Here is a 57671-nt window from a genome sequence, read left to right as displayed (position 1 = left end):
GGCATGACGACGAGCGGGACGTGGTCATCAGCATGGGGCCGTGGACCGCACCACGACTGGACCCCTTCTGGTCGCAGAGGATGCTCAGCGGGTCGCACTCCCCGCACCTGGGCGGGTGGCGCCGGATCATGAGCCGTGACCTTCGCCGGGAGAGCTACTTCACCTGCGACATCGGCGAGGACCTCGCCTGGCACGGCCTGGAGCCGTTCGTGTACCTGCCGGACATCCCGGAGTTCGCCCACGAGCACGGCGAGGCGGTCACGGAGTTCTCCTCGCGGCCCGACGGCCGGGCGAGGTCGACGGCGCACGCTCTGCTGAGCCTGTGGCTCACCTCCTGCGGCGACTTCACCGCGGAGGAGCTGGCCGCGGCGTACCGCGTATCCCTGGACGTCGTCGACAGCAGCCGGCCCTCCGACGAGGCCGTCAGCCGGTACGCCTACTTCGCCATGGTGCTGCGGCAGCTCGCGGCGGACGCCGGACGGCTGTCCGCCGGGCAGCGGGCGCGGCTGCTCAGGCAGCTCCGGGACAACGTCGATCTGGACCTCCTGCTGAACAACCACCCCGAGGCGGAGCCGTGGGAGCGGCAGGCGTTCGGCGACCTCGACTACCCGGGGGCGCGTGCGGAGCCCGGGCCGGTAGGTTGAGCGGATGGTTGCGGCTGCTCCGTCGGGGACGGCGGGATCGGAGGCGGCCCGGCTGGGCTGGCTGGACACGCTTCGCGGCATCGGGGCGATGGCGGTGGTGGCCGAGCACATGCTGCCGTGGGTGGTGCCGGGGCTGCGGCCGTACTGGTTCAACCTCGGCGTGTACGGGGTGCTGGTCTTCTTCCTGGTGAGCGGCTACATCATCCCCACCTCGCTGGAGCGGCACGGGGACGTCCGCGCCTTCTGGGTGAGCCGGCTGTTTCGCCTCTACCCGCTGTACCTGGCGGTCGCCGGCCTGGTGCTGGCGCTGGCCTGGTGGGTGCCGGTGCGCGAGGCCGTGCCGCGCGACGTGTCGGCGGTGGCCGCGCACGCCACCATGCTGCTGGACGTCGTGAACGTCGGCGGCATCGTGGACACCATGTGGACGCTCTCGTACGAGATGCTCTTCTACCTGCTGGTCACCGCGATGTTCACCGCGCGCGTCCACCGCCACAGCGGCACGGCGGCGGTCTTCTTCGGCGCGGTGGCGGTCGCCACCGGGGTCGCCGTCTCCTCGCCGTGGGTGACGGGGCCCTGGGTCGCGGTGGGTTCGTGCGCGGTGTTCCTGGCGGGCATGGCTTGCCTGGTCTCGGGCAGGCTGCGCACGGCCGCCGCCGCCGCGCTCGGGCTGATGGCGCTGGCGCTGCTCCTGCTGAGCAGTCGCATCCCGTGGTTCGGGGCCGCCGTGCTCGCGGTGATGTTCGCCGGGACGGCGATCCGCCGCTGGGAGGAGGGGTCGGGGTCGCTGTGGCCGGTCGCGGCCGCCGCGGCGCTCGTCGTGGTGAGCCCGGTGTGGGCCGTCCAGGCGGGGTGGTGGTGGGTGCAACCCGGGGTCTGGACCACCACGATCGCGCTCGCCGCCGCGACCTTCGCCGCGGCGATGGCCGTGCGCCGCCGCCGCATGCCGCGCTTCCTGCTCTGGCTCGGCGTCGTCAGCTACTCGATCTACCTGCTGCACCATCCGCTGCTGAGGTACTTCGTCGTGGTCACCGGCGACCTGCGCTGGTCGCCGCCGTGGGTCCAGGCCGCGGCGGCGCTGGCGATCCTGGGGCTCGTCCTGGGCGCGAGCCTGCTCGCGTACCGCTTCGTCGAGAAGCCCATGCAGGAGAGGGGCCGCCGCCTGGCCCGCCGCCTCGCGACCACCCCCCGCCCCGAGACCGGTCGCTCCGTGCGGAGCGGCACGACGGCACCGTGACCACCGCGCTCGGCGACTGACCGTCCCCTGACGTCCGCCTGATGCCCGCCGACCGCTTTCCACCAGGTCAGAGCGGTTACGAAGGGCCGGGCCCGCACAGTAACCCCAATTCCCTACCTGTTTGGTTGACTTTGTGATCGGCCCCACCTACCGTGGAAGCATGACGACCACGGTCCTGTTCATCCGGGGTCACGTGGACTTCTGCCGCGTGGCCAGCGCGCTGTGTACGCCGTTCCAGGAACGCCTCGACCCTCATACTTCTCTCCTGGAAGGACCGAAACAGTGTCATCCATCGTCACCACCCCCGTAGCGGGACGCATAGGCGCCGAGATCTCCGGCGCACGGCTCGGCGGCGACCTCCCGGCGGACGTCGTCGGCGAGATCCGCCTGGCGCTCCTCCAGCACAAGGTCGTCTTCTTCCGCGGCCAGGACCACCTGGACGAGCGGGGCCAGGTCGCCTTCGCCCGCCTGCTGGGCGAGCTGACCACCGCGCACCCGACCGTGCCCGCGCTGGACGACGAGGCGCACATCCTCGACCTCGACTACCGCCGCGGCCAGAAGGTCGACCGCTGGCACACCGACGTCACGTTCGTCGACCGCCCACCGGCGGCGTCCGTGCTGCGCGCCGTCACCGTGCCCTCGGCCGGCGGCGACACGCTGTGGGCCAACACCGTGACGGCCTACGAGCACCTGCCCGCCGAGCTGCGCGAGCTGCTCGACCGGCTGCGCGCGGTGCACACCAACCAGTACGACTACGCGCAGGTCGCCAGCGACGACGACCCCGAGCGCGCCCGCGCGTACGCCGAGGTCTTCGCCTCGACCGTGTTCGAGACCGAGCACCCGGTGGTCCGGGTTCACCCCGAGACGGGCGAACGCTCGATCCTGCTCGGCGACTTCGCCAAGCGCCTGGTCGGCCTCTCCAGCACGACCTCGGCCTCGGTGATCAAGCTGATCCAGGACAACGTCACCCAGGTGGAGAACACCGTCCGCTGGCGCTGGGCCCCCGGCGACGTGGCGATCTGGGACAACCGCGCCACCCAGCACCGAGTCGTCCACGACTTCGGCGACCGCCCCCGCCGCCTCCACCGCGTCACCATCGCCGGCGACATCCCCGTAGGCGTGGACGCCCGCCCCAGCACCGCCCTCACCGGCGACGCCCGCGCGTACACCCCCGTCGCAGCCTAGGATCCGGCCCTGATCGCCTCACCGGCAGAGACGATCAGGCCCGGGTCGTGAGCTCCGCCACCCTGTGACGCCCACCCTCCGGCTCCGACCGGAGCTCCGACCGCCCCATCGGCCGGGGCGCACTCATACGAACAGGTCTTCGGCCTCCTCGGCGTTCGCGGCCCGCTTGATCCATTCATCGAGCTGCCACACATCCGTACACGCCAGCACGCGATCCCGTACCTCAACCGAGGGCCAGATCCCCCGCCCCGACAGGATCAGGATGACGGCCTCGGCCTTACCCTCGACCTTGCCTTCTGCCTTGCCTTCGATCCGGCCTTCCGCCTTACCCTCGGCCCTGCCTTCCGCCTTACCTTCGGCCTTGCCGTGGGCGACGTACTTCTTGGCGAAGTCGCTTTGGTACTCATATGTTCCCGCTGCCATTAATACCTCCATATGCTTTCGAGCCACTTCAGGAAGCGTCATCAGCACGAAATCAGCGTACAGCCGGGCCCGGTCTTCGTCGACGCTCGCCAAGCCGTCCAGCAACGCCTCCAGAATCGGCGGCGCGTCGAGGCCGCCGCCATGGGCCACGGCGGAGAGAACCGCCAGTTCCGGCGCACGCGCGGCCTCGCCCGGATCGACCACGACGGGAACCGCCTCCGGACCGGCGACCGGAGGGGCGAGCCTCCACCCTGGGTGACCCATGTCGATCGACTTCGCACACCACGCGGCGGTCGTGGCATCGGTGCAGATGACGAGCAGGATCGCCGGGCACTTCACCCGGGCGCGCATCGAGGCCAGGTACACGGGCCAGCTCCAGCGCTTGCGCGGATCGCGATGCCGCTGCACTTCCACCACGACGGCGAGGACGGGATCGCCGTCGGACAGGACGACGACCGCGTCCGCCTGGTACTCCACCGGCGGGCACTCGGTCAGGTCTCCCGGCGCGAGCACCGCCTTCTCGTAGGCCGGCACCGCGACTCCCAGCGCCTTTCCCAGTAATTCGGCCGCCAATTCGGAACGATTCCTGAAGAGGAGGATCATTGCTTCGTGCTCTTGCGACGGCATGGCAGGGAGATTACTGCCACACACAAACCACCGGCAAAGGAATGCTCAAATCGACTTCTCCGCCAAACCCATATACGGATATGCCATCTACATAATATTCAAAGACAGATATACGATTCGGCCGACATAGCCGGAATGCGAAGGACCGGCCGTCCTCGGGACGGCCGGTCCTTTCTTGCCGGGGTCAGCAGACCGGGGTTGTCCAGAGGGGGGCGGGGTGGGGGGTGGCGTAGCGGGAGGCCGAGTCGAGCCCGCCGCGCTCGGCGATCCGCGCCGGCCGCTGGTGGTGCCGGACGTCGGCGACCAGGGCCGGGTCGGCGCGCGGGTGGCGCCAGGCGGCCTCGTGGTGGCCGGCCCCCATGAGGAAGGCGTTGAGGTGCGGACGTCGTGCGGCCGTCAGGTGGTCCTCCAGGTGGAGAAGCGGCGTTCCACGCCGACGAGCAGCAGGTTGAACAGCAGGCCGAGCACGGAGATCGCGATGATCCCCGCGTACATGTCGTGGATGCGGAAGCTGGACTGCGACTCGTTGATCAGGTAGCCCAGCCCGGCCTTGGCGCCGACCATCTCCGCGAACAGCAGGACGAGGATGGAGTAGGCGCCGGCCAGCCGGACGCCGGTGAAGATCGTCGGGACGGCCGCGGGCAGGATGACCTTCTGGAACAGCCTGACCGGGCCCAGGCCCATCGACCGGGCCGACTTGACGAGCAGCGGCTCCACCGTCTTCACGCCGCTGACGGTGTTGAGCAGGATCGGCCAGGAGCAGGCGTACAGCACGAAGACGATCTTCGAGGTCTCGCCGAGGCCCAGGATGAGGATGAACACCGGCAGCAGCGCCACCGCCGAGGTGTTGCGGAACAGCTCCAGCAGCGGCGTGAGGAGGTCGGCCACGGGCTTGTACCAGCCGATGAGCAGGCCGAGCGGGATCGCCAGCGCGATGGCCAGGCCGAACCCCGACAGCGAGCGCACCAGGGAGGCCTGGACGTGCTCGTACAGCCGGCCGCTCACCAGCAGGTCGTACCCGGCCGCGAGGTCCTCGGAGAACGGCGGCAGGAACACCGGGTCGACGACCCCGAGCCGGGGCAGCGCCTCCCAGACCGCCAGCAGCGCCACCACCGCCGCCGACTTGCGCACCACCCGTCCGGCCAGGCGCCACGCCCTCCCGGCCACGGCCCGTGCGCGGGCCCGCGCCGGCGCGGCGTCCGGCCGGGCCCGGCCGGCGCCGTGCCCGCCGGGGGGACGCCCCCGGTCGCTCAGGTCCGCCGGTTCCTCGGGGGCGGCGTCGTCGTCGGGGAGGTCGTACCAGTGCCGCTCCCCCGGGTGGTCCTCGGACGCCGGCCCGCCGGCCCGCGCCGGGGCGGGCGCCGTCAGCGCGCCCGGCGTCGTGGTGGTGAGTCCGAGATGTGTGTCAGCCACCGGAGGTCGCTCCCTTTCGGTCCAGTACCTGTGCCGCCGCCACCTCGTCGCGCAGCAGCGTCCACACGTGGTGGCGGTACGCGCCGAACGCGGGGTCGGCCCGCAGGTCGCCCTCGCGCGACTCGAAGCCGACGGAGACGATCTCCTTGATCCGTCCGGGTCGGGAGGTCATGACGGCCACCCGCTGCCCCAGGTAGACGGCCTCGTCGATGCCGTGCGTAATGAAGATGATCGTCTTGCCGGTCTTCTGCCAGATGTGCAGCAGCTCCTCCTGGAGCGACTCGCGGGTCTGGGCGTCCAGCGCGGCGAACGGCTCGTCCATCAGCAGCACGTCGGGGTCGTAGGCGAGGCTGCGGGCGATGGCCACCCGCTGCCGCATGCCGCCCGACAGCTCGTGCGGGTAGCGGCGCTCGAAGCCGGACAGCCCCACCAGGCCGAGGTAGTGCCGCGCCCGCTCCTCCCGCTCCCGCCTCGGCACGGCCTTGGCCTCCAGCCCGAAGGCGACGTTGGCGACGGCCGTGCGCCAGGGGAACAGCGCGTACTGCTGGAAGACGACCCCGCGGTCCAGGCCCGGCCCGGTGACCGGGACGCCGTCGATGAGGATCTCGCCGGCGGTCGGGGCGGTGAGGCCGGCGACGAGGTCGAGCAGCGTGGACTTGCCGCAGCCGCTGGGCCCGACCAGGGTGAGGAACTCCCCCTCGCGGACGTCGAGGTCGACGCGGTCGAGCGCGCGGAACGGGCCGCCGGCGTCCCTGACCGGGAAGGTCTTGCCCACCCGCCTGACGCGGATCTTCGTGCGCGTGGCCTGGGCGACGGCGGTCACGACGCCCTCCCTTCCGGGCGGCGGCGGTGCTCACGGCGTCCGCCGGCCGCTCCCACGCGGCGGCCGGTCCCGGCGCGGCTGTTCATGAGACGCTCCCGTTCGCGTAGGGGTTGAACCTGTTGGTGTACAGATCGGCGGGGCTCACCTGTCCGGGCCGGATCTCGCCCTCGCGCTCCAGCCATTTGATCCAGGTCTGGAACTCCCGGTCGGCGATCACACCGCCCTTGCCGGCGACGCCGCCGCTCTTCCAGAAGCCGGCCGTCCCGGCGTCCTCGTTGCGCCCGCGCTCGGCGATGATCCGCTGGAACGCGGCGACGACCTCCTCCCGGGGGCGGCTCTGCGTCCACTCGACGGCCCTGGCGAACCCCGCCACGAACTTCCTCGTCGTGGTGGGGTTGCGCTTGATGAAGTCGTCGCGCAGCACGACGGAGCCGGCCGTGAACGGGCCGAACAGCTCGACGTCGGTGAACAGCGGCCGCAGGCCGCCGCGCTCCAGCGCCTTGTCCTTGAGCACCCCGCCGAGGGTGCCCACGTCGAGCCGGTGCTGGCGCAGGGCCTGCTCGGTGTTGACGGGCGGCACGACGACCAGCTCCACCTGGTCGATCTCGGCCGGCGTCAGGCCGCCGCGCTTGAGGTACTCCTTGATCACGGCCTCGTGGTGCGCGCCGAGGGTGTTCACCGCGATCTTCTTGCCGATGAGGTCGCGGGCCGTCCTGATCGGGCTGTCCTCGGTGACGTAGTACCCGCTGAAGCTCTTCTCGTCGGAGCCGTAGTAGCCGATCACCGCCGTGATGGGCGCCCTGGCCGCCTTGAGCTTGATGACGGCGCCGTTGAACGCGCCGCCGAAGTCGATCTGCCCGGTGGCGACCGACTGGATGTCCTGGGGACCGGAGATGGTGTCGCCGACCCACCTCAGCCTGACGCCGTCGAGGAAGCCGAGCTCCTGCGCCAGCTCGGGGAAGGAGACGGCGCCGACGCTGCCCTGGTAACGCAGCTCGGTCACCTCGCCCTCACCCGGAGCGGCGGAGCCCTCGGCTTGGCCGCAGGCGGCCAGAAGGGTCGTCAGCAGGAGGATCGGCAGGGCACGTGTGATTCTGATCACGAAAAGGGTCCTCGCGGATAGCGGCGTGCTCGCGGTCGGCACGCCGGCCGGAAGAGGTCACATGGAGAGGTCGCGGGCGCACGGCCCGCGCGAGAACCCGCGGAGGATGAAGCCCGGCTCGACGCCGGCCACCCGCGCGGGAACACCGGACGGCTCCCCCTGATGCGGGAACCGGCGGAAGATCCGCGATCAACGACACTGCGCGCTGACGACGTGCCCGAAGTCGACGTGCGCGCGCCTGGTCAGGTAGCACCCCTGGCTCATGGCTCAACGCTAGAAGTGCCGGCCCCGCAAGTCAACATTTCCTACCAAATATACATGAATTATCGCCGACGGCACCGCGCTCCCCGGAGGCGGCCGCGGCATCCCGTGCCACTTCAGCACATCCGGGGTGGTTGGCCGATGCAGGTTAGTCTAGCCTTACCTAAGTTTGGTCATATGCATACGGTCCGGAGGGAGCGCGGGTGGGCGGGTCGGGACGGGACGTCCTGCGGGAGGCGATCGGCGGGCAGCGGCGGGACGTCGTGTTCGGGTCGCTCCTGGGGGCCGGGCACCAGGCCGGGGAGGCGCTGGTGCCGGTCCTGATCGGCGTCGCCGTCGACCAGGGCGTGGCGAAGGGGGACGTGGGCGCCCTGCTGCGCTGGCTGGCCGTGCTCGCCGTGGTCTACGTGGGGCTGTCGTTCGGCTTCAGGTTCGGCGCGCGCGCCGGGGAGCGGGCCGCCGAGCAGGCCGCCCACGAGCTCCGGCTGCGGATCGTCGCCCGGGTCACCCACCCCGGCGGCGGGGCCGAGGCCGGGCGGCTGCCGGGCGCGCTGGCCACCATCGCCACCGAGGACGCCAAGCGGGTCGGCGCGGTCGCCATGGCGGTGCTGTCGGGCGTCTCGGCGGCCATCGGCCTCCTGGTCGGCGCCGTCGTCCTGCTGACCACGTCGGTGACGCTCGGCCTGATCGTGCTGCTGGGCACGCCCGTGCTGCTGTGGCTCGGGCACCTGCTGAGCAAGCCGCTGGAGCGGCGCAGCGAGGCCCAGCAGGAGCGCGCCGCGCACGCCTCGGGCGTGGCGGCCGACCTCGTGGCCGGGCTCCGGGTGCTCAAGGGCATCGGCGCGGAGGCCGCGGCGGTCGCCCGGTACCGGCGCACCAGCCGCGACTCGCTCACCGCGACGATGGGCGCCGCGCGCGCCGAGGCGACGCAGAACGGCATGGTGCTCGCGCTGACCGGCTGCTTCATCGCGCTGGTGGCGCTCGTCGGCGGGCGGCTCGCGGCCCAGGGCGACATCAGCCTGGGCCAGCTCATCTCCGCGGTCGGCCTCGCCCTCTTCCTGCTCGGGCCGCTGGAGGTCTTCTCCTGGGTGAACGCCGAGCTGGCCCAGGGACGGGCGTCGGCGGCGCGCATCGCGCAGGTGCTGTCCACGCCGGTCGCCGTCGCGGGCGGCGGTGTGCCGCTGCCCCGGCCGGTGCGGGGCGAGATGCGGCTGCGCGGCGTCGGCCACGGCGGCCTGCGCGACGTCGACCTGACCGCCGCCCCGGGCGAGGTGCTCGGCGTGGCCGCGACCGACCCCGCCGACGCGGCGGCGCTGCTGCGCTGCCTCAGCAGGCAGGCCGACCCCGACACCGGCACCGTCGAGCTGGACGGCGTCCCGCTGACCGACCTCGACCCGGCCGAGCTGCGCACGGCGGTGCTGGTGGCCGAGCACGACGCCGACCTGTTCGAGGGCACGCTGCGTGACAACGTCGCCGCCGCCGCCCCGGCGGACGCCGACCTCGCGCCCGCGATGGCGGCGTCCGGGGCCGACGAGGTCGCCCGCACGCTGGCGGGCGGCGTGGACGCCGAGGTCAGCGAGGGCGGCCGCTCGCTGTCGGGCGGGCAGCGCCAGCGCGTGGCCCTCGCCCGCGCCCTGGCAGCCGACCGGGCCGTCCTGGTGGTGCACGACCCGACCACCGCCGTGGACGCGGTCACCGAGGCCCGCATCGCCGACGGCATCCGCGCGTTCCGCCGGGGCCGCACCACCATCCTGGTCACCACCAGCCCCGCCCTGCTGTCCGCCACCGACCGCGTCGTCCTGATCGACGCCGGCCGCGTCGCCGACTCGGCCCCGCACGCCGACCTCGTCGCCCGCCACCCCGCCTACCGGGCCACGGTGCTGGCATGACGCGGGAGCTGCTGCCCACCGCGACACCCGCCCGCACCAGGGCGGCCGTCCTGGAGCTGCTGCGGCCGCAGCGGGGGCTCGCCTTCGCGGGGTTCGCGGTCATGGTCGGGGCCACGGCCGTCGGGCTGCTCACCCAGCCGCTGCTCGGGCACATCGTCGACCTGGTCGCCGACGGGCGCGCCGCCGAGGCGGTCACGACGCCCGTCGTGCTGCTGGTCGCCGTCGCCGTCGTCCAGGGGGCGGCCACGGTGGTGGGGATGTCGCTGATCTCCCGGCTCGGGGAGACCGCGCTCGCCCGGCTGCGGGAGCGCTTCGTCGAGCGCGCCCTGCGGCTGCCGCTGGAGCAGGTGGAGAAGGCCGGCTCCGGCGACCTCACCGCCCGCGTGACCGGCGACGTCTCCAAGGTCACCGAGGCGGTGCGGACGGCGATGCCCGAGCTGGCCCGCTCGACGCTGGCCATCATGCTGACCCTGGTGGCGCTCGCCGTGCTCGACTGGCGGTTCGCGCTCGCCGCGCTGCTGGCGGTGCCGGTGCAGGCGCACACCGCGCGCTGGTACGTGCGCAACGCCGTCCCGCTGTACGCAGAGCAGCGCGTCGCCAACGGCGCCCAGCACCAGCAGCTGCTCGACACCATCGGCGGCGCCGCCACCGTGCGGTCGTTCCGGCTGGAGGCCGCGCACGCCGCGCAGGTCACGCGGCGGTCGCGGGCGGCCGTGGACCTGACCATGCGGGGCGTGCGCCTGGTGCTGCGCTTCTACAGCCGCCTGCACCTGGCCGAGTACACCGGCCTCGCGGCCATCCTGGTGGTCGGCCTGCTGCTGGTCCGCGACGGGTCGGTGAGCATCGGCACGGCGACGGCCGCGGCCCTGTACTTCCACAGCCTGTTCACCCCGATCAACTCCGCCCTCGTCCTGCTCGACGACGCCCAGTCCGCCGGCGCGAGCCTGGCCCGCCTCGTCGGGGTCGCCGACCGTCCGGAACGGGACGAGCCGGCGGCACGCGGCGCCACGACCCGGGACGCCCTGCCGGACGGGGTGGCGGAGCACCGCGCGGAGCCCGTCCCGCGCCCGGCGCACGCCGGCGCCCCGGGTGAGGTCGTCGTCAGCGTGCGCGGCCTCGGGCACGCCTACGAGCCCGGGCGCCCGGTGCTCGCGGACGTGGACCTCGAACTGCGGGCCGGGGAGCGGGTGGCCCTGGTCGGGCCGAGCGGCGCGGGCAAGACCACGCTGGCCAAGCTCATCGCCGGCATGCACGAGCCGACCGCCGGCACGGTGCGCGTCGACGCCGCCGCGCCGCACGGGGTAGGAAGCGCGGTGGCCCTGGTCACCCAGGAGGTGCACGTCTTCGCCGGCTCGCTCGCCGACGACCTGCGGCTCGCCGCCCCCGAAGCGGGCGACGACGACCTGCGCGACGCCCTCGACCGGGTGGACGCGCTGGCCTGGGTGGAGGCCCTGCCGGACGGCCTGGCGACGGTGGTCGGGGACGGCGGCCACCGTCTGACCGCCGCGCAGGTCCAGCAGCTCGCCCTCGCCCGGCTCGTCCTGGCCGGCCCGCCGGTGGCCGTGCTCGACGAGGCGACGGCCGAGGCCGGCAGCGCCGGGGCGCGCGTCCTGGAGAAGGCGACCGAGCGGGCCATCGAGGGCCGCACGGCGCTGATCGTCGCCCACCGCCTCACCCAGGCCACCACCGCCGACCGCGTCGTCGTCATGGACGGCGGCCGCATCGTCGAGAGCGGAAGCCACGACGAGCTGCGCGCCGCCGGCGGCCGCTACGCCGCCCTGTGGGAGGCGTGGTCCGACAGCCGTGAGGGCGCCCGATGACCTGACGCCCACCGACCCCCGGCACCACACCCGATATCGAAGAACGTGAAGGACCCCCGATGCTCCGCTTCCTCCCCGGCACCCGGCTCGCCGTCGTGCTCGTCTCAACGCTGTTGGCCGGCGGCGTCGCCGCGTGCGGCTCCGACTCCGGCGGCGGCACCGCGGCGCCCGCCCCCACCGCCTCCGCCACCGCGGCCGGCGCCTTCCCGGTGACCGTCGAGCACAAGTACGGCAGCACCACCGTGACCGCCGAACCGCAGCGTGTCGTCACCATCGGCCTGACCGACCAGGACTCCGTGCTGGCCCTGGGCAAGGTCCCCGTCGGCACCACCGAGTGGATCGGCGGCTACAAGGGCGCCGTCGGCCCCTGGGCGGCGGACAAGCTCGGCGGCGCCGCCCCGCCGACCGTGCTCACCGACACCGGCACCGGGCCGCAGGTCGAGAAGATCGCCTCGCTCCGGCCCGACCTGATCCTCGCCCTGTACTCCGGGCTCACCAAGGAGCAGTACGACACGCTGTCGAAGCTCGCCCCGGTGGTGGCCCAGCCGAAGGAGTTCGCCGACTACGGCCTCCCGTGGCAGATGCAGACCCAGACCATCGGCAAGGTGCTCGGCAAGGAGGCCGAGGCCAAGGCGCTCGTCTCGGACGTGGAGGCGAAGCTCGCCGCCGCCAAGACCGAGCACCCCGAGTTCGCCCAGTCCGAGGCCCTGATCGCCACCCCGTACGAGGGCATCTTCGTGTACGGCGCGCAGGACGGCCGCACGCGCATCCTGTCGGCGCTGGGCTTCAACCTTCCGGCCGACCTGGACAAGGTCATCGGCGACGAGTTCGGCGCCAACATCAGCAAGGAGCGCACCGACCTGCTCGACACCGGCGCCGTCGTCTGGATCGTCGCCGACCCGGCGGCGGACGCGGCCAAGCTGCACGCGGACAAGGTGTACGGCGACCTGCAGGTCGTCAAGGACGGCCGCGAGGTCTTCGTCAAGGAGACCAGCGACTACGGCAACGCCCTCTCCTTCGTGAGCGTGCTGAGCCTCCCCTACACCGTGGAGCGCCTGGTGCCGCAGCTGGTGGCCGCGGTCGACGGCGACCCGTCCACCGAGGTGGCCCAGCCGGCCTCCTGACCGGCCCGGCACGCGAGACGGGCGGGCGCCCCCCCCCGGGGGGGCCGCCCGGGCGCCGGGGGGGGGGGGGGGGGCGCCCCCCCCCCCCCCCCCCCCGCCGCCGGCCCCGCCCCCCCGCGGGGGGCGCCCGCCCGTCTCGCATGGGCCGGGCGCGGGTCAGCCTCCCTGCCGCTCCACCAGGCTCTTGGGGCGCATGTCGGTCCAGTTGGCCTCGATGTGGTCCAGGCACTCCTGGCGGGTGCCCGGCCCGTGGACGGTGGTCCAGCCGGCCGGGATCTCCACGAACTCCGGCCACAGGCTGTGCTGGCCCTCGTCGTTGACCAGCACCACGTAGACGCCGTCGGGGTTCTCGAAGGGGTTGCTCATCTCGCCGTCTCCTGTCGTCGGTCTTTCGTCGGTTCAGGGGGTGCGCGCCGCGGCGCGGTCGATCAGTGAGGTCAGGGCCAGGAACCACGTCTCGGCCAGCTCCTGGACGGCGTCCGGCGTCAGCACGCCCTCGGGCCACGACCAGTGGGCCGCGAGCACCGGGCCGCCGGGGCGGTCCTCGGCGACGACGTTGACGCTGAGCGCGTAGCCCTCCCGCATCGCCGCCTCGGGGCCGATGTCGGCCACGTCCTCCTCCGGGGCATAGGACCAGTCGGTCTCCTCGGGGATGCCGAAGCGGCCCAGGTAGTTGAACTCGATGCGCGGCGCCTCGTACGCGGCGAGCACCGGGCCCGTGCGCGGGTTGAGGTGGCGCAGCATGCCGTAGCCCACGCCGTTCGCGGGCAGCGAGCCCAGGTGGCCCCGCACCCGCGCCAGCGCCTGCTCGGCGGCCGGGCCGCCGGACAGCGCGTCGTCCAGGTCGACCCCGCCGGTGTCCAGGCGGACCGGGAAGACGCTGGTGAACCAGCCGGCCGTCCGGGACAGGTCGGCGTCGTCCAGCAGCTCCTCCTCGCGGCCGTGGCCTTCCAGGTCGACGAGCACCGCGCCGCCGCCCGCGCCCGTCCGCGCGCGCCGCCAGCCGGCGACGGCGAGGCCGAGACCGGTCAGCAGCACGTCGTTGACGCTCGCGCCGTAGGCGGCCGGGACGGCCGACAGCAGCGGGCCGGTGCGCTCGGCGGGCAGCCGCAGCTCCAGGTTCCGCACGGTGCCGAAGGTGTCCCGGGCCGGGTCCAGCGGCCGGTCGAGCGGCAGCGGCTCGGCGCCGTCGAGCACGCCGGTCCACACCGGCAGCTCGGCCTCGCGGGCGGGGTCGAGCGCCAGCTCCGCGAGCCGGTTCGACCACCGGCGGAAGGAGGTGCCGACGGGCGCGAGCCGGGGCGCGCGGCCCTCGGCGACGGCCTTCCACGCCTCGGCCAGGTCGGGCAGCAGGACCCGCCAGGAGACGCCGTCCACGACCAGGTGGTGCGCCATGAGCAGCAGCCGGCCCGGCCGTTCCCCGGCGTCGAACCAGACGGCCCTCACCATCTCGCCGGCGTCCGGGTCGAGCGCGGAGCGGGCCGCGCGGGCGCGGTCGGCGATCACGGCCCGGAGCGCGTCGCCGTCCAGCCCGGCGGCGTCGACGCGCTCGATCCAGGCGTCGGTGTCGACCGACCCGGCCGCCGGCACCTGCAGGGCCCAGTCACGCGGGCCGTTGCGGACCAGCCGCGCGCGCAGCGTGTCGTGCCGGTCGGCGAGCGCCCGCAGGACGGCGGCCAGCCCGGGGCGGTCCAGCGCGGCGGGGGTCTGGACCAGCGCGGCCTGGTGGTAGCCGGCGAACGGGCCGCCCAGCTCGCGCAGCCAGTGCATGACCGGCGTGAACGGCACGGTGCCCGCGCCGTCGTCCCGCGAGGCCGTGGCGGCGCCGGCCTCGGTCGCGACCGCGCACAACCCGGCGACGGTGCGGTGCAGGAACACCAGGCGCGGCGTGATCCGCACCCCGGCAGCGCGTGCCGCGCTGACGAGCTGCATCGCCACGATGCTGTCCCCGCCGAGGGCGAAGAAGTCGTCGTCGACGCCGACCCGTTCCAGCCCCAGCACTCCGGCGACGACGGCGCAGAGGGTCTTCTCCATCGGCGTCCCGGGCTCGCGCCCGGTGGCCGCGGCGGCCAGGTCGGGGGCGGGCAGGGCGTTGCGGTCGAGCTTGCCGTTGGGCAGCACCGGCAGCCGGTCCAGCACCACGACCGCCGCCGGGACCATGTAGTCCGGCAGGTGCCGGGCGGCGTGCCCGCGCAGGTCGGCCGGGTCGGGCGACCGGCCGGGGGCCGGGACGACGTAGGCGACGAGCAGCTTGCGCGGCCCGTCCTCGCGGACGGTCGCCAGCGCCTGCCCGGCCGCCGGGTGGGCGGCCAGCACGGACTCGACCTCGGCCGGCTCGATGCGGAAGCCGCGGATCTTGACCTGGTCGTCGGCACGGCCCAGGTAGTCCAGCCGCCCGTCGGACGTCCAGCGGGCCAGGTCGCCGGTGCGGTACAGCCGGGAGCCGGGCGGGCCGAACGGGTCGGCGACGAACCGCTCGGCGGTCAGCGCGGGGCGGCCGAGGTAGCCGCGGGCCAGCCCGCCGCCCGCCAGGTACAGCTCACCGGTGACGCCGTGCGGCACCGGGCTCAGCCGGTCGTCCAGGACGTAGGCGCGCGTGCCGGCGACCGGGCGGCCGACCAGCGGCCGGTCGCTGTCGCGCACCCGCGCGACCAGGGCGTCGACGGTGGACTCGGTCGGCCCGTACAGGTTGTACGCCTCGGTGCCGCGCAGCCTGGCCAGCCGCTCCCACAGCGCGGCGGGCACGGCCTCGCCGCCCACGCCCACGACCGCGAGCGGGCTGCGGTCGCCCTGGATGAGCCCGGCCTCGGCCATCTGGGCGAAGAACGAGGGGGTGACCTCCAGGAAGTCGAAGCCGTGCTCGACGACGGCCGCCGCGAGCAGCTCGGGGTCGCGGCGGGTCTCCTCGGCCACCACGTGCACGCAGTGGCCGTCCAGCAGCCACAGCTGCGGCTGCCAGGACGCGTCGAACGAGAACGACCAGGCGTGCCCGGCGCGCAGGTGCCGCCGGCCTGTCGCCTCGACGGCCGGCGCGTAGAGGGTCTCGCGGTGGCTGTGGAAGAGGTTGGCGACGCTCTCGTGGGTGACCACGACCCCCTTGGGACGGCCGGTGGAGCCGGAGGTGTAGATCACGTAGGCCGGGTGGCGCGGGGACAGGGGCGCCGCGCGGTCGGCGTCGGCGAGGTCACGGCCGTCCAGGGCGGCCAGCCGGGCTTGGGTCTCCGGGGCGTCCAGCACCAGGACCGGCGGGCCGGCGGGCAGCGCGGACGCCAGGGCGCGGGTGGTCACCGTCAGCACCGGTCGCGCGTCGGCGAGCGTTCCGGCGGTGCGGGCGGCGGGGGCGTCGGTGTCCAGGGGCAGGTAGGCGGCGCCGGCCTTCTGCACCGCCAGGATGGCCGCCAGGGTGTGCGCGGTGCGGGGCAGCGCCAGCGCGACGACGCGCTCGGGCCCGGCGCCGTGCGCGACCAGCAGCCGCGCCAGCCGGTTGGCCTCGTCGTTGAGCCGGGCGTACGTCAGTTCGACGCCGTCGGACGCGACGGCGGGCGCGTCCGGCGAGAGACGGGCCTGGCGCTCGAACAGCGCGGGCACGGTCGCCGGCTCGGCCGCGAGCGGCCGGGCGTTCCACTCCCGCAGAATCCGGTGACGCTCGCGCGCGCCCAGGATGTCGATCGCGCCGATCGGGGCCTCCGGGTCGGCGGCCACCGCGCGCAGGACCCGCAGCAGCCGCTCGGCGAGCGCCTCGGCCGTGGCCGGGTCGAACAGGTCGGTGCTGTACTCCAGCACGCCGTCGACGCCGTCGCCGCCGTCCCGCTCCACGAAGTCGAAGGACAGGTCGAACTTGGCCGTGGCCTGCCCGACCTCCTCGGGCCGGGACCGCAGGCCCGCCAGCTCCACCCGGCCGCCGCCCGCGGCCAGGTACACCACCATGACCTGGAAGAGCGGGTGGCGCGCCAGCGAGCGCGGCGGGTTGAGCACCTCCACCAGGCGCTCGAACGGCACGTCCTGGTGGTCGAAGGCGGCCAGGTCGGCGTCCCGCACGCGCGCCAGCAGCTCGCGGAACGACGGGTCGCCCGAGGTGTCGGCGCGCAGCACCAGCGTGTTGAGGAAGAAGCCGACCAGGTCCTCCAGCGCCTCGTCGGTGCGCCCGGCGATCGGGCTGCCCAGCGGGATGTCGGTCCCGGCCCCGTGCCGGGTGAGCAGGGCGGCGACGGCGGCCTGGACGACCATGAACATGCTGACCCCGGACGACCGGGCCAGCTCGCGCAGGGCGCCGGCCAGTTCCGGGTCCAGCGGCATCTCCACGGCCCCGCCGCGGTGGCTGGACTCCGGCGGGCGCGGGCGGTCGGCGGGCAGCGCGATCTCCTCGGGCAGCCCGGCCAGCGCGTCCTTCCAGAAGGCGAGCTGGCGGGACGCCACGCTGCCGGGGTCGGCCTCGTCGCCGAGCAGGTCGCGGTGCCAGAGCGTGTAGTCGGCGTACTGGACCGGCAGCGGCGCCCAGCCCGGCTCGCGCCCGGCCGCCCGCGCCTCGTAGGCGGCGGCCAGGTCGCGGGTGAGCGGCAGGTCCGACCACTCGTCGCCCGCGATGTGGTGCAGCAGGAGCAGCAGCACGTGCTCGCCCTCGGCGAGCTGGAACACGTGGACGCGCAGCGGCGGCTCGCGGTCCAGCTGGAACCCGTACCCCGCCGCCTCGGCCAGGCTCCCGGCCAGGTCGTCCGGCGCGACCCGGGAGACGATCACGTCGGGGCGGGCCTCGCCGGGGTCGAGGATCCGCTGGTAGGGCCGCCCGCCCTCCTCGGGGAAGACGGTGCGCAGCGACTCGTGGCGGGCCACGAGGTCGCCGAGCGCGGCCCGCAGGGCGGGCAGGTCCAGGTCGCCGGACAGGCGCCAGGCCACCGGGATGTTGTACGTGGCGCTCGGGCCCTCCACCTGGTACAGCACCCACAGGCGGCGCTGGGGCGAGGACAGCGGGAGCCGTCCGGGCCGGACGGCGACGGCGACCGGCTCGGGACGGGGCGCGCTTCCCTCGGGGGCGTCCGCGCGCGCCAGCCGCTCGGCGAGCCGGGCGACGGTGGGGGCCTCGAAGACCGAGCGAAGGGTGACCTCGGCGCCCAGCGCCGCGCGCACCCGGCTGACCAGCCGCATCGCCAGCAGCGAGTGGCCGCCGAGCGCGAAGAAGTCGTCGTCCACGCCCACCCGGGGGATGCCGAGCACCGAGGCGAACAGCTCGCGGAGGATCTCCTCGCGGGCGTCGCGCGGGCGCCGCCCGGCCGTCGTCACCGCCGCCGGGTCCGGGGCGGGCAGGGCGCGGCGGTCGAGCTTGCCGCTGCCCGACCTCGGCAGCGCGGGCAGCTCGGCGAAGGCCGCCGGCACCATGTGCTCGGGCAGCACGGCGGCGACGTGCGCGCGCAGCTCGGCGGGGTCGGCGCGCACGCCGGGCACCGGGACCGTGTACGCGACGAGCCGCGGCACGCCGGGGGTGTCCTCGCGGACGGCCACGGCGGCCTGCGCGACGCCGGGGTGCGCGCCCAGCACGGCCTCGATCTCGCCGAGCTCGATGCGGAAGCCGCGCAGCTTGACCTGGTCGTCGGCGCGGCCGAGGAACTCCAGCGTGCCGTCGGCGCGGCGGCGCGCCAGGTCGCCGGTGCGGTACATGCGGCCGCCGGGCGCCCCGAACGGGTCGGCGGTGAACCGCTCGGCGGTGAGCCCGGGGCGGCCGAGGTAGCCGCGGGCCAGGCCCTCGCCCGCCAGGTACAGCTCGCCGGGCACCCCGGCGGGCACCGGGCGCAGCGCGGCGTCCAGCACGTGGGCCCGGATGTTGGCGACCGGCGCGGCCCACGGCCCGTCGGGCCCGTCGCTGTGCCGGCCGTAGGCGTCCACGGCGCACTCGGTCGGCCCGTACAGGTCGTGGACGACGGTGCCGGGGAGCGCGCCCAGGCGCCGCCACAGGTCGGCGGAGGTCGCCTCGCCGCCCACGACGACCACGCCGGGAAGGTGGCCGCCGGGGGCGAGCACCCCGTGGTGCAGCAGCTCCAGCAGGTGGGTGGGGGTCAGGTCGACGTAGTCGAGGGCCGCCTCGGCGAGGTGGGCCGCGAACGCGGCCGGGTCGGTCATGGTGGTCTCGTCCAGGACGTGCAGCTCGTGCCCGGCCAGCAGCCAGAGCAGCGGCTCCCACGACCCGTCGAAGCTGAAGGACGCCGCGTGCGCGGCCCGCAGCGTGTCGCGTCCGGCGGCCCGGCGGGCGGGCTCGATGACGTCCGCGAGCTGCCCGGCGAACAGGTTGCTCAGCCCCCGGTGGGTGCCGACCACCCCCTTGGGCCGGCCGGTGGAGCCGGAGGTGTAGATGACGTACGCGGCCGCGTCCGCCTCGGGCCACACCTCTGCCCAGGGCCCCGCGGCGGCGCGGCCGTCGTCGGGGAGCGGGTGGCCGTTCACCGGACCGGCCGGCGCGCCGGACGGGTGACGGGCGGCGCCGTTCACCGAGCCGGCGAGGGGCTCGGCGGCGTCGAGCAGCAGCGTCTCGACGGCGGCGGGGGGCAGGGTGGGTGCGATGGCCGCGGTGGACAGGACGCAGACGGGGGACGCGTCCCGGAGCATGTAGTCGAGCCGCTCGGCCGGGTAGGCCGGGTCCAGCGGCAGGTAGGCGGCGCCCGCGGCGAGCACGCCGAGGATCGCCGGCACCATCTCGGCCCGGGGAAGGGCCAGCCCGACCACGCTCTCGGCGCCGACGCCGCGTCCGCGCAGCAGGCGGGCGATCCGGCCGGCCTCCCGCGACAGCTCGCCGAAGGTCAGGCGGCGCTCGCCGGTGACCAGCGCGGTCCGGTGCGGGGCGGTGCGGGCGGTCTCGGCGAACAGCTCGGGGACGGTCCGGCGCTCCACCGGCCGGGCGGTCGCGTTCCAGGTCAGCTCGGCGGCCCGGCGCTCTGCCTCGGTGAGCACGGAGATGTGGCCGACGGGCCGGCCGGAGTCGTCCGCCAGCCGGGCCAGCAGGTCGACGGTGCGTTCGGCGAGCGCCCGCGCCGTCCCCTCGTCGGCGAGGTCGGCTGCGTACTCCAGCAGCAGGACGACGCGGTCCTCGCCCGTGTGGTCGACGAAGGTGAAGTCCAGGTCGAACTTGGCGGTCTCGATGCGGGCCGGCCACCACTCGGTGGGCAGGTCCAGCACGTCGGGGTCGCCGTCGGGCCGGTGGTGGTAGCCCAGCATCACCTGGAACAGCGGGTTGCGGCCCGGGACGCGCGGCGGGTTGAGCGCCTCGACGACCTGCTCGAAGGGCAGGTCCTGGTGTTCGAAGGCGGCCAGGTCGGCGTCGCGCACGCGGGCCAGCAGCTCGGTGAAGGTGGGGTCGCCCGACAGGTCGGCGCGCAGCACCAGGGTGTTGACGAAGAAGCCGACCAGGTCGTCCAGCGCGCTGTCGGTGCGCCCGGCGATCGGCGCGCCGAGCGGGATGTCGGTGCCGCCGCCCATGCGGTGCAGCAGGGTGGCGACCGCCGCCTGGAACAGCATGAACATGCTGGTGCCGGTCTGGGCGCACAGGGCGCGCAGCGCGCGTACGGTCTGGGCGGGCAGCTCGGTGCGCACGGTGCCGCCCCGTCCCGACGGCCGGGCCGGGCGCGGCCGGTCCAGCGGCAGCGCGATCTCCTCGGGCAGCCCCTCCAGGGCCTCGGCCCAGTAGGCGAGCTGCCGCGCCCCCTCCCCCGAGACGGCGGGCGCGCCGGGCCCGGCGGCCACGGGCGCGCCGAGCAGGCGGTGCTGCCACAGGGTGTAGTCGGCGTACTGGACGGGCAGCGGCGTCCACTCCGGGGCACGGCCCTCGCGCCTGGCGCGGTAGGCCGCGCCCAGGTCGGCGAGGAAGGGGCGGTCGGACCACTCGTCGGTGGCCACGTGGTGCAGCAGGACGGCCACGACGTGGTCGCCGGGCGCCACCCGGAGCACGTCGGCCCGCAGCGGCGGCTCCGCGCCCAGGTCGAACGGGCGGGCGACGGCGGCGCGCACCCGGGCGTCCAGCTCGTCTTCGCGGACGTCCGCCACGGTGAACCGCGGCTCGGCCTCCTCCGCCGGGATGATCCGCTGGTAAGGCTCGCCCTCGTGCTCGGCCAGGACGGTGCGCAGCGCCTCGTGGCGGCCGGCCACGTCGCGCAGCGCCTGGCGCAGCGCGCCGGTGTCCAGGTCGCCGCGCAGGCGGAAGACCAGGGGGAAGTGGTAGGCGTCGCCGCCGCTGAGCCGCTCGGCCAGCCACAGGCGCCGTTGCGCCGCCGACGCCGGGACACGCTCGGGCCGGTCCGCCTCGGGCGCGATCGCCGGGCGGGCGGGGCGGCCGGCCGTGGCGCGGCCGGCGAGCAGGGCGGGCGTCGGGGCCTCGAACAGGTCGCGGATGGCCAGCTCGGCGCCGAGCTCGGCGCGGGCCCGGCTGACGAGCCGGGTGGCGAGCAGGGAGTGGCCGCCGAGGTCGAAGAAGCCGTCCTCGGCGCCGACCTCCGGCAGGCCGAGCACCTCGGCGAACAGCCGGCAGAGCACCTCTTCCTGGGCGGTGCGCGGCCCGCGCCCGCCGCCGGTGCGGGCGGCCGGGTCGGCGTCGGGCAGCGCCCGCGCGTCGAGCTTGCCGTTGTCGTTCATCGGCAGCCGGTCGAGCACGACGAAGGCGGCCGGGACCATGTAGTCGGGCAGGTGCCGCCGCAGGTCCTCGCGCAGCCGCTGCGCCAGCCCGCTCGCGCCGCGCGCCGCCGCCGGGTCGTTGGCGTACGGCGGCGTGCCGCCGCCGGGCCGGTAGAGGCCCGAGGTGACCCGGAAGTCGCCCCGGACGAAGACGGCCTCGAACGCGCCGGTCTCCGGCGACCAGGTGGTGAGCACCCGGTATCCCTCGCGGGCCCCCAGCTCGTGCAGGGCCTCGGGCTCCACTCCGCCCTCCAGGGCGCCGTAGGGCACGCTCACCGTCGCGGCGTCCTCGGCGCCGGGGGCCCCGTCCGCCGGCGGGCTCGTGACGGCGGCGCCGGGCCTGGTGGGCGCGGTGGTGCGGCGCTCGCTCGCGGCGCGGGCGTCGGGGACGGCGGTCAGCCTCAGCCGTTCCGGGCGGTCCTCGCGCAGGTGGTGGGCGAGGGCGGCGGGGTCGCCGTCCCACTCCACGACCGGCTCGTCGCCGAGCCGCAGGTCGGGCTCGCCCTTGTAGAGGACGGCGTCGTAGCGGTAGCGCGACAGCTCGTTGTGGTGGTGGCCGCGCTTGGTGCGCAGGTCGACGCCGTAGCCGAGCGTGGTGAAGTAGTCGGGGTCGACGAGCAGCTCCTTCTCCAGCGCGAGGCCGCGGTCGACGGCGCGGCGCACCCGCTCGGGGTCGGCGTCCTCGCCGGCTCGGGTGAGCTGGATGCCGGTCTGGAAGGCGCGGGCCGTCCGCAGGTCGCGCACGTCGCCGACGAACAGGGCGCCGCCGGGCGCGAGCAGCCGCATGGCGCCGTGCACGACCTCGCCCAGGTGGTCGGCGCTGGGGAAGTACTGGACGACGGAGTTGATCACGACCGTGTCGAAGTAGCCCTCGGGCAGCCCGTCGGTGACGTGGGCAGGCTGGCAGCGCAGCTCGACCTTGGCGGCCAGTTCGGGGTCGCGGCGCAGGTCCTCGCGCAGCTTGCGGATGACCGGCGCGGCCAGGTCGGTGCCCCAGTACGCCTCGGCGTCCGGCGCCAGGCGCGACAGCAGCAGGCCCGAGCCGACGCCGATCTCCAGGATGCGGCGCGGGCGCAGCTCGCGGACGCGGGCGACGGTCTGCTCGCGCCACTCGCGCATGTGCTCGACGGGGATGGGCCGCCCGTCGTAGCTGCTGTCCCAGCCCGCGAAGTCCTCGGTGAAGACGGCGGTGCCGATGCGCTCGTACTCGTCGGAGTAGATCTGCTCCCACTCCCCGACGCTCTCGCGCTCGGCGTCCTCCCGCTCGTCGCCGGTCAGCTCGGCCGGGACCACGTACCCGATGAGGCGCTGGGTGCCCGGCGCCGACGGGTCGTCGCGGGCGATGACGGCGGCCTGGCGCACCCTCGGGTGCCGCACGAGCGCGGTCTCGACCTCGCCCGGCTCGACCCGGTAGCCGCGGATCTTGACCTGGTGGTCGGTGCGGCCGAGGAAGTCCAGGTTGCCGTCGGGGCGGCGGCGCACGAGGTCGCCGGTGCGGTACATGCGCTCGCCCGGCTCGCCGTACGGGTCGGCGACGAAGCGTTCGGCGGTCAGGCCGGGCCGGCGCAGGTAGCCGCGGGCCAGGCCGATCCCGGCGAGGTACAGCTCGCCGGCCACGCCCTCGGGCACCGGCCGCAGCCAGGTGTCCAGGATCAGGGCCCTGGTCGCGCGGATGGGACGCCCGACGGTCGGCGTGCCGCTGTCGTGCGTGCCGCCGCCCAGGGCGTTGATCGTGTACTCGGTGGGCCCGTACAGGTTGTAGCCGTAGGTGCCGTCGGTGTCGCGCAGCCGCGCCCAGACAGCGTCGGGCACCGCCTCGCCGCCGAGCAGCACGAGCGGCGGCCGGTGGCCCTCCAGCAGCCCCTCCTCCATCAGCAGGTGGGCGTAGGTCGGGGTGACGTTGACGACGTCGACGCGGTGCGCGTCGCAGTAGGCGACCAGGGCCTCGGCGTCGCGGCGCAGCTCCTCGTCGCAGATGTGCACCTCGTGCCCCTCGACCAGCCAGAGCAGCTCCTCCCACGACATGTCGAAGGCGAAGGAGACGGTGTGCGCGATGCGCAGCCGCCGCCCGCCCGCCGACGCGACGGCCGGGTCGAAGATCTCCCTCTGGTGGTTGAGCTGCATGTTGGTCAGGCCGCGGTACGGCGTGACGACGCCCTTGGGGCGGCCGGTGGACCCTGAGGTGTAGATCACGTACGCCGGGTGCTCCAGGCTGAACGGCGGCCGTTCGGCCTCGGTGACCGGGGCGCCGGAGAACCCGGCCAGCTCCCGGGCCGCCTCAGCGGTGTCGAGCAGGACACGCGGGACGTCCGGGACGGCGCCCGCCAGGCGCGCGGAGACGGCCGCGGTGGACAGCAGCAGCGCGGGCCGGGCGTCGTCGAGCATGGCGGCGAGCCGGTCGCCGGGGTGGTCCAGCTCCAGCGGCAGGTAGGCGGCGCCGGTGCGCAGCACGGCGAACAGCGCGACCACCATGTCGATCGAGCGCGGCAGCCCGAGCGCGACCACGCTCTCCGGCGCGGCGCCCATGGCCGCCAGCAGCCGCGCCATGCGGTTGACGCGGGCGTCCAGCTCGGCGTAGGTCACCGTCTGGTCGCCGAAGACGAGCGCGGTGGCCTCCGGGGTGCGCGCCGCCTGGGCGGCGAGCAGGGCGGCGATGGTGTCCTCGGGATCGGGCACGCGGCTCGCGGCCCACTCCCGCTCCAGCGCGGCCCGCTCGGCGGGCAGCACCGGGTCGACGCCGCCCACGGGGGCGTGCGGGTCGCGGGTCAGCCGCTCCAGCAGCAGGGTGAAGCGGTCGAGCATGGCCCGCGCCTTCGGCCGGTCGACGATGTCCGGGCGGTGGGCGACGGTGACCCTGATCCGCTCCCCCGGCGTGACGATCACGTTGACCGGGTAGTGCGTGGCGTCGACGTTGGCCACGGCGGTGGCGCCGTGCGTGCCGGCCAGCTCCGCCAGGCGCGCGTTCGTGTCGGCGTCGCGCAGCACGAACAGGGTGTCGAACAGCCGGCGGTGGCCGGTCTCGGCCTGCAGCACGCCGAGGCCCAGGTACTCGTGCGGCATCAGGGCCAGGCGCTCGGCCTGCACCCGGCGCAGCAGGCTCAGCACCGGCTCGGACGGGTCGAAGGCGATGCGGGCGGGGACGGTGTTCAGGAACATGCCGATGACGTTCTCGACGTCGGGCACCTCGGTCGGCCGCCCGGCCACGGTCGTGCCGAACACGACGTCGGTGCGGCCGGTCACGCTCGCCAGCACCAGGCCCCAGGCGGCGGTGAGCACCGTGTTGAGGGTCAGCCCGTGGCCGCGCGCGACGTCGCGCAGCCGCGCCCCCACGCCCGCGGGCAGGACGGCCTCGACGCTCTCGGGGATGACCGGCTCCAGGCCCTCGTCGGCGGCGGCGAGCAGGGTGGGCTCCTGCAGGCCGCGCAGCGCGTCGCGCCAGGCGCCGGTGGCGACGGCGGTGTCCTGCGCCTCCAGCCAGGTGAGGTAGTCGCGGTAGGAGCCGGGCGCCGGCAGGGCGCGGTCGTCGCCGTTCGACTCGTACAGCGCGAAGAGCTGGCCGAGGAACAGCCAGGCCGACCAGCCGTCCCACAGCAGCAGGTGGCGGCCGACGACCAGCCGGTCACCCCGGTCGCCCAGGCGGATCAGGAGCATGCGGAACAGCAGGGGGCGGGCCAGGTCGAACTGGCGGACGCGCTCGGCGTCCATCAGCTCGCGCAGCCGTTCGTCCTGCTCGGCGGCGGGGAGCGCCGACAGGTCGGCCTCCTCCAGCGGGATCTCCGGGTCGCGGACGATGAACTGCACCGGCCGGCGCAGGCCGTCGCTGGTGAACCCGGCGCGCAGGCTGGGGTTGCGGGCGACCAGCGCCCTGACGGCGGCGCGCAGCCGGTCGGCGTCGACGCGCCGGGCGAGGTCGAAGGACTCGTGGACGGTGTAGACGTCCAGACCGGCCCGGTCGTAGGTGGAGTGGAAGAACAGGCCCTCCTGCAGCGGCGCCAGCGGCCAGATGTCCTCCACGGAGCCGCCGAGCCGGTGTACGCGGGCGATCTCGTCCTCGGTCAGGTCGAGCGCCGCCACCCCGGCGCCCGCCGGGGCCTCGCCCCGCGGCGCGCCGCCGGCCACGGGCGGGGCCGGCGCGATTCCGGCGTCGGAGGGGACCGCCGGCCCGTCCACGGCCTCGGCGGCCGGGAAGGCCGCCGCCAGGCCGGCGGGGGTGCGGTGCTCGAAGACGTCGCGGGGGCTGACCGGCAGGCCGGCCCGGCGGGCGCGGCTGGAGACGCCGATCGAGGTGATGCTGTCGCCGCCGAGCATGAAGAAGTCGTCGTCGACGCCGACCTCGCCGATCTTGAGCACGCCCGCGAAGATCTCGGTGAGGAGCCGCTCGCGCTCGCTCCGGGGGGCGCGCGCCTCAGCGCGCACCGCCTCGGGGGCGGGCAGGGCGTTGCGGTCGAGCTTGCCGCTGGGCGTCAGCGGCAGCGCGTCGAGCGCCAGGTAGACGTCCGGCACCATGGGCGCGGGCAGCGTCCCGGCCAGCGCCGCCCTGAGCGCGCCCGCGTCCACCGGAACGCGGGCCTCGACCGGGGCGCCCGCGCCGGCCGGCGTGCCGGCGGGGACGACGTACGCGACGAGCGTGGAGCCGTGCACCGCCACCGCCGCCTGGGCGACAGCGGGCAGCGCGGCCAGGGCCGCCTCGATCTCGCCCGGCTCGATGCGGTTGCCGCGCAGCTTCACCTGACGGTCGGTGCGGCCCAGGTACTCGACCGAACCGTCGGCGCGGCGGCGCACCAGGTCGCCGGTGCGGTACATGCGGGTGCCCGCCGGGCCGTACGGATCGGCGACGAACCGCTCGGCGGTCAGGCCGGGCCGGGCGTGGTAGCCCCGGGCGAGCTGGACGCCCGCCAGGTACAGCTCGCCGGGCACGCCCGCGGGCACCGGGCGCAGGCAGGCGTCCAGCACCCGCAGGCCGGTGTTCCACACCGGGCGCCCGATGGGCACGGTGACGCCCTCGGAGCCGTCGCAGGCGTGGTGGGTGACGTCCACGGCGGCCTCGGTCGGGCCGTACAGGTTGTGCAGCGGCACGCCGGTGAGCTCGCCCCAGCGCGCGGCGGCGGGGCCGGGCAGGGCCTCGCCGCTGCTGAACACCCGGCGCAGGCTCGCGGCCCACGACGGGTCGCCGGTCACCTCGGGCGCGCCGAGGAACGCCTCCAGCATCGACGGGACGAAGTGCATCGTGGTGACGCCCCGCTCGCGGATCAGCTCCGCCAGGTACGCCGGGTCGCGGTGGCCGTCGGGCCGGGCGAGCACCACGGCGGCGCCCTCCAGCGGCGCCCAGAAGAACTCCCAGACGCTCACGTCGAAGCTGGACGGCGTCTTCTGCAGCACCCGGTCGTCGGCGCGCAGCCCGTACTCGCCCTGCATCCAGGCCAGCCGGTTGACGATGGCGCGGTGGGTGACGACCACGCCCTTGGGACGCCCGGTCGAGCCCGAGGTGTAGATCAGGTAGGCCGGGTCGTCGGGGCCGGCGGAACCGCCCGCTCCCGGCGACGCTCCGGCCCGGGTGCCAACGGCCGAGGCGTCCCCGGACGAGACGTCCCCAGCCCAGGGGCCGCCGGCCGAGACGTCCCCGGACGAGACGTCCCCGGCGAAGGCGTCGCCGGCCGAGGCGTCCGCGGCGGGGGCGTCCAGGACGAGCGGGGTCAGGCCGTCGAGCGCGGGGAGGCGCGGGGCCGTGGCGGCGGTCGTCACGACCGTCTTCGCGCCGGAGTCGGCGAGCATGTAGGCGATGCGGTCGGCCGGGTAGTCGACGTCCACCGGCAGGTAGGCCGCGCCCGACTTCAGCACGCCCATCAGGGCGACCATCAGCTCGGCCGAGCGCGGGACGGCCACCGCGACGATGCCGCCGCGGCCCGCGCCGCGGGCGCGCAGGAGGCCGGCCAGGGCCTGCGCCCGGGCGTCCAGCTCCCGGTAGGTGAGGGTCTCCCCCTCGTAGACGACCGCCGTGGCCGACGGCGTGCGGGCCGCCTGGGCCTCGAACGCGGCGGCCAGGGTGGTCTCCGGGACCTCCCGGCTCTCCCCGGCCGGGTGGGCCGTGGCCAGCTCGGCGTCCGACAGCAGGCCGACGTCGGCGACGCGCCGCCGGGGGTCGTCGGCGACGGCCTGGAGGATCCGGGCGAGCCGGTCGCCGATCAGCCGCGCGGCCTCGCCGTCCAGGCGGTGGGTGTGGTGCTTCAGGCGCAGGTCCAGGCGGCGGCCCGGCTTCACGATGAGGGCGAGCGGGTAGTGGACGGTGTCGTGGAACTCGTGGCCGGTGATCCGTACCGTGCCCGAGGGGTCGGCCAGGCCGGCGTCGGCCGGGTAGTTCTCGAAGACCAGCAGCGTGTCGAACAGCTCGCCGCCGCCCGCGTGCCCGGCGACGCGCTGCACCTCTGCCAGGCCGAGGTGCTGGTGGTCCAGCAGCCGGGCCTGCTCGTCCTGGAGCCGGCCCAGCAGGGCGGCCAGCGTGTCGGCGGGCTCCCACCGGAGGCGGGACGGCAGGGTGTTGATGAACAGGCCGACCATGGACTCGATGCCCTCGACCTCGGCGTCCCGGCCGGAGACGGTCGTGCCGAACACCACGTCCTGGCGCCCGGTCAGCCGCCCCAGCAGCAGGCCCCACGCCCCCTGGACGACCGTGCCCAGCGTCACGCCCAGCTCCCTGGCGCGCACCGCGAGCTGCGCGGTGACCCGCTCGGGCAGCTCCACCCGCACCTGCGCGGGCCGCACCGGCGCGCCGGCGGGCCGCTCCGGATGGGCCGGGGCGTCGACCAGGCGCGTCGGCTCGTCCAGGCCGGCGAGCGCGGCGCGCCACGCTTCGCGCGCGGCGTCCTGGTCGGCCTCGGCCAGGCGGCGCAGGAAGCCGCGGTAGGGGGCGACCTCGGGCAGCGTCGGGGCGGCGTCCCCGTAGGAGGCCATCAGCTCGCGGTGCAGCACCGGCAGCGACCAGCCGTCCGCCACGATGTGGTGGAAGGTGAGCAGCAGGCGGGCGCGGCCGGGGTCGAGCCGGACGAGCGCGCAGCGCACCAGCGGCGGGCGGGCCAGGTCGAAGCGGCGGGCGCGCTCCTCGCCGGCCACCGCGGCGGCCAGCGAGGGCCGCTCGTCGTCACCGGCCGCCGACAGGTCGACCTCGCGCCACGGCAGCTCCAGCCCTTCGGCGACGATCTGCACGGCCCGCCCGTCCGGGAGGCGGCGGAAGCAGGCGCGCAGCGGGGCGTGCCGGTCGAGCAGGCGCTGGGCGGCGCGGCGCAGGGCCTCGCCGTCGACCGGGCCGGCCAGGTCGATCGCCTGCTGGACGACGTAGACGTCGCCGTCCGCGCCGTCGAGCAGCGAGTGGAAGAAGAAGCCTGCCTGCAGCGGGCTGAGCGGCAGCACGTCCTGGACGGCCACCGGGTGCTCGCGCAGCGCCTCCGCCAGCTCGGCGTCGTCGAGCCGGACCAGCGGCGGGCCGTCCTCGCGCTCGGCGGCCGTCCCGGGCGCGCCCTCCGGGCCGTCCACGGCCACGGGGGCCAGCTCGGCGACGGTGCGGTGGCGGAACACGTCGCGGGAGGTGAGCCGAAGGCCCGCCTTGCGGGCGCGGACGAGGAACCGGATGGCGACGATGCTGTCCCCGCCCAGCGCGAAGAAGTCGTCGTCGATCGTGACCGACTCCAGGCCCAGCGTCTCGGCGTACAGCGCGCACAGCAGCTTCTCGCGGGGGTCGCGGGCGGCGCGGCCGGAGCTGAGGGCCCCGTAGTCGGGGGCCGGGAGCGCGGCGGCGTCGAGCTTGCCGCTCGGGGTGACCGGCAGCCGGTCGAGCGGGACGAAGGCCGCGGGCACCATGTACTCGGGCAGCCACTCGGAGGCGTGCGAGCGCAGCGCCTTCATCAGCGCGGCGACGTCCCGGAACGGCGCGGGGCGGTTGGCGTGCGGGAAGGCCCCGGCGGTGCGGTACAGGCCGGCGGGCTCGTCCTCGGTGGTGAAGACGGCGTCCAAGGCGCCGTCGTCGGCCTGGCCGTCCCAGGTGACGGCGACGCGGTAGCCGTGCCGGTCGCCGAGCGCGTGCAGCGCCTCGGGGTCGGCGTCCCCCGCCGGGCCGGTCGAGCGGCTGCCGTCCTGGACGGCGTCCAGCGCGGCGAGGTCCCCGGCGAGCCGGGCGTTCGGGATGCCGGTGACGCGCAGCCGCGCGGGCCGCTCCGCGAGCAGCGCGGCCAGCGCGCCGAGCCCGTCCGGCCCGGTGAGGCTCGTCCATCGGACCTCCCGCTCCGCCTGGGCCGGCGCCGGGGCGGCGGCGCGCTCGCGCAGCACGACGTCGTAGCGGTAGCGGGTCAGCTCGTTGTGGTGGCCGCCGCGCTTGACGCGGACGTCGGCCTCGAAGCCGTCCAGGGACGCGAAGAAGTCGGGGTCGAGCAGCAGCTCGCCCTCCCACGCCACCGACCGGTCTACGGCGGCAAGCAGCGCCTGCTTGTCGTCGGCGCCGTCGGCGCGCCGGGTCTCGACGGCGGCGCGCAGGCAGCGCAGCAGACGCAGGTTGCGCACGTCGCCGACGAAGACGGACCCGCCGGGGGCCAGCAGGCCGCCCGCCAGGCGCAGCACGTCCGCCAGGTACTCGGCGCTCGGGAAGTACTGGACGACGGAGTTGACGACGACGGTGTCGAAGAAGCCCTGGGGCAGCCCGGTGCCGTCGTGAGCCGGCTGGGCCCGCAGCTCGACCCGCCCGGCCAGCTCGGGCACCGCGCCCACCTGCGCGCGCAGGGCGCGCACGGCCTCCTCAGAGACGTCGGTGGCCCAGTACGCGTCGCAGGCCGGGGCCAGGCGCGACAGCAGGAGGCCGCTGCCGGCGCCGATCTCCAGCACCCGGCGCGGCCGCAGCTCGCCGATGCGCGCGACCGTGGCGTCCCGCCACTCGCGCATCTCCTCGACGGGGATCGGCAGGCCGTCGTACATGCTGTTCCAGCCGGCGAAGTTCTCCCGGAACCCCCGCCCCTCGTCACCGGCGGCGGCGTAGAGCAGCTCGTGCAGGTCCTTCCACTCCGCCACCCGCACGCCGGCGTCCTGGCCGGCCTCGGCCGACAGCGAGGGGACGACGTAGGCCGCAAGCCGCCGGTCGCCGGGCCGGTCCTCGCGGGCGACGACCGCCACCTGGTCGACGGCCGGGTGCGAGCGCAGCACCGACTCGACCTCTCCCGGCTCGACGCGGAAGCCGCGGATCTTCACCTGCGTGTCGGCGCGGCCGAGGAACTCCAGACGGCCGTCGGCCTTCCAGCGCACCAGGTCGCCGGTGCGGTACAGGCGCTCGCCCGGCGCGCCGAACGGGTCGGCGACGAACCGCTCGGCGGTCAGCCCCGGCCGTCCGAGGTAGCCCCGGGCCAGGCCCGCCCCGCCCAGGTACAGCTCGCCCGCGACGCCCGCGGGGACGGGCCTGAGGCGCGCGTCCAGCACGTAGGCGCGGGTGCCCGGGTCGGGGCCGCCGATGGGCACGATGGAGCCGGGCGGGATGTCGGGGTCACACAGGCCGAGGGTGGAGTTGGTGGTCGCCTCGGTGGGACCGTAGGCGTTGAACATCATCCGCCCGCGCGCGTAGCGGCTCACCAGCTCGGGCGAGACGCGCTCGGTGCCGGCGAGCAGCGTGGCGGCGGGCGGCAGCAGGACGTCGTCCGGCATCGCGGCGAGCAGCGCCGGGGGCAGGATCATGAACGTGATGCCGTTGGCGTCGGCGTAGTCGGCCAGCGGGGCGCCGGGCACGCGCCGCTCGGACGGCACCACGACGAGGCGCCCGCCGGAGAGTAGGCCGAGGCACAGGTCCCAGAACGCCACGTCGAACCCGGGCGAGGCGAACTGCAGGACACGGCTGTGCGGGCCGATGCCGAAGCGTTCGGTCTGGGTGGCGACGAGCTTGGCCACACCCGCGTGCGAGAGCACGACGCCCTTCGGGCGGCCGGTCGAGCCGGAGGTGTAGATGACGTAGGCCGCGTTGAGCACCGACAGCGGCCCGCGGTCGGCCTCTCCCGGGTCGTGGGCGGGGCGGCCCGCCAGCTCGCGCACGGTCTCGGGCGCGTCCAGCACCACCGTCTCCACGCCCTCGCGCGGGGGGAGGTCCCCCAGCGTCTCGGCGGTGGTGACCAGGCAGACGGGCCCGGCGTCGGCCAGCATGTAGGCGACGCGGTCGGCCGGGTAGTCGGTGTCCAACGGCAGGTAGGCGGCGCCGGCCTTCAGCACGGCCACCTCGGCGACGATCAGCTCGGCCGAGCGGGGCAGCGCGAGGGCGACCACCCGCTCGGGGCCGGCGCCGCGTGCGGTGAGCGCGTGAGCGAGCCGGTTGGCGCGTTCGTCCAGCTCGGCGTAGGTGAGCCTGACGTCCTCGAAGACGAGCGCGACGGCGTCCGGGCGGGCGCTCACCTGCTCGGCGAACATCTCCGGCCAGGTGAGCGGCGGCACGGAGTGGCCGGTGTCGTTCCACTCCAGCAGGATGCGGCGCCGCTCCTCCTCACCCAGCAGGTCCAGGTCGCCGACCGGGGTGCCGGGCCGGGCCGGCCCGGCGGCCAGCAGCCTGGCGTAGTGGTCGAGCATCCGGTCGACGGTGGCGGCCTCGAACAGGTCGGCGCGGTAGACGGCGCGCACGCGGCCGTCCCCGGCCGCCAGCGCGAGGTCCACCCCCTGGGCCGCCGGTTGCGGCGCGTCGCCGGCGTCTTCGGTGAAGGAGGTGTTGAAGAGCAGGCCGCCGCCGCGCATCGGGTCGGGGCTCAGCTCGGCCGTCAGGACGTCGAGCGGGACGCGGTGCGCCTCGGCGTCCTCGCGGGCGGCGGCCACGCGGCGGGTCAGCTCGCCGAACGTGGTGCTCGCGTCGACCTCGACGCGCAGCGGCAGCCCTTCGTGCCCGACGGTGACCTCGCCGGAGCCGCCGTACCGGTGCAGCAGCGCCACGTAGGCGGCGAGCGGGGCGGCGCCCTGCGCGGTCACGGCCAGCGGACGGGTGCGCGTCTGCCGGTCCTCCGCGGGGAGCAAGGGGTACGGGAAGTCGACGGGGAGCGCCGTCTCCTGCGGAAGCGGTGCCAGCCTCCGACGCCAGTAGGCCATCGCCTCTTCGCTAGCGGACAAGAAGACCGCGCCTCCCGAACTCGACCGAACCGGCTCGTCTGAGCCGCGACCGCCCGCCATACTAAGGTAAGCATTACCTAAGTAAAAAGTCCCCCTGCCGCCACCCCCTCACCGCGGACAGGGCTACAGTTAAGGTCTGCCTAACCTAAGGAAGTCGCAAAGTGGTGAGGGCTCGGTGAGTCGGAGCACGGGTTTTCGCCCGGCCGTCCTCGTGGCGCTGCTCGGTGCCCTGCTTGTCGCGCTGTGCCTGCTGTCGATCGGGCTCGGCGCCCGGAGCATCCCGCTCGGCCAGGTCGTGCAGGCGCTCTTCGGCCAGGCCGGCGACCCGACGGTCGGCAACGTCATCTGGTCGGTCCGCGTGCCGCGCACCCTGCTCGGGATCGCCGCGGGCATGGCCCTGGGCCTGTCCGGAGCGGTGATGCAGGCGCTGACCCGCAACCCGCTCGCCGATCCCGGCATCCTGGGGGTGAGCGCCGGCGCGTCCTTCGCCATCGTCCTGTCGGCGGCGCTGTTCGGCTTCGGCTCGCTGCTGGAGTACATCTGGTTCTCCTTCGCCGGCGCGCTGCTCGCCAGCGTCGCGGTCTACACGCTGGCGCGGCTGGGGCGCTCCGGTCTGACGCCGGTCAAACTGGCCCTGGCCGGGGTCGCGATCACCGCGCTGCTGTCCTCGCTGACCAGCGCCGTCGTGCTCACCGACGCCGACGCGCTCAACCGCTACCGGTTCTGGGCGGCCGGCTCGCTCGCCGACCAGACCGGCGACTCCGTCCGCCAGATCCTGCCGTTCGTCCTGGCGGGCGCGGTGCTGGCGCTGTTCTCCGCGCCCGCGCTCAACAGCATGGCCCTCGGCGACGACGTCGCCGCCTCCCTCGGACGGAGGCTCGGGCTGGTGCGCCTGCAGGGCGTGCTCGCCGTGATGCTGCTCACCGGCGCGGCGGTCTCGGTCATCGGCCCGGTCGTCTTCATCGGCCTGGTGGTCCCGCACGTGGCCCGCGTCCTCACCCAGCAGGCCGGCCTCGGCCCCGACCACCGCTGGCTGCTCCCGCTGTCGGCCGTGCTCGCCCCCTGCCTGCTGCTCACCGCCGACATCCTCGGCCGCGTCATCGCCCGCCCCAGCGAGGTCCAGGCCGGCGTCCTCATCGCCTTCATCGGCGGCCCCTTCTTCATCGCCATGGTGCGCCGCCGCAAACTGGCCGAAGCATGAGCGCCCACGGCGCCCCCGCGCCCCGCCCCGAGACGGCCGAGAACGCCACCCCGCACCGCCACCCCCTCCATACGGCGGGTCCGCATCGCGGCCCCGTCGCCGCGCAGGAGGCGGGAGCATGAGCGCGAGAGTTCCCTCCGGGCCGCGCGAGGCGGCGGTGTCTCCGGCCGGGGGCGTCCCCTCGGCGCCCGCAGCGCGGGCGTTCCGGCTGGCGGTGCCGCCCGTGTCGGGGTTCGTGCGCCCACGGCTCGTGGCCGTGTGCGCCGGCCTGGCGGTCGCCACCTTCCTCGTCTTCTGCTGGGGCGTGTCGATCGGCGACTACCCGATCCCGTTCACCGGCGTCGTCCAGGCGCTGGCGGGCATCGGCGACCCCGGCACGCTGCTGGTCGTCCAGGAGCTGCGGCTGCCGCGCGCGGTCACCGGGCTGCTGGCCGGCGCCGCGTTCGCCCTGTCCGGCGCCCTGTTCCAGACCATGACCCGCAACCCCCTGGCCAGCCCCGACGTGATCGGCCTGGTCCAGGGCGCGGGCACGGCGGTGGTCGCCGGCATCGTGCTCGGCTGGGATGCCGGCCTCGGCGTCCAGGCGCTGGGGCTGGCCGGCGCGCTCGCCACGGCGCTGGCGGTCTACGTGCTGGCCTGGAAGCGCGGCACCACCGGCTACCGGATCATCCTGGTCGGCATCGGGGTGTCGTGGATCTGCACCAGCGCCACCGACTACCTGGTGGCCAGGGCCGGCCGCTTCGAGGCGCACGCCGCGCTCGGCTGGCTGGTCGGCAACCTCAACGGCCGCGACTGGGACCAGACGATCCCGCTGGCCTTCGCCCTGCTGGTGCTGGTGCCGGTGGCGCTGATGCTCGGCCGCCTGCTGGGCACGCTGCAGCTCGGCGACGACGTCGCCGCGGGGCTCGGCACCCGCGTGCAGCCGGTGCGCCTCGGCGTCATGCTCACGGCCGTCGGCCTGGTCGCGTTCGCCACGGCGGCGGCCGGGCCGGTCGCGTTCGTGGCGCTGGCCGCGCCGCAGATCGCCCAGCGGCTGGCCCGCGCCGCCGCGCCGCCCCCGGTCGCCTCCGCGCTGGCCGGCGCCCTGGTGGTCCTGGTGTCCGACCTCGCGGCACGAAAGCTGATCCCCGGCATGGAAGTGCCGGTCGGACTCGTCACCGGGGTGCTCGGCGCCCCCGTCCTGCTCTGGCTGCTCATCCGCGCCAACCGCGCGGGATCAGGAGGCTGAAGGCATGTCGACCACCGACCCCGACCTGCGGGCGAACGACCTGCGCCTGGCGTACGACGACCGCGTCGTGATCGACGGCCTGGACGTGGCCATCCCACCCGGCCGCGTCACCGCCATCGTCGGGGCCAACGCCTGCGGCAAGTCAACGCTGCTGCGCGCCATGGCCCGGCTGCTGGCGCCGCGCGCGGGCGCGGTGCGGCTCGACGGCCGCGCCCTGCAGTCGGTCCCCACCAGGGAGCTGGCCCAGCGCCTCGGCATCCTGCCGCAGGCGCCCGTGGCGCCCGAGGGTCTCACCGTCATCGACCTGGTCAACCGCGGCCGCTCCCCGCACCAGACCTGGTGGCGGCAGTGGTCGAAGGCCGACGAGCAGGCCGTGCTCGGCGCGCTGGCGGCCACCGACATGACCGACCTCGCCCACCGTGCCGTCGACGAGCTGTCCGGCGGCCAGCGCCAGCGCGCCTGGATCGCCATGGCCGTGGCCCAGGGCACCCCCGTGCTGCTGCTGGACGAGCCCACGACCTACCTCGACCTGGCCCACCAGATCGACGTGCTCGACCTCATCACCGACCTCAACCGCCGCGAGCACCGCACCATCGTCATGGTCCTGCACGACCTCAACCAGGCCTGCCGCTACGCCGACCACGTCATCGCCATGAAGTCCGGCGGCATCGTCGCCGAAGGCCCCCCCTCCGCCGTCATCACCGCCCAGTCGGTGGAACACATCTTCGGCCTCCGCTGCCAGGTGGCCACCGACCCCGTGAGCGGCACCCCCATGGTCATCCCCCTCAGCCGCCACCACGACGCCCCCACCCCCCTCAACCGGGTCCCCGAACGAACCGGCTGACGGCGGACGAGTCCCCGCGAGGGGTGAGCGCACACCCCGGTCACCCGGCGCACCGGTCAAGCCCGCCCGCGGCACGCGGGATCACTCGATGCGAGTGGCCGGGAGGCCAGGTCGTTCAGATCCAGCTGATGCGCTCCTGGAGCAGTGCCTGCTGGGCGGGGTTGCTGGTCAGTCGCAGCGCCTGTTCGTCGTGGGAACGGGCCTCGGCCGGGCGGTCGAGGCGGCGCAGGAGATCAGCGCGGGTGGCGTGCAGGAGGGGGTAGCGGGCCAGGACGCCACCGGGGTCGCCGAGGTCGTCCAACTCGGCCAGCGCCGCCTCGGCTCCCATGGTGTAGCTCAAGGCGACGGCCCGGTGCAGACGGGCGACCGGCGAGGGCGCCACGTGCAGCAGCATGTCGTACAGCACCAGGATCTGCGCCCAGTCGGTGCTCTGGAACGACTCCGCTTCGGCGTGACAGGCTGCGATCGCGGCCTGCAGCTGGTACGGCCCCGGCCGCCGGTGCGCGCGGGCGGTGCGTACCAACAGCGCCGCGGCCGCGTCGATGGCCGGCCGATCGAACAGCTCGCGGTCCTGTTCGTCCAGTGGCACCAGGCGGTCGCTCGCGTCGAATCGGGCCCGGCCGCGCGCCCGGTGCAGCCGGATCAGCGCCAGCAACCCGATCACCTCGGGCTCACCCGGTGCGAGGCCGGCCAGCAGCGCGGTCAGCCATTCGGCGTCGTCGACCAGGTCTCGCGCGTGCGCCCGCCCGGCGGTGCTGGAGAGGTAGCCCTCGTTGAACAGCAGATAGATGACCGCCAGCACCGCCTGCAGTCGCTCAGGAAGGTCGTCACCAGCGGGAACGCCGTACGGGATACCGGCCTCGGTGATCTTCTTCTTCGCCCGGGTGATGCGCTGCGCCACCGTGCTCTCCGGCACCACGAACGCCGCGGCGATCTGCGCGGTGGACAACCCGCACACCACCCGCAGCGTCAGTGCGATCCGTGCCGCCGGGGCCAGAGCCGGATGACAGCAGATGAAGATCAACCGCAGGCGGTCATCCGGTGCCGCCGGCGCCGGGCGCAGCAGGGTGAGCTTGGCGCGGTAGTTCGACTCGCGCCGCAGCACGTCCAGGCCGCGGCGCCGGGCCACGGTGAACAACCACGCGTCCGGCCGGTCCGGAATCCCCTCCACCGGCCAGCGGCGCAGCGCCGCCTCGACCGCGTCCTGCACCAGATCCTCGGCGGCCGAGAAGTCGCCCAGCAGCGGGATCAACCTCGCCGCGAGCCGGCCCGCGTGCTCACGTACGACGCGGGCCAGCACCTGGTCACTGTGCGCCTGCTCGAACGTCATGACGCCGGGCGGATCTCCACGACGGGACAGGCGGGCCACGACCGGGCCAGCTTCAGCGCCTCGTCCAGATCGGCCACCTCGATCTCGGCGAACCCGCTCACCGCTTCCTTTCCCTCCACGAACGGGCCGTCGGTGACGACCGGCTCGGCGTCGCCCCGCAGCCGCATGGTGGTCGCGGTGTGCACCGGCGCCAGATGCGTATGGTGAGTGATCTTGTCGGCGTTGTCGGCGAACCAGCGGCCCACCGCCTCGTACGCCGCCCGCTGCTCCACCTCGCCCATCGCCTCCAACTCCTTGGCGAACCGCTCGGTCTCCACGAACATCAGCACGTACTTCACCCTTGTCCTCCGTTGTCTCTCGCTGCTCTACCCGGCGCCGCCTGAACCATGAACCCTGGGACTCAGCCGGCCGGGAGCACGGCGTACAGGTCGACGCCGTTGCCGTCGGGGTCGGCCACGGTGGCGTACCGCATACCCCAGATCGCGTCGAAGGGCTCGGCCAGCCCCCGGTGGCCGGCCTCGACCAGCTCGGTGTAGGCGGCGTCGACCCCGGCCGGGGCCTCGAACTCGAAGCACAGCAGAGTGCGGGGGCCGCCGGTAGGCGCGCTCCAGCCGGGCAGGAACGGTGTGCGGAAAGCCTCGGTGTCGAGCATGACGTGCAGCCCGCCCGGCAGGTCGCAGGACGCGTGCTCGGGCGAGTGCTCATCGAGCTTGAAGACCAGCCCCAGGCGGGCGTAGAAGGCGATGGACGCCTCCATGTCGGAGACCACGATGTCGATCGTGTTGAGCGTCGCGTGCATGACCTGCCCCTGTCGTCTCGATATGCCGTCGAGTGGATCCGCGAGCGCCGACCAACTCCGGCCATCACCAGTGAGACGATCGGGCGGGGCCGCGATACGACAACGGGCCGGGCGTCTTCGTGAGGATCCAGTCCATCGGCAGGAGGCGACCCGCTCCCCATACGGTGGCGATCACTCTCACCTCATAGGGGACGTGACGCAGTACGTCGGCGGGCGCCGACTGCTGGACGAGCCCACGACCTACCTCGACCTGGCCCACCAAATCGACGTGCCGCCACCACGTCACCTCACCGCCCGCGCCCATCGAGCCATTGGCGGAGAGAACCGGCTGACGCCGTCCCCTTCACCCGGGAACCGCCTCAGGGCTCGGATCGGCACCCCGCGCTCTCTCATCGACGCGGGCTACGGCTCCGCGAGATGCGCCGCGACGCTCGGTTGACAGGCCGCCGGCTCGCGGAGCCGCACGGCGCGGCGGTGCGGTGTTGGTGAGGCGAGGACCGCCCCGGGAAAGCAGCGCCGAAGGCACCATTTCGGGGTGGGTGGTTGCACTTAGGCCTAGGGGCGGGGGGTGAGGTAGCCGCCCATGGTCTGGAAGTAGTCGTGGGCCTTGTGTTCGGCGCCGTCTTCGGTGCGGACGCGTTCTATGACCAGGCCTCGGCAGCGGCCGTCGCGGGCCTGGGCGCCGGCGACGATGACGACGCCGTCGCCCTCGCGGATGAAGACGCGGCCCGGGGTGCCGCCGTAGCAGGACTTCGAGACCGAGGCCGCCACGACGCGCAGGCGCTCGCCGCGGTGGTAGGTGAAGGCGTTGGGATAGGGGTCGGACAGGGCGCGCACCAGGCGCTCCAGGTCTTCGGCGGGCCAGGTCCAGTCGATGCGGCTGTCCTCCAGGGACCGCTTGTGGAAGAAGCTGGCCTGGCTGCGGTCCTGCGGGATCCACCGGGCCCGGCCGGAGGCGATGAGGTCGAGGGAGTCGCGCACGATGGGGCCGATCAGGTCGACCGTGCGGTGGAACAGGTCGGTGGCGGTGTCGGCCGGGCCCACCGGGACCGAGCGCTGCAGCACGATGTCGCCCGCGTCGAGCTCGGCGTCCATGCGGTGCGCGGTGACGCCGACCTCCCGCTCGCCGTTGATGAGGGCCCAGATCAGCGGGGAGAACCCGGCGTACTTCGGCAGCAGCGAGTCGTGGACGTTCAGCGTGCCGTGCGGGGGGAGGTCGAACACTTCTGGGGGCAGCCAGGTGCGCCAGTTGTTGGCCACGATGATGTCGGGCGCCGCTTCCTGGAGCGCGAGCAGCAGTTCGGGGTCGTCGGGCCGCTGCCGGAGCAACACGGGGACGTCGTTCTCGGCGGCCAGTTCGGCGACGGAGTCGTCCCAGATCTTCTCGTACGCGTGCTCGCTCTTCGGGTGGGTGACGACCAGCCTGACCTCGTGTTCCGAGTCGAGCAGAGCCCGCAGCGTGCGGTGGCCCCAGGTCTGGTAGCCGAACATGACGACCCGCATGGTCGATCCTCTCCTCGACAGCGCCTTGCAAGGTAAGGCTAACCTTATCTAAAGTTTGCCATGAGGAGGCGATGCCGCGGTGGACACACTGCACAGTGGGCCCGACACCATTTACGACGTCCTGGGGGTCGGTTTCGGCCCGTCGAACCTGGCGTTGGCCATTGCCGTCGAGGAGCATAACGCCGCCGTCCCGGCAGCCGAGAGGTTGCACGCCGGGTTCCTGGAGAGACAGCCGCGCTTCGGCTGGCACCGGGGGATGCTCATCGACGACGCGACCATGCAGGTGTCCTTCCTGAAGGACCTGGTCACCATGCGCAACCCGGCGAGCGAGTTCAGCTTCCTGTGCTACCTGCGCGACAAGGACAGGCTGGTCGACTTCCTGAACCAGAAGACGCTGTTCCCGCTGCGCGTGGAGTTCCACGAGTACTTCGAGTGGGCCGCCGCCCGCCTGCCGCACCTGGTCGAGTACTCCTCCGAGGTGCTCGCCGTCGAGCCGGTGATGGCGGAGGACGGCGAGATCCGCTGGTTCGACGTGATCAGCGCCGACCCCGGCAACCCCGGCGGCACCATCGTGCGCCGCGCCCGCAACGTCTCCGTGGCCACCGGCCTGGAGCCCCACCTGCCCCCGGGCACCATCCTGTCCGACCGCGTCTGGCACAACAGCGAGCTGGTGCCGCGCGTCGCCGAGCTGGCCGGCTCCGGAAGGCCGATCCGCCGGGCGCTGGTGCTCGGCGCGGGGCAGAGCGCGGCCGAGGCCGCCGCCTACCTGCACCGCACCTTCCCCCACACCGAGGTGTGCGCGGTCTTCGCCAAGTACGGCTACACCCCGGCCGACGACAGCCCGTTCGCCAACCGCATCTTCGACCCCGAAGCGGTCGACATCTACTACAACTCCCCGGCGGGCGTGAAGCAGTCGCTGTTCGACTACCACCGCGGCACGAACTACTCGGTGGTCGACATGGAGCTCATCCAGGAGCTCTACCAGACCGCCTACCGCGAGAAGGTGGCCGGTCGCGAGCGCCTGCGCTTCCTCAACATCTCGCGCATCCGCGAGGTGTTCGAGCGGGACGACCGCCTCGACGTGAGCGTGGAGTACCTGCCCACGGGCGAGCGCGAGATCCTGACGGCGGACGTCCTGGTGCACGCGACCGGCTACCGCCCGCGGGACATCGGCACCGTGCTCGGCGAGGCGGCCAAGCTGTGCCTGCGCGACGAGGAGGACGCCGTCCGCGTCGGCCGCGACCACCGCGTCCAGCTGGCGCCCATGGTCAGCGCCGGCATCTACCTGCAGGGGGGCACCGAGCACACCCACGGCCTCACCTCCACCCTGCTGTCCACCACGGCCGTCCGCGCCGGGGAGATCCGCGACTCCCTGCTCGCCCACCGCGCGCACGCGCCGGCCGTTCCGCTCGCGGCCGGGCGCGCCTGGGCATGACGGCCGCGACGAAGACGAGGCTCACCCCGTGACGCACACGGCCCCCGCCAACGGTGCCCGCGCCCGCCAGGCGTACGCCGAGGCCCTGGCCGAGACGGCCGTGGAGGCGGTTCTGGACGCCGGCGCCCACCTGCACTCGGGCGGCCGGTTCGCCGACGTCGGATGCGGTCGCGGGGAGGTGTCCCTGGTCATGGCGGAGTGGGAGTTCACCGTGACGGCCCACGACGCCTCGCCCGCGATGGTCGAGGCGACCAGGGAGCTGTGCGCGGGGCACCCGGTCTCCGCCGAGGTGCGCCACCCCCGGACGCTGCGGCTCGCCGAGGGGGCGTACGAGGTCGTGCACTCCTCCTGGACGCTCCAGGGGCTCGCCGACGCCCGCGGCGCCGTGCGCACGATGGCGCGCGCCGCGGTCCCCGGCGGCCTGGTGGTGCTCCAGTGGAGCCACGACCGGACGCATCCGGCCGCGCCGCCCGCCGGCGAGGTGCTGCGCTCGCTCGCCCGCGAGCCCCGGTGGGAGGCGAGGCTCGCCGCCGTCCCGGTGGAGATGCACCCGCACCGCGTGGACGAGGTGTGCGCCGTGCTGCGCGAGGAGGGGCTGGAGATCCTGCTGGCCCAGGACGACGTGCGCCTGTACGGGGAGGACGACGGGGACCCGGCGCGAGAGACGGCCGGGGGCTACGGGGGCCACCGCGACGACGAGACGCGCCTCGGGAGCGAGGCGTACTGGGGGGTGGCGCTGGCGGCGCAGGCCGAGGCGCTCGGCGGGGACGGCGAGGTGTTCGTCGACGAGGCCGTCCGGGCGCTGTCGGACGCGGGCGCGCTGGACGTCCGCCACGTGCGGGTGGTCGCGCGACGGCCGCCGCGCGCACGCGCCCCCGAGCGGCCTCGCTCGCCGGTGCGCGCGTTCCCGCTGTCCGTGGGCCTGCTGGAGGTGGTCTCCAGCCGGCCGCTGTCGCCGTTGATGCGGCGGGTCGTCATGCGCGTCGCCGAGGGCTCTGCGCTGCCCGTCGAGGAGCCCGCCGAGACCATCACGCTCATCTGGCCGGCCCCCGGGGCCGCCGAGATCGTGCTGCCGGAGCAGGGCCGGTGGCGCTTCCCCGCCGGCGCCGCAGGGCAGCACACCGCGAACATCACCGTGCGCCGCTACGACCGCGGCGCCGGGCTCGTGACGGCCGACTTCTTCGTCCATGGATCGCCCGGGGAGCACGGCGCGCACGTGGGCGCCTCCGCGTGGGCGTGCCGCGCCGTCCCGGGCGACCGCGTGGGCTTCGGCGGCACCCGCGTGCACTGGGTGGCCGACCCGTCGGCCGAGTGGACGCTGCTGGTCGGCGACGAGACGGCGCTGCCGTCCATCGCGGCGGTCGCCGAGACGCTGCCCGCCGGGCGGCCGTCCATCGCGGTCGTGGAGGTGCGCGACGCCGCCGAGCACGCCGCGCTGGACGCCCCGCACCCCGACGTGCGCTGGGTGCACCGCGGCGCGCGTCCCCCCGGGCGGGGCCGCGCGCTGGAGGACGTCGTGCGCGGCCTCGACCTGCCGCCCGGCCGCGGCCAGGTGTGGGCGGGCGGCGAGTCGCTGATGATCCAGAGCCTGCGCCGGCACCTGCTGTCCGAGCGCGGCCTGCGCCGCGACGAGGTGTGCGCCCTCGGCTACTGGAGCATCCCGAGGGCCGACCGCGACCCCGGCGCGTGAGCGACGACCGCCACCCCGGCGCGTCGGGGACGACTGCGACCCGGGGGGTGAGGGCCGACCGCGACCCCGGCCCGTGAGCGGCGACGGCCCCCGGCCGCGTTCCGGCAGCCGCGGACGTCCGCCCACGCGCCGTGAACCCGGCGCCCGCCGCGTCAGTCGGCGATGCGTCCCCGGACGCCGCCGAGCCAGCGGCCGTCCAGGCGGTCGGCCGCCGCGTGGTCGCGGAAGGCGTAGGTCTTGAGCAGCCAGCGGGTGGCGGCGCGGGCGGTGTCGTTGATCTCGATCCGGTCCCGGCTGTGCAGGCCGTCCTGGTTGGCGAAGACCAGCAGGTCGCCGTCGAACAGCCGGTGGCGCTGCTTGGTGGCCTTGACGACGGCGTCCTTCATGGCGATGAGCGCGTCCTTGGCCTCCGGAGGGGCGCCGTGGGCGACCGTGGTGCAGGTCTCCAGGTACCGGAAGCTGCGGTCGTTCTCCAGGATCGGGTGGTCCTCGGACACGACCTGCCTGCTGTTGGTGTCGCGGGAGAACACGTCGAACGGGGTCACGTAGTACGGCTTGCGCAGCACCTCCTGCTGGTCGGGCGTGAGGTGGGCCAGCAGGCTCCGGCCGTCCACGAAGGTCGTGTAGATGACCTCCTCCTGCGGGCAGCGCATGCCGAGCAGGCAGATGAAGTCGGCGCGGGCCCAGTGGGCCGTGCGGTCGTTGTGGAAGACCAGCTCGCTGTCGCTGAACCCGGTCTGCATGCCGTGGTAGCGGCTGATGGCGACCACGTCGGTGAAGAAGTCCCCGTTGTTGCGGCTGCCGTAGGCCATCAGCGGCGTGCCGGTCGCCTGACAGAACAGCTCCAGGAACGCCTCCGCGACGAAGGTGTGCTTCTTGGCGTACTTGTCGCCGACCGGGTCGTCGGGCGACAGCTCGGGCACCACCGCGTCCACGGGGCAGTTGCGCAGCACGTGGACGTCGGAGACGCCGGATTCCCGTTCCCTCCGGATTCGCGAGCACATGTCGCGGAAGAATTCGGGAATGCGCTCGCCGATGCCGGCGACCGCCCGCGAGAAAGCGACGTAGTCCTCGTAGGGATTTCCGGGGACGGTCTCCAGTAATTCGCGGAGCCCGTCGCGCTGCTCGTCGCTGAACGCATAAAACGGTTTCATACCGTGAATTCTACGAGCGCGTATGCCCTTGTCATCGGCCTGGCGATGGATGTTTCCGCCGCCACCTGTCCCGAAGAGGAGCCGACTCATCCGAAGGTGGAGTCAATTCACCGGGGGGTTTATTGACGCGTACCGCCGCCCTGCTGTTTCGTTTTACCAGCGGCAGACGATGAAGAGGGGACGGCCATGGCGAAGGAGACGCTCGCCCAGAAGGTGTGGCAGGCGCACACGATAAAGCGCGGTTCGGCCGGCAACGACCTTCTCTACGTCGACCTGCAGTTGCTGCACGAGGTGAACACCCCGCAGGCGTTCGAGGGGCTGCGGGCGGCCGGGCGGCGGGTCCGCAGGCCCGACCTCACCGTCGGCACCGAGGACCACACCACGCCCACGGTCGCGGTCGACAAGTTCGACCCCGACCCCGCGCGGCGCCTGCAGCGCAAGCTGATGCGCGACAACTGCGCCGAGTTCGGCATCCCGCTGCACCGCCTCGGCCAGGCGAGCCAGGGCATCTACGCCGTCATCGGCCCCGAGCTGGGCCTGGTGCAGCCGGGCATGACGATCGTCTGCTGCGACTCCCACACCACGACGCTCGGCGCGTTCGGCGCGCTGGCCTTCGGCATCGGCACCAGCCAGGTCGAGCACGTCCTGGCCACCCAGACCGTGCACCTGTCACGCCCGGGGGACATGGCGGTCACGGTGGACGGGCGCCTGCCCGCGGGCGTCACGGCCAAGGACCTGGCCCTCGCGCTCATCGCCGCGGCCGGGACCTCCGCCGGGCAGGGCCACATCGTCGAGTACCGCGGCGAGGCCGTCGCCGGGCTCACGATGGAGGGCCGGCTGACGTTGTGCAACATGGCGGTGGAGATGGGCGCCCGGGCCGGGATGGTCGCGGCCGACGAGGTCACCATCGAGCACCTGGGCCCGGCGGCCGAGGCCGACCGCGCGTACTGGCGGACGCTGCGCAGCGACGAGGGCGCGGTCTTCGACAAGGAGGTCGTCTTCGACGCCCGCCGGCTCACCCCGTACGTGTCCTGGGGGACCAACCCCAGCCAGAGCGTCCCCCTGGACGGGCGCGTCCCCAGCCCCGCCGGGTACGACGACGACGTGCAGCGCGCCGCGGCCGAGCGGGCGCTGCAGTACATGGACCTGCGGCCGGGCACGCCCATGCGCGACATCGGCGTGGACGTGGTCTTCCTCGGCTCGTGCACCAACAGCCGCATCGAGGACCTGCGCGCGGCGGCCGGCGTGCTCAGCGGCCGGCGCGTCGCCGACCACGTACAGATGATCATCGTGCCCGGCTCCACCCGCGTGCGCAGGCAGGCCGTCGAGGAGGGGCTCGACCGCGTCTTCACCGAGGCCGGCGCCGACTTCCGCGTGGCGCCCGGCTGCTCGATGTGCGTCGCGCTCGGCGAGGACCGCCTGCGTCCCGGGCAGCGCGCCGCCTCCACCACCAACCGCAACTTCGAGGGCCGGCAGGGCAAGGGGGCGCGCACCCACCTGGTGTCCCCCGCGGTCGCCGCCGCGACGGCCGTCGCCGGCAGGCTGTCGGCCCCCGGCGACCTGTGACCCGTGCCCGTCTCCTCCGAGCCGTGAGGGCTTCGCCATGACCAGTTTCACCGTGCACACCGGGACGGCGGTCCCCCTGCGCCGCAGCGACGTCGACACCGACCAGATCATCCCGGCGCGTTTCTGCACCAACCCCCTGCGGACCGGGTTCGCCGCCGCGCTGTTCGCCGACTGGCGCACCGACCCCGGCTTCCCGCTGGACGACCCCCGCTACCGGGGCGCGACCGTGCTCGTCGCCGGGGACAACTTCGGCGTCGGCTCCTCGCGGGAGGCGGCCGTGTGGGCCCTGCACAACTTCGGCTTCCGCGCGATCCTCGCCCCGAGGTTCGGGGACATCTTCCGCGCCAACTCCCTGATGAACGGCCTGCTCACCGTCACCGTCCCGGCCCCGGTGGCCGAGCGCCTGCAACTGGCCGCCGAGACCGACCCCGCCACCCGGATCACCGTCGACCTGCGGCGGCTGCGGGTGCGCGCCCCCGGGCTCACCCAGCCGTTCACCCTGGACGCCGACGTGCGCGACCGGCTGCTCGCCGGGCTGGACCCGATCGCGGCCACCCTCCGCCACGAGGCCGACCTCACCGCCTACGAGTGGCGGCGCCGTCCCTCCCTTCCCACCACCATCTGATCGCACCGCACACGAGGGCCGGCCCCGACGCCGTGGGCGGCCCGCAGGGAGCAACCACATGACGATCACACAGCACGCGCCCATGCCCCACCACCGGTACGACGCCTACGCCCCGGTGGACCAGCCCGACCGCACCTGGCCCGGCCGGGTCGTGACGACGGCGCCGCGGTGGTGCGCGGTGGACCTGCGCGACGGCAACCAGGCGCTGGTCGACCCGATGAGCCCCGCGCGCAAGAGGCGCATGTTCGAGCTGCTGGTCCGCATGGGTTACAAGGAGATCGAGGTCGGCTTCCCCTCGGCCAGCCAGACCGACCACGAGTTCGTCCGGCAGCTCATCGAGCAGGACCTCATCCCCGACGACGTGCTGATCCAGGTGCTGACCCCGGCGCGGCCCGAGCTGATCGAGCGCACCTTCGCGTCCCTGCGCGGCGCTCGCCAGGCGATCGTCCACCTGTACAACTCCACGTCCGAGCTGCAGCGCCGGGTGGTGTTCGGCCTGGGCCGCGACGGCGTGCGCGAGCTGGCGGTGAGCGGGGCCGAGCTGTGCCTGCGGCAGGCGGACGGCATGCGCGGCATCGAGATCTTCTTCGAGTACTCGCCGGAGTCGTTCACCGGCACCGAGCTGGAGTACGCGGCGGAGGTGTGCGACGCCGTCACCGGCGTCTGGCGGCCCACCCCCGACCGCAAGGTGATCGTCAACCTGCCGGCCACCGTCGAGATGGCCACCCCCAACGTCTACGCCGACCAGATCGAGTGGATGCACCGCAACCTGGCCCGCCGCGACTCGCTGGTGCTGTCGCTGCACCCGCACAACGACCGCGGGACGGCCGTCGCCGCCGCCGAGCTGGGGCTCATGGCGGGCGCCGACCGCGTCGAGGGCTGCCTGTTCGGCAACGGCGAGCGCACCGGCAACGTCTGCCTGGTCACCCTGGGGCTCAACCTGTTCTCCCAGGGCGTCGACCCGCGGATCGACTTCGGCGACATCGACGAGGTCCGGCGCACCGTCGAGTACTGCAACCAGATCCCGGTGCACCCGCGCCACCCGTACGGCGGCGAGCTGGTGTACACCGCGTTCTCCGGCTCCCACCAGGACGCCATCAACAAGGGGCTGACCGCGCTGCGGACCGGCGCCGCACGCGAGGGCGTGCCCGTCGGCGGGGCGCGCTGGGAGGTCCCGTACCTGCCGATCGACCCGCACGACGTCGGCCGCACCTACGAGGCCGTGATCCGGGTGAACAGCCAGTCGGGCAAGGGCGGCGTGGCCTACGTCATGCACGCCGAGCACGGCCTGCGGCTCCCCCGGCGGCTGCAGATGGAGTTCTCCCGCGTCGTGCAGGCGCACACCGACGCCGAGGGCGGCGAGATGGCGCCGGCGCGCATGTGGCGGCTCTTCCAGGCCGAGTACCTGTCGGGCGACGGCAGGACCGGCCTGCTGACCCACCGCCTCTCCTCCCGCGCGGCCTTCCGCTGCTCGGGCGAGGCGATCGTGGACGTGCTGGAGGCCGACGTCCGGATCGACGGCGAGATCCGCGAGATCCAGGGCTTCGGCAACGGCCCGGTCTCCGCCTTCACCGACGCGCTGGCGTCGGTCGGCATCGAGGTGCGTGTCCTGGACTACGCGGAGCACGCCATGTCCTCCGGCACCGACGCCCGGGCCGCCGCCTACCTGGAGTGCGAGATCGGCGACCAGGTGCTGTGGGGGACGGGCGTCGACGTCAGCTCGGTGTCGGCCTCGCTGAAGGCCGTGCTGTCGGCCGTCAACCGGGCGGCCAGGCGAGGACTGGTGAAGGCCGAGCCGCCCGCGCCGCGGGCCCCGCGACTCGGCGCCATGGCGGGATGAAGAGGAGACAGACGATGACGACGACCGCAGACGGCACACGCCCGGCGACGGCCCAGGTCCACCGGCTCTACGAGCTGATAGACGCCGGCGACTTCACCGGGGTCGCCTCCCTGTTCGCCCCGCACGCCACCTACCACCGTCCCGGCCAGGAGGTCATGGCCGGGCGCGACGCGATCGAGCGCTTCTACTTCGAGAAGCGGGCCATCCGCAGCGGCGCCCACACGGTCGCCACGGTCGTCGAGAGCGGCGGCGACGTCGCGGTGCGCGGCAGCTTCAGCGGAACCCTGGTCGACGGGAGCGAGGTCTCCCACCGATTCGCCGAGTTCTTCGAGCTCACGGACGACGGCCTGTTCTCGCGGCGGGACTCCTTCCTGTTCACCCCCTCCTTCAAGGAGTAGCCATGACATCCAGCATCGACACCGGCGCCCCGGCCACCGGGTCCGGCCTGCTGGCCGAGGGGCGCGTCGGCTCCTTCACCGACCACATGGTCACCATGCGCTGGACCGAGGACGAGGGCTGGAGCCGCCCCGAGCTCGGCCCCGTGCGGGAGCTGTCCCTGCATCCGGCGACCGCGTGCCTGCACTACGGCCAGAGCGTCATCGAGGGCCTGAAGGCCCACCGCCAGCCCGACGGCGGCATGGCCGCGTTCCGGCCCAGGGCGCACGCCCGCCGGATCCAGCGGTCGGCGCACCGCCTGTCCATGCCGGAGGTGCCCGAGGACTCCTTCGTCGAGGCGATCGAGCAGCTCGTGGCCGCCGACGAGCGGTGGCTGTCCGGCGACCCCGGCCTCGCCCTCTACCTGCGGCCGGTGTTGTTCGCCTCCGAGGCCAACCTGGTGCCGCGCCCGGCGGTGGAGTACACCTTCGTGCTCATCGGCTTCGTCATCGGCGACTACTTCGGTGACGACACCGACAGCCTCGCGGTGTGGGTGTGCCGCGACCAGTCGCGGTCGGCCCCCGGGGGCACCGGGAACGCCAAGTACGCCGGCAACTACGCGCCCACGCTGATGGCGCACCGGCGCGCCAAGGAGGCCGGCTGCCAGCAGGTCGTGTGGCTGGACGCCGTCGAGCACCGCTGGGTCGAGGAGATGGGCAGCGCGAACCTGTTCTTCGTCCGCGGCACGGGGGCCGAGGCCGAGCTGGTCACCCCCGAGCTGACCGGCACCTTCCTGCCCGGCATCACCCGCGACTCCGTCATGGCCATCGCCGGGCGGCTGGGCCTGCGGGTGCGGCAGGAGCGGGTCTCGATCGAGCGCTGGCACGCCGAGGCCGAGGCCGGGCTGATCACCGAGACGTTCGCCGTCGGCACCGCCGCGGTCGTGACCGCCGTCGGGAAGGTGGTGGACGACGGCTTCACCTGGACGATCGGCGACGGCCGGCCCGGCCCGGTCACCCAGTCGGTGCACCAGACGCTCGTCGACCTCCACCATGGGCTGCTCCCCGATCCGGACGGGTGGCTGCACAGGATCCCCCGCACCTGATCTCCCCGAGGAGCTAGCCATGACCTTGTCCACCGAATCCCCGCGCACCCGGTCGATGCACGTCGACGCCGCGCGGCTGCTGGACCACCTTGACCTGCTGCGGTCGGTCGGCGCGACGCCCGAAGGCGGCGTGTCCCGCCCGGCGTTCGGCGACGCCGACGTGCGCGGGCGCGAGCTGGTCGCCGGCTTCATGCGCGAGGCCGGCATGCGGGTGCACGTCGACCCCGCGGCCAACCTGATCGGCGCCTTCCCCGCGCGCCGCCCCGAGCTGGGCGCCCTCGTCCTGGGCTCGCACCTGGACACCGTGCCCAACGGCGGCTCGCTGGACGGCGCCTACGGGGTGATCGCGGCCGTCGAGGTCATGCGCACCCTGCACGAGAACCGCGTGGAGATGGACCACCCCGTCATGGTGGTGGCGTTCAGCAACGAGGAGGGCGCCCACGGCACCCCCGCCATGTTCGGCTCGCGGGCCGTCGCCGGGCAGGTCGACGCGTCGGAGCTGGACACCCGCCTGGACGACGGGCGGGTCCTGTCCGCGCTGGTCGACGCGGCCGGCGGCGACAGCAAGCGCATCGACCAGGCCCGCTGGCCCGGCGACGCCATCGCCTCCTACATGGAGCTGCACATCGAGCAGGGCCCCTCGCTCGAAGGCGAGCGGCTGCAGATCGGGGTGGTCGAGGGCATCACCGGCCGGCTCACGGCCGAGGTGGTGGTGCGCGGCGAGCACAACCACGGCGGCACCACCCCGATGGACGCCCGCAGGGACGCCCTGGTGGCCGCGGCGCAGGTCGTCCTGGCCGTGCAGGACATGGCCACCCGCGGCGGCCTGGTGCGCGTCGCGACGGTCGGCGAGTGCTCGGTGCGCCCCGGCGCGTGGAACGTCATCCCGGGCGAGGTGCGCCTGGTCGTCGACCTGCGCGACGTGTCGGCGCAGGCGATCAGGGCCGGGCTGCTGAAGCTGCGCCTGGACGCCCGGCGCATCTCCGACCGGACGGCCACCTCCATCACGGTCACCCCGCAGCAGCTCGTCGTGCCCGCGATGTGCGACGAGCGGCTGCGCGGGCTGGTGGAGGACGCCGCCGTCGACCTGGGGCTCGGCTACCGGTCGATGCCCAGCGGCGCCGGGCACGACGCGCAGTGGATCGCGCGGATCGCGCCCATGGGGATGATCTTCGTGCCCAGCCGCGGCGGCGTCAGCCACGCGCCCCACGAGTGGACAGACCCGTCCGACCTGGTCAACGGCGCCAATGTCCTGCTCAACTGCACGCTGGCCGGTGACCGGGCGTTCCGCGCCGGCGCCGTGTTCGCCGGAGAGGCGGAGGCGTGAGAACCGGCAGGATGACCCGCGAGGTCCTGCCCGAGGCCGGGGCGGCGCCCGCCGCCGGGCCCCTGACCCTGGGCGCGCCCGGGTTCCCCGCGCCCCCGGGGCGGGCGGCGCCGGTGGCCTCGGCCATCCAGCGCGGCATGTGGCTCGCCTCCCGCATGGACCCCGGCAGCTCCGCGTTCAACGTGCCCACCGCGACCCTGCTGACCGGCCCGCTGGACGTCTCCGCGCTCCAGGCCGCCGTCGACGCGGTCGTGGCCAGGCACCCGATCCTGCGCACCCGGTTCGAGCGCACCCCCGGCGACGCCGTGGTGCCCGTCGTGGACCCGGCGTGCCGCGTCACGGTCGAGACGGCCGACGCGGGCGCCGAGACGGCGGCCGAGGCGTATCGCAGGGCGCGCGCGTGCGTCGAGGAGGCTGCCCACACGCCCTTCGACCTGGGCCGGGCCCCGCTACTGCGCGTGCTGCTGATCCGCGTGGGGCAGGGCGAGCACGTGCTGTTCCTCAACCTGCACCACGCGGTGTGCGACGGCTGGTCGGTGCGGCTCCTGCTGGACGAGCTGGCCGGCGGCTACCGCGCGGCCGTGGACGGCAGGACCCCGCCCTCGGCGCCGCCGCCCGCCGGGTACGCCGGTTACGCCGCGGACGAGGCCGGGCTGCTGGCCGGCGGCGGGTTCGCCGAGGACGTCGCCTACTGGCGGGAGCGGCTGCGCGGCGTGCGCGCGCTCCCGCTGCCCCGCGGGCACGCCGGCGGCCGGCGCGACTCGGAGGGCGCCGGGCTGCGGTTCACGCTCGACGCCGAGCTCGTCGCCCGGGTCGACGCGTTCGCCCGGCGCACCGGCACCACCAGGTACGTCGTGCTGCTGTCGGCCTTCTCCGCGGTCCTCGGCCGGCTGTGCGGCACCGCCGACGTGCCGGTGGGCACGACGGTCGCCACCCGGTTCTCCGACGAGTCCGCCGACATGATCGGCCCGCTGTTCAACACCCTGGTGCTGCGCCAGGACGCCGGGGGCGACACGACGTTCGGCGAGCTGGTCGCCGGCGCCAAGGAGGTCGTGCTCCAGGCCTTCGAGCACCATGAGGCGCCGTTCGAGCACGTGCTGGAGCACCTGCGCGCGGACGCCCCCGGCTCCGGGCGCAACCCGCTGTTCAACGTGTTCTTCGAGCTCGACCACGAGGCCGAACGGCCGCTCGCCCTGCCCGGGCTGCGCTCGCGTCTGTTCGCCTTCGACCACTTCGCCGTGAAGACCGACCTGATGGTGTCGCTGTCCCCCGACGGCGACGGCCTGCGCGGGCTGCTGCTGCACCACCCCGAGGCGTTCGACGCGGAGCTGGCGACCATCCTCACCGAGCGCTACCGCGCCACCCTGCTGGAGGCGACCAGTCTGCCGGACGCCCCGCTGTCGGCCCTGTCCATGATGTCGGACGCCGAGCGGGTCGCCGTGCGCGACCGGCTGCCCGACGGCGGCCCCGCCGAACTGCCGGACGTCTGCGCCCACGAGCTGTTCGAGGCACAGGCGCGCCGCACGCCGCACGCCGTCGCCGTCCGCGAGCTGGCGGACGGCGCGCCGGGCATGACGTTCGCGGAGCTGGACGCCCGGGCCAACCGCCTCGCCCGCGCCCTTCGCGCGCGGGGGGTCGGCCCGGAGTCGCGCGTCGCCGTCCTGCTGCCCCGCTCGGCCGACCTGCTGGTCGCGTTCCTGGCGGTGTGGAAGGCCGGGGGCGCCTACGTGCCGCTCGACCCGGCGTTCCCGCCGGCCCGGCTGAGCTTCCTCGTCCAGGACAGCGCGGCGGCGCTGGTCGTCAGCGGCGGCGGGCTCGAAGCCCGCGCCGGCGAGCTGGGGGCGCCGGTCGTGCCGGTGGAGGTTCCCGGCGACGACGCGGCCCTGCCGCCCGCCGCGGCCCCGGGCGGCCTGTGTTACATCATCTACACCTCCGGGTCGACCGGGCAGCCCAAGGGCGTGCTCGTCGAGCACCGGGGCCTGGTGAACTTCCTGATGTGGTGCGTGCGCGACTACGCCTCCCACGGCGACGGCGGCGCGGCCCTGTTCTCCTCCGTGGCCTTCGACATGGTGGTGCCCAACCTGTTCACCCCGCTGCTGACCGGCCAGACGGTGCACGTCGTCCCGGACGACGTGCCGGCCGACCGGCTCGGCGCGGTGCTCGCGTCGGCGGCGCCGTACGGCTTCCTGAAGATGACGCCGGGCCACCTGGAGCTGCTCACCAGGCAGCTCACCGCCGGCGAGGCGCGCGGGCTGGCCGCGAAGCTCGTCGTCGGCGCGGACGCGTTCCCCGAGAGCGTGCTCGCCGCGTGGCGGCGGCTGGACCCCGGCACGCCGATGCTGAACGAGTACGGCCCGACCGAGGCGTCGGTCGCCAACTGCGTGCACGAGATCGGCGCGAGCCTTCCGGGCGGGTCGGGCACGCTGCCCATCGGCCGGCCCATCCCCAACACCACCATGTACGTCCTGGACCGGCACGGCGCCCCGGCGCCGGTCGGCGTCATCGGGGAGCTGTACATCGGCGGCGCGTGCGTCGTGCGCGGCTACGCCAACCGTCCCGCGACGACGGCGGCGAGCTTCGTGCCCGACCCGTTCGGGCCGCCCGGCGCGCGCATGTACCGCACCGGCGACCTCGGGCGCTGGCTGCCCAGCGGGGAGCTGGAGTTCCTCGGCCGGGTCGACCACCAGGTCAAGGTGCGCGGGTACCGCGTCGAGCCGGCCGAGGTGGAGGCCGCGCTCACCGCGCACCCCTCGGTGTCCCAAGCCCTGGTGACGGTGGCGCGGACGCCCTCCGGCCACGACGCGCTGGTCGCGTACGTGGTGCCGCGCGGGCCGGAGGGGGTGGACGCCGACGCGCTGCGCCGGGACGCCGCCCTGCGGCTGCCCGCCTACCTGGTGCCGGCGACCGTCGTCGCCGTCGGCGCCGTGCCGCTCAACCAGAACGGCAAGGTCGACCGCTCGGCGCTGCCCGAGCCGGTCTGGGGCGGGGAGGGCGGCGCGCCGGACTCCGAGCGCCCCGCCTCGGAGCTGGAGCGCACGGTGGCCGACCTGTGGTCGCGGGTGCTCGGCATCCCCGCCACCCGGCTGGGCCGCCACGACAACTTCTTCGAGCTGGGCGGCAACTCCCTGCTGGTGCTCAGCATCGGCGAGCGGATCAGGGAGCGGTTCGGCACCGGCGTCTCGGTCGAGAGGTTCTTCGAGTCCCCCACCATCGCCGACGTCAGCGCGTCGCTCGCCCTGGCGCTCGGCCCGAAGAGCGCGCCGCGCGCCGGCTGCCTGAAACTGCTGGACGGCGGCGGGGACGCGACGCCCATGGTGTTCGTGCACCCGTTGGGCGGCACCGTGTTCTGCTACCGCGACCTGATCGACGACCTGCGCGGCGAGGGCCCGCTGTACGGGCTCACGCTGGCCTCGCTGCTCGGCGAGGAGGACGGGGAGCAGAGCCTGGAGGAGATGGCCGGCAGGTACGCCGAGGAGATCGAGCGGTCGATCTCCGGGCCGGTGGTGGTCACCGGCTGGTCGGCGGGCGGCGTCATCGCCTTCGAGACCGCCAGGCGGCTGCGCGAGCGCGGCGTCCAGGTCGACCTGCTGGCCCTGCTGGACCCGAGCGCGCCCAGCGAGCGCTCCCGCTGGCGCGGGCACACCCGCGAGCTGCGGCAGATCCGCTCGCGGCTGAGCCTCGCCACCGAGGGCGAGCGGGAGGCGGAGTTCCAGTCCGCCGTCCGGTCCGAGCTGTTCCGGGCGATGGGCATCGACCCCTCGACCTGCCGGGAGTACTCGCTGTTCCCCCAGGAGGTGTTCGACATCTGGCAGCGGCAGCTCGGGCTGCTGGGCGCGTACGAACCGGACGTGTACGACGGCCCGGTCGCGGTGCTGACCTCCGAGCAGCTCGACGCCCCGGCGCAGGCCGCGGTGGCGCGCGACTGGCAGGAGCTGGCCGCCGACCCCGTCCGCCACCTGCACGTCCAGGGCGACCACCTGAGCATGATGCGCCCGCCCGCGGTGGCGTCGGTGGCCTCGGCCCTGCGCCTGCTGCGCGACCGCGCCCCGCGGTGACCGGGCGCCCGGACAACCCCCATGACGTAGGGAGCGATTCCATGATCACCGTTGTCGTCAACGACGAGGAGCAGTACTCGATCTGGCCCGCGGCACGCGAGCTGCCCGCGGGATGGCGCCGCGAGGGCACCCAGGGCACCGAGGAGCAGTGCCTGGCCCACATCGACGCCGTGTGGACCGACATGCGCCCGAGGAGCGTGCGCGAGCACGTGGACGGCGCCCGGAGGGAGGCGCTCGCCTCATGAGCCACAGCACCGTACCCGCCCCCCGGCCCGCCGGGCCGGCGCCCCGGGGCGCGCGCGCCACGCCGGCCGAGCACGTCGAGCACGAACGAGCCATCGGGGACTTCTACTCGGAGTTCCCCTACCCCTGGCACGTCACCCGGCTGGCCCGGGCCGACGACCCCACCCTGCACCCCGCGCTGGTCTCCCAGGAGCTGGGCGACTTCACCGGCGGGCGGATGCCGCCCGGCGCCCGCATCTGGGTGCCGGGGTGCGGGGTCAACCAGGCGCTCATCATGGCCCTGCGCTTCCCGTCCGCCACGGTGGTCGGCAGCGACGTGTCGGAGGAGTCGCTGCGGATGTGCGGCGCGGCGGCCGAGCAGGTGGGCGCGTCCAACCTCGTGCTGCGCGACGAGGGCATCACGCAGGCGAGCTACCGCGAGGAGTTCGACTACATCGCCTGCACCGGCGTCATCCACCACTGCCCCAACCCGGGCACGCTGCTCGAACGACTCGGCGCGGCGCTGAAGCCGTCCGGCGTGGTCGAACTGATGGTCTACAACACCTTCCACCGCCGCGAGATCACCGCGTTCCAGGAGGCCATGCGGCTCATCGGCCGCGACCAGGACCTGTGGTACGCCAAGCGGCTCGCGGCCGCGTTCCGCACCGACAACCTGCTCACCCGGCAGATCCAGGCCGAGGTGGAGGACCCGGACGTCCAGTTCGCCGACACCTGGCTCAACCCGTACGAGCAGACCTACACCGTGGCCGACCTGGACGGGCTGGCCGGGCGTGCCGGGCTGGAGCTGGAGGCGCCGTGCGTCAGCGCGGTGGCGCGGTCGCTGGAGAGCTTCATGTGGGAGGTGCCGGTCGCGGACGACCGGATCCGGCGGCAGTTCCACGCCCTGGACGACCTGACCCGGTGGCGGGTGTCCAATCTGCTGCTGATGGACCGGTCCCCCCTCGTCTGGTTCTACCTGCGGCGCGCCGACAGCCCGATCCCGGCCACGACCGAGGCCGAGCGGGACGAGCGGTTCCTGGACGCGGTCATGACCCGGGTGTCGGGCACAGAGCGCGTCTGGCTGCTGGAGAGGGCGGGCGGCTACCGGCCGCTCGACCGGCCCGCGGACCTCCCCGCCGGACGGCCCGCCGAGTTCCAGGAGGTCGTGGACGCCGTGGACGGCAGGCGGCCCGTCAGGGAGGTGCTGGAGGGGCTGGGCGGGGTGCCGCGGCCGTGGACGGTCCGCCGCATGCGCACGATGCTCACCACCCCGACCTTCCCCCACCTGCGCGCGGTGTAGCCGCCGCGAGCCAGGCCCCCCGGACGGCGGACCGCCGTCCGGGGGGCCTCGCGCGTGCCCCGGGGACGGAGGGAATGAGAGAAGGCGGCGGCGGATCCTTCGATCCGCCGCCGCCTCTCGCGTGCCGTCCGCTCAGCACAGCTCCTTGACCAGGCGCCCGCGCAGCTCGGTGATGTCCTCGCAGTCGCCGCCGGGGCGGTCGGTGATGTGCCTGCGGTACAGGTCGTCCACCGTGGGCGGGTCGGCGTCCACGCCGAGCTGCCCGAGCAGGTGGTGCAGCACCGAGCGGCCGGAGTGCCGCGCGATGAGCATCGAGCGCTCCCGGCCGAACCTGGCCGGCTCGACGTACTCGTAGGTGGCCGGGTCGCGCAGCATGCCCTGCTGGTGGATGCCGGCGGCGGTGCCGAAGGCGTACGCGCCGAAGATCGCCTTGTTGCGCGGCTCCTCCAGCGAGATGTACTCGCGCAGCACGTTGTAGGCCTCGTACATGCCGGAGGCGTCGATGTCGGTGAACAGCCCGAGGTGGTCGCTCTTGTAGCTGAGCAGCGCCACCAGCTCCTCCATCGCCGTGTTGCCCGCGCGCTCGCCGACCCCGCCCAGCGTGGTCTGCACCTCGTCCGCCCCCGCCTGCAGGCCCGCGAGCGTGTTGGCCAGGGCCAGGCCGAAGTCGTTGTGGCAGTGCGTGGCCACCCGCACCGGCTCGGGGGCCCAGCGGCGGATCTTGGCGATCAGCCCGGCGTACTGGTCGGGCGTCATGCACCCGGAGGTGTCGCCGATCGCGAAGCACGAGGCGCCGGCGTCCAGCCCGGCCTCGACGAGCGCGCGCAGCAGGTCGTCCTCGCCGCGCGAGGCGTCCTCAAGGCCCACCGAGACCGACTCGACGCCCAGGGAGAGCGCGAAGGACACCGTGTCGGTGATCTCGTCCACGGCCTCCCGGCGGGAGATCTTGCGTTTGCGCTCCAGATGCAGGTCGCTGGCCGTGGCCAGCACCTGCACCTCGTGGTTGGCCGTGCCGCCCGCCTCCACCGACACCTCGACGTCCTTGCGGACCGCCCGGCAGAAGGTCGTGAAGCGGGCCGTGGTGAGCTTTCCCGCGATCAGCCGGGTCGCCTCCGCCTCCGCGGGGGAGGAGATCGGGAAGCCGGTTTCGATGACGTCGACCCCCAGTGCCTCGATCCGGAGCGCCAGGTCGACCTTCTGCTCCGGGGTCATGGAGTTGCCCGGCGCCTGCTCGCCGTCACGAAGAGTCGTGTCGAAAAAAGAAACCCGTCGCTTCTTCATCTTTGTTTTCCTCCCGTCGACGCGGTGAACTTATTTATAGAGCCACGCGGCGCGTCGCCGCGTCAATCATTTGGGGGGCGAATCGTTTCCACCTAAGGATGAGAAGCCTCCTCCATCGGTTTATACGGTCGCGGAAGTTCAACCGCCGGACGATGACAAGGCGCAGGTAGAGGCCTTAGCGTTCTTTCCGAGGGCGGCGTTCACGCCCATTCGGCGACGTGGATCGAATACACCGCGAAAGCCGGAGCGATGCCGACGACGGCGATGTGCCGATAAACGCGCCGGCCCCAGAGAATTAATATCGGCCGCGGCGCGGCGGTGCGGGAGGGAATGACATGGTTGACGTTTCCGGTGCGATGCCCGGCGGAGCCGACGGGCGGGTGCTCCCACCCCAGCCGTGGGAGCATCTGACCTCCGAGACCACCAGGACCGTTCTGCGGATCCAGCACCACATCGTGCGGTCGGCCCGCCGGTACCTGGACGACCAGGGG

General features: G+C 74.4%; 34 protein-coding genes (2 of these 34 cut by a window edge). 21 read left to right on the top strand and 13 right to left on the bottom strand.

Annotated features, from left to right (window positions below; translation table 11 throughout):
• From PYR91_RS21560 to PYR91_RS21550, 3 genes are all read left to right on the top strand, one after another.
• Nucleotides 1–644 carry the end of an ATP-binding protein gene (locus tag PYR91_RS21560; protein ID WP_279782194.1) on the top strand. 2509 nt of this gene lie to the left of the window's left edge, so only the last 644 of its 3153 coding nucleotides appear in the window; the start codon falls outside the window, past its left edge; the stop codon is at nt 642–644.
• Between the two features lie 4 nt (nt 645–648).
• Complete coding sequence (locus PYR91_RS21555; RefSeq protein WP_279782192.1) at nt 649–1878, top strand: acyltransferase; 1230 nt, start codon at nt 649–651, stop codon at nt 1876–1878.
• A gap of 282 nt (nt 1879–2160) precedes the next feature.
• A complete protein-coding gene (locus PYR91_RS21550) occupies nt 2161–3063 on the top strand; it encodes a TauD/TfdA family dioxygenase (protein ID WP_279782190.1) in 903 nt (300 codons plus the stop codon).
• Nucleotides 3064–3186: 123 nt separating this feature from the next.
• Here PYR91_RS21550 and PYR91_RS21545 read toward each other — a convergent pair whose 3' ends face one another.
• From PYR91_RS21545 to PYR91_RS21525, 5 genes are all read right to left on the bottom strand, one after another.
• On the bottom strand, nt 3187–4113 hold the full coding sequence (locus tag PYR91_RS21545; protein ID WP_279782188.1) for a hypothetical protein: 927 nt from the start codon (nt 4111–4113) through the stop codon (nt 3187–3189).
• A gap of 184 nt (nt 4114–4297) precedes the next feature.
• The gene (locus PYR91_RS21540) at nt 4298–4474 is read right to left on the bottom strand and encodes a hypothetical protein (protein WP_279782186.1); all 177 of its coding nucleotides are present in this window, start codon (nt 4472–4474) and stop codon (nt 4298–4300) included.
• Nucleotides 4475–4509: 35 nt separating this feature from the next.
• A complete protein-coding gene (locus PYR91_RS21535) occupies nt 4510–5526 on the bottom strand; it encodes an ABC transporter permease (RefSeq protein ID WP_279782184.1) in 1017 nt (338 codons plus the stop codon).
• Nucleotides 5519–6349, bottom strand: coding sequence for an ABC transporter ATP-binding protein (locus tag PYR91_RS21530; RefSeq protein WP_279782182.1), 831 nt, complete (start codon nt 6347–6349; stop codon nt 5519–5521). The genes PYR91_RS21535 and PYR91_RS21530 overlap by 8 nt, the downstream gene beginning before the upstream one ends.
• Nucleotides 6350–6431: 82 nt before the next feature.
• Nucleotides 6432–7451 carry an ABC transporter substrate-binding protein gene (locus PYR91_RS21525; protein WP_279782180.1) on the bottom strand — a complete coding sequence of 340 codons (1020 nt, stop codon included), beginning with the start codon at nt 7449–7451 and terminating at the stop codon, nt 6432–6434.
• A gap of 464 nt (nt 7452–7915) precedes the next feature.
• On the opposite strand from PYR91_RS21525, the gene PYR91_RS21520 reads away from it, so the two are divergent.
• Genes PYR91_RS21520 through PYR91_RS21510 form a run of 3 tightly spaced genes read left to right on the top strand, consistent with a single transcriptional unit; the run spans nt 7916 to nt 12545 of the window.
• The gene (locus PYR91_RS21520; RefSeq protein ID WP_279782178.1) at nt 7916–9601 is read left to right on the top strand and encodes an ABC transporter ATP-binding protein; all 1686 of its coding nucleotides are present in this window, start codon (nt 7916–7918) and stop codon (nt 9599–9601) included.
• Nucleotides 9598–11421, top strand: a complete 1824-nt coding sequence (locus tag PYR91_RS21515; protein ID WP_279782176.1) for an ABC transporter ATP-binding protein — start codon at nt 9598–9600, stop codon at nt 11419–11421. The genes PYR91_RS21520 and PYR91_RS21515 overlap by 4 nt, the downstream gene beginning before the upstream one ends.
• Nucleotides 11422–11480: 59 nt before the next feature.
• Entirely contained in the window at nt 11481–12545 is a 1065-nt protein-coding gene (locus PYR91_RS21510; RefSeq protein ID WP_279782174.1) for an iron-siderophore ABC transporter substrate-binding protein, read from the top strand.
• A gap of 156 nt (nt 12546–12701) precedes the next feature.
• Here PYR91_RS21510 and PYR91_RS21505 read toward each other — a convergent pair whose 3' ends face one another.
• The gene (locus PYR91_RS21505; protein WP_279782172.1) at nt 12702–12911 is read right to left on the bottom strand and encodes an MbtH family protein; all 210 of its coding nucleotides are present in this window, start codon (nt 12909–12911) and stop codon (nt 12702–12704) included.
• 33 nt (nt 12912–12944) lie between these two features.
• Entirely contained in the window at nt 12945–32300 is a 19356-nt protein-coding gene (locus PYR91_RS21500) for a non-ribosomal peptide synthetase (RefSeq protein WP_279782170.1), read from the bottom strand.
• A gap of 175 nt (nt 32301–32475) precedes the next feature.
• Between PYR91_RS21500 and PYR91_RS21495 the strand changes: the two genes are divergently transcribed.
• The 3 genes from PYR91_RS21495 (at nt 32476) to PYR91_RS21485 (ending at nt 35573) form a co-directional block, all read left to right on the top strand.
• On the top strand, nt 32476–33501 hold the full coding sequence (locus PYR91_RS21495; protein WP_279782168.1) for an iron chelate uptake ABC transporter family permease subunit: 1026 nt from the start codon (nt 32476–32478) through the stop codon (nt 33499–33501).
• Between the two features lie 118 nt (nt 33502–33619).
• Nucleotides 33620–34729 (top strand): iron chelate uptake ABC transporter family permease subunit, encoded by a 1110-nt coding sequence (locus PYR91_RS21490; RefSeq protein WP_279782166.1) that lies wholly within the window; start codon nt 33620–33622, stop codon nt 34727–34729.
• A gap of 4 nt (nt 34730–34733) precedes the next feature.
• Complete coding sequence (locus tag PYR91_RS21485) at nt 34734–35573, top strand: ABC transporter ATP-binding protein (protein ID WP_279782164.1); 840 nt, start codon at nt 34734–34736, stop codon at nt 35571–35573.
• A 115-nt stretch (nt 35574–35688) separates the two neighbouring features.
• Here the strand turns inward: PYR91_RS21485 and PYR91_RS21480 are convergent, their stop codons facing one another.
• From PYR91_RS21480 to PYR91_RS21465, 4 genes are all read right to left on the bottom strand, one after another.
• Nucleotides 35689–36903 carry a sigma-70 family RNA polymerase sigma factor gene (locus PYR91_RS21480; protein WP_279782162.1) on the bottom strand — a complete coding sequence of 405 codons (1215 nt, stop codon included), beginning with the start codon at nt 36901–36903 and terminating at the stop codon, nt 35689–35691.
• On the bottom strand, nt 36900–37241 hold the full coding sequence (locus PYR91_RS21475) for a YciI family protein (protein WP_279782160.1): 342 nt from the start codon (nt 37239–37241) through the stop codon (nt 36900–36902). Before PYR91_RS21475 ends, PYR91_RS21480 begins: the two co-directional genes overlap by 4 nt.
• Before the next feature lie 62 nt (nt 37242–37303).
• Complete coding sequence (locus PYR91_RS21470; protein ID WP_279782158.1) at nt 37304–37702, bottom strand: VOC family protein; 399 nt, start codon at nt 37700–37702, stop codon at nt 37304–37306.
• A 555-nt stretch (nt 37703–38257) separates the two neighbouring features.
• Nucleotides 38258–39205 carry a methionyl-tRNA formyltransferase gene (locus PYR91_RS21465; RefSeq protein ID WP_279782156.1) on the bottom strand — a complete coding sequence of 316 codons (948 nt, stop codon included), beginning with the start codon at nt 39203–39205 and terminating at the stop codon, nt 38258–38260.
• A 79-nt stretch (nt 39206–39284) separates the two neighbouring features.
• Here PYR91_RS21465 and PYR91_RS21460 point away from each other — a divergent pair, with 79 nt between their 5' ends.
• Nucleotides 39285–40640 (top strand): SidA/IucD/PvdA family monooxygenase, encoded by a 1356-nt coding sequence (locus PYR91_RS21460; protein WP_279782154.1) that lies wholly within the window; start codon nt 39285–39287, stop codon nt 40638–40640.
• Nucleotides 40641–40668: 28 nt separating this feature from the next.
• On the top strand, nt 40669–42330 hold the full coding sequence (locus PYR91_RS21455) for an SIP domain-containing protein (protein ID WP_279782152.1): 1662 nt from the start codon (nt 40669–40671) through the stop codon (nt 42328–42330).
• A gap of 152 nt (nt 42331–42482) precedes the next feature.
• Here PYR91_RS21455 and PYR91_RS21450 read toward each other — a convergent pair whose 3' ends face one another.
• Nucleotides 42483–43484 carry a TauD/TfdA family dioxygenase gene (locus PYR91_RS21450; RefSeq protein ID WP_279782150.1) on the bottom strand — a complete coding sequence of 334 codons (1002 nt, stop codon included), beginning with the start codon at nt 43482–43484 and terminating at the stop codon, nt 42483–42485.
• Nucleotides 43485–43670: 186 nt separating this feature from the next.
• Between PYR91_RS21450 and leuC the strand changes: the two genes are divergently transcribed.
• The 9 genes from leuC to PYR91_RS21405 are packed head-to-tail and all read left to right on the top strand — an operon-like array spanning nt 43671 to nt 55899.
• Nucleotides 43671–45050 (top strand): 3-isopropylmalate dehydratase large subunit, encoded by a 1380-nt coding sequence (gene leuC / locus PYR91_RS21445; RefSeq protein ID WP_279782148.1) that lies wholly within the window; start codon nt 43671–43673, stop codon nt 45048–45050.
• A 37-nt stretch (nt 45051–45087) separates the two neighbouring features.
• Entirely contained in the window at nt 45088–45675 is a 588-nt protein-coding gene (gene leuD / locus PYR91_RS21440) for a 3-isopropylmalate dehydratase small subunit (RefSeq protein ID WP_279782146.1), read from the top strand.
• A gap of 58 nt (nt 45676–45733) precedes the next feature.
• A complete protein-coding gene (gene leuA, locus PYR91_RS21435; protein WP_279782144.1) occupies nt 45734–47515 on the top strand; it encodes a 2-isopropylmalate synthase in 1782 nt (593 codons plus the stop codon).
• Nucleotides 47516–47529: 14 nt separating this feature from the next.
• Entirely contained in the window at nt 47530–47913 is a 384-nt protein-coding gene (locus PYR91_RS21430; protein WP_279782142.1) for a nuclear transport factor 2 family protein, read from the top strand.
• 2 nt (nt 47914–47915) lie between these two features.
• Nucleotides 47916–48995, top strand: a complete 1080-nt coding sequence (locus tag PYR91_RS21425) for a branched-chain amino acid aminotransferase (protein ID WP_279782140.1) — start codon at nt 47916–47918, stop codon at nt 48993–48995.
• 19 nt (nt 48996–49014) lie between these two features.
• Nucleotides 49015–50322 (top strand): M20 family metallo-hydrolase, encoded by a 1308-nt coding sequence (locus PYR91_RS21420; protein WP_279782138.1) that lies wholly within the window; start codon nt 49015–49017, stop codon nt 50320–50322.
• Nucleotides 50319–54377: an amino acid adenylation domain-containing protein gene (locus tag PYR91_RS21415; protein WP_279782136.1), complete on the top strand. Its 4059-nt coding sequence runs from the start codon at nt 50319–50321 to the stop codon at nt 54375–54377. Before PYR91_RS21420 ends, PYR91_RS21415 begins: the two co-directional genes overlap by 4 nt.
• Before the next feature lie 41 nt (nt 54378–54418).
• Nucleotides 54419–54622, top strand: coding sequence for an MbtH family NRPS accessory protein (locus PYR91_RS21410; RefSeq protein ID WP_279782134.1), 204 nt, complete (start codon nt 54419–54421; stop codon nt 54620–54622).
• Nucleotides 54619–55899 (top strand): class I SAM-dependent methyltransferase, encoded by a 1281-nt coding sequence (locus PYR91_RS21405; RefSeq protein WP_279782132.1) that lies wholly within the window; start codon nt 54619–54621, stop codon nt 55897–55899. Before PYR91_RS21410 ends, PYR91_RS21405 begins: the two co-directional genes overlap by 4 nt.
• A 132-nt stretch (nt 55900–56031) precedes the next feature.
• On the opposite strand, the gene PYR91_RS21400 is transcribed toward PYR91_RS21405, so the two are convergent.
• The gene (locus tag PYR91_RS21400; protein ID WP_279782130.1) at nt 56032–57180 is read right to left on the bottom strand and encodes a hypothetical protein; all 1149 of its coding nucleotides are present in this window, start codon (nt 57178–57180) and stop codon (nt 56032–56034) included.
• Between the two features lie 335 nt (nt 57181–57515).
• On the opposite strand from PYR91_RS21400, the gene PYR91_RS21395 reads away from it, so the two are divergent.
• On the top strand, nt 57516–57671 hold the beginning of the coding sequence (locus PYR91_RS21395; protein WP_279782128.1) for an asparagine synthetase A. Its footprint extends 864 nt past the window's final position; 156 of the gene's 1020 nt are visible here — the first part of the coding sequence; it begins with the start codon at nt 57516–57518; its stop codon lies beyond the right edge, outside the window.

The organism is Sphaerisporangium sp. TRM90804 (assembly GCF_029846175.1).
Classification (GTDB): Bacteria; Actinomycetota; Actinomycetes; order Streptosporangiales; family Streptosporangiaceae; genus Sphaerisporangium.
This window is presented reverse-complemented; position numbering and strand designations above follow the sequence as displayed.

Coding starts and splice junctions, on each gene's coding strand:
- PYR91_RS21555 (WP_279782192.1), top strand. CDS start 649: ATGGTTGCGGCTGCTCCGTCGGGGACGGCGGGATCGGAGGCGGCCCGG.
- PYR91_RS21545 (WP_279782188.1), bottom strand. CDS start 4,113: ATGCCGTCGCAAGAGCACGAAGCAATGATCCTCCTCTTCAGGAATCGT.
- PYR91_RS21540 (WP_279782186.1), bottom strand. CDS start 4,474: ATGGGGGCCGGCCACCACGAGGCCGCCTGGCGCCACCCGCGCGCCGAC.
- PYR91_RS21515 (WP_279782176.1), top strand. CDS start 9,598: ATGACGCGGGAGCTGCTGCCCACCGCGACACCCGCCCGCACCAGGGCG.
- PYR91_RS21510 (WP_279782174.1), top strand. CDS start 11,481: ATGCTCCGCTTCCTCCCCGGCACCCGGCTCGCCGTCGTGCTCGTCTCA.
- PYR91_RS21505 (WP_279782172.1), bottom strand. CDS start 12,911: ATGAGCAACCCCTTCGAGAACCCCGACGGCGTCTACGTGGTGCTGGTC.
- PYR91_RS21490 (WP_279782166.1), top strand. CDS start 33,620: ATGAGCGCGAGAGTTCCCTCCGGGCCGCGCGAGGCGGCGGTGTCTCCG.
- PYR91_RS21485 (WP_279782164.1), top strand. CDS start 34,734: ATGTCGACCACCGACCCCGACCTGCGGGCGAACGACCTGCGCCTGGCG.
- PYR91_RS21480 (WP_279782162.1), bottom strand. CDS start 36,903: ATGACGTTCGAGCAGGCGCACAGTGACCAGGTGCTGGCCCGCGTCGTA.
- PYR91_RS21470 (WP_279782158.1), bottom strand. CDS start 37,702: ATGCACGCGACGCTCAACACGATCGACATCGTGGTCTCCGACATGGAG.
- PYR91_RS21465 (WP_279782156.1), bottom strand. CDS start 39,205: ATGCGGGTCGTCATGTTCGGCTACCAGACCTGGGGCCACCGCACGCTG.
- PYR91_RS21450 (WP_279782150.1), bottom strand. CDS start 43,484: ATGAAACCGTTTTATGCGTTCAGCGACGAGCAGCGCGACGGGCTCCGC.
- leuC (WP_279782148.1), top strand. CDS start 43,671: ATGGCGAAGGAGACGCTCGCCCAGAAGGTGTGGCAGGCGCACACGATA.
- leuD (WP_279782146.1), top strand. CDS start 45,088: ATGACCAGTTTCACCGTGCACACCGGGACGGCGGTCCCCCTGCGCCGC.
- leuA (WP_279782144.1), top strand. CDS start 45,734: ATGACGATCACACAGCACGCGCCCATGCCCCACCACCGGTACGACGCC.
- PYR91_RS21430 (WP_279782142.1), top strand. CDS start 47,530: ATGACGACGACCGCAGACGGCACACGCCCGGCGACGGCCCAGGTCCAC.
- PYR91_RS21425 (WP_279782140.1), top strand. CDS start 47,916: ATGACATCCAGCATCGACACCGGCGCCCCGGCCACCGGGTCCGGCCTG.
- PYR91_RS21420 (WP_279782138.1), top strand. CDS start 49,015: ATGACCTTGTCCACCGAATCCCCGCGCACCCGGTCGATGCACGTCGAC.
- PYR91_RS21410 (WP_279782134.1), top strand. CDS start 54,419: ATGATCACCGTTGTCGTCAACGACGAGGAGCAGTACTCGATCTGGCCC.
- PYR91_RS21405 (WP_279782132.1), top strand. CDS start 54,619: ATGAGCCACAGCACCGTACCCGCCCCCCGGCCCGCCGGGCCGGCGCCC.
- PYR91_RS21400 (WP_279782130.1), bottom strand. CDS start 57,180: ATGAAGAAGCGACGGGTTTCTTTTTTCGACACGACTCTTCGTGACGGC.